This window comes from Nitrosomonas ureae (assembly GCF_900108305.1).
Taxonomy (GTDB): domain Bacteria; phylum Pseudomonadota; class Gammaproteobacteria; order Burkholderiales; family Nitrosomonadaceae; genus Nitrosomonas; species Nitrosomonas ureae_B.
This window is the reverse complement of sequence record NZ_FNUX01000022.1, coordinates 1-52,231: the sequence shown is the minus strand read 5'-3', so window position 1 is coordinate 52,231 and position 52,231 is coordinate 1. Positions and strand designations below refer to the sequence as shown.

The 52,231-nt window shown below is 45.9% G+C and carries 38 protein-coding genes and 1 other RNA gene; 20 read left to right on the top strand and 19 right to left on the bottom strand.

The annotated features are described in order from the left end of the window. Window positions 1-695: 695 nt before the first annotated feature. Together C4S39_RS11550 and C4S39_RS11545 are read left to right on the top strand one after the other, a co-directional pair. The gene (locus C4S39_RS11550; RefSeq protein WP_103967143.1) at window positions 696-2,336 is read left to right on the top strand and encodes a putative bifunctional diguanylate cyclase/phosphodiesterase; all 1,641 of its coding nucleotides are present in this window, start codon (window positions 696-698) and stop codon (window positions 2,334-2,336) included. Window positions 2,337-2,582: 246 nt separating this feature from the next. Further along, window positions 2,583-3,059 (top strand): hotdog fold thioesterase, encoded by a 477-nt coding sequence (locus C4S39_RS11545; protein WP_103967142.1) that lies wholly within the window; start codon window positions 2,583-2,585, stop codon window positions 3,057-3,059. 88 nt (window positions 3,060-3,147) lie between these two features. Here C4S39_RS11545 and C4S39_RS11540 read toward each other — a convergent pair whose 3' ends face one another. Then, the gene (locus C4S39_RS11540; RefSeq protein ID WP_103967141.1) at window positions 3,148-3,609 is read right to left on the bottom strand and encodes a hypothetical protein; all 462 of its coding nucleotides are present in this window, start codon (window positions 3,607-3,609) and stop codon (window positions 3,148-3,150) included. Window positions 3,610-4,024: 415 nt separating this feature from the next. Here C4S39_RS11540 and C4S39_RS11535 point away from each other — a divergent pair, with 415 nt between their 5' ends. Next, the gene (locus C4S39_RS11535; RefSeq protein ID WP_103967140.1) at window positions 4,025-5,365 is read left to right on the top strand and encodes a DUF3422 family protein; all 1,341 of its coding nucleotides are present in this window, start codon (window positions 4,025-4,027) and stop codon (window positions 5,363-5,365) included. 19 nt (window positions 5,366-5,384) lie between these two features. Here the strand turns inward: C4S39_RS11535 and C4S39_RS11530 are convergent, their stop codons facing one another. Further along, window positions 5,385-6,764, bottom strand: a complete 1,380-nt coding sequence (locus C4S39_RS11530) for an L-serine ammonia-lyase (RefSeq protein ID WP_103967139.1) — start codon at window positions 6,762-6,764, stop codon at window positions 5,385-5,387. A gap of 310 nt (window positions 6,765-7,074) precedes the next feature. Between C4S39_RS11530 and C4S39_RS11525 the strand changes: the two genes are divergently transcribed. The 3 genes from C4S39_RS11525 to C4S39_RS11515 all read left to right on the top strand — a co-directional run bounded on the left by C4S39_RS11525 (window position 7,075) and on the right by C4S39_RS11515 (window position 12,435). Then, on the top strand, window positions 7,075-7,314 hold the full coding sequence (locus C4S39_RS11525) for a (2Fe-2S)-binding protein (protein ID WP_103967138.1): 240 nt from the start codon (window positions 7,075-7,077) through the stop codon (window positions 7,312-7,314). Window positions 7,315-7,832: 518 nt separating this feature from the next. After that, window positions 7,833-10,067 (top strand): TonB-dependent siderophore receptor, encoded by a 2,235-nt coding sequence (locus C4S39_RS11520; protein WP_258039422.1) that lies wholly within the window; start codon window positions 7,833-7,835, stop codon window positions 10,065-10,067. A gap of 166 nt (window positions 10,068-10,233) precedes the next feature. Further along, entirely contained in the window at window positions 10,234-12,435 is a 2,202-nt protein-coding gene (locus C4S39_RS11515; RefSeq protein WP_258039421.1) for a hypothetical protein, read from the top strand. Window positions 12,436-12,577: 142 nt separating this feature from the next. Here the strand turns inward: C4S39_RS11515 and C4S39_RS11510 are convergent, their stop codons facing one another. From C4S39_RS11510 to C4S39_RS11500, 3 genes are read right to left on the bottom strand one after another with little or no spacing between them, the layout of a single operon-like run. Then, window positions 12,578-13,462: a DNA-3-methyladenine glycosylase family protein gene (locus C4S39_RS11510; protein ID WP_103967136.1), complete on the bottom strand. Its 885-nt coding sequence runs from the start codon at window positions 13,460-13,462 to the stop codon at window positions 12,578-12,580. After that, window positions 13,459-13,989, bottom strand: a complete 531-nt coding sequence (locus tag C4S39_RS11505; RefSeq protein WP_103967135.1) for a methylated-DNA--[protein]-cysteine S-methyltransferase — start codon at window positions 13,987-13,989, stop codon at window positions 13,459-13,461. The genes C4S39_RS11510 and C4S39_RS11505 overlap by 4 nt, the downstream gene beginning before the upstream one ends. Before the next feature lie 38 nt (window positions 13,990-14,027). Then, complete coding sequence (locus C4S39_RS11500) at window positions 14,028-14,927, bottom strand: LysR family transcriptional regulator (protein WP_103967134.1); 900 nt, start codon at window positions 14,925-14,927, stop codon at window positions 14,028-14,030. Window positions 14,928-15,028: 101 nt separating this feature from the next. Here C4S39_RS11500 and metE point away from each other — a divergent pair, with 101 nt between their 5' ends. The 6 genes from metE to C4S39_RS11465 all read left to right on the top strand — a co-directional run bounded on the left by metE (window position 15,029) and on the right by C4S39_RS11465 (window position 23,996). Further along, window positions 15,029-17,329 (top strand): 5-methyltetrahydropteroyltriglutamate--homocysteine S-methyltransferase, encoded by a 2,301-nt coding sequence (metE, locus tag C4S39_RS11495; RefSeq protein WP_103967147.1) that lies wholly within the window; start codon window positions 15,029-15,031, stop codon window positions 17,327-17,329. 70 nt (window positions 17,330-17,399) lie between these two features. Beyond that, complete coding sequence (locus C4S39_RS11490; RefSeq protein ID WP_103967133.1) at window positions 17,400-18,143, top strand: 4-aminobenzoate synthase; 744 nt, start codon at window positions 17,400-17,402, stop codon at window positions 18,141-18,143. A 367-nt stretch (window positions 18,144-18,510) separates the two neighbouring features. Then, window positions 18,511-19,740 (top strand): pyridoxal phosphate-dependent aminotransferase, encoded by a 1,230-nt coding sequence (locus tag C4S39_RS11480; RefSeq protein ID WP_103967146.1) that lies wholly within the window; start codon window positions 18,511-18,513, stop codon window positions 19,738-19,740. An 80-nt stretch (window positions 19,741-19,820) separates the two neighbouring features. Next, window positions 19,821-21,134, top strand: a complete 1,314-nt coding sequence (locus C4S39_RS11475) for a homoserine dehydrogenase (protein WP_103967131.1) — start codon at window positions 19,821-19,823, stop codon at window positions 21,132-21,134. Window positions 21,135-21,221: 87 nt separating this feature from the next. Further along, window positions 21,222-22,640 (top strand): threonine synthase, encoded by a 1,419-nt coding sequence (gene thrC, locus C4S39_RS11470; RefSeq protein WP_103967130.1) that lies wholly within the window; start codon window positions 21,222-21,224, stop codon window positions 22,638-22,640. 267 nt (window positions 22,641-22,907) lie between these two features. Continuing rightward, on the top strand, window positions 22,908-23,996 hold the full coding sequence (locus C4S39_RS11465; RefSeq protein ID WP_103967129.1) for an aminopeptidase: 1,089 nt from the start codon (window positions 22,908-22,910) through the stop codon (window positions 23,994-23,996). Between the two features lie 83 nt (window positions 23,997-24,079). Here the strand turns inward: C4S39_RS11465 and rluB are convergent, their stop codons facing one another. The 5 genes from rluB to ffs all read right to left on the bottom strand — a co-directional run bounded on the left by rluB (window position 24,080) and on the right by ffs (window position 32,009). Next, entirely contained in the window at window positions 24,080-24,910 is an 831-nt protein-coding gene (gene rluB / locus C4S39_RS11460) for a 23S rRNA pseudouridine(2605) synthase RluB (RefSeq protein ID WP_103967128.1), read from the bottom strand. A 203-nt stretch (window positions 24,911-25,113) separates the two neighbouring features. Further along, window positions 25,114-29,763, bottom strand: coding sequence for a beta strand repeat-containing protein (locus C4S39_RS11455; RefSeq protein WP_103967127.1), 4,650 nt, complete (start codon window positions 29,761-29,763; stop codon window positions 25,114-25,116). A 135-nt stretch (window positions 29,764-29,898) separates the two neighbouring features. Next, entirely contained in the window at window positions 29,899-30,222 is a 324-nt protein-coding gene (locus tag C4S39_RS11450) for a YbaB/EbfC family nucleoid-associated protein (RefSeq protein WP_103967145.1), read from the bottom strand. Continuing rightward, on the bottom strand, window positions 30,212-31,828 hold the full coding sequence (gene dnaX, locus C4S39_RS11445) for a DNA polymerase III subunit gamma/tau (RefSeq protein WP_103967126.1): 1,617 nt from the start codon (window positions 31,826-31,828) through the stop codon (window positions 30,212-30,214). The genes C4S39_RS11450 and dnaX overlap by 11 nt, the downstream gene beginning before the upstream one ends. Before the next feature lie 82 nt (window positions 31,829-31,910). Beyond that, window positions 31,911-32,009: signal recognition particle sRNA small type (gene ffs / locus C4S39_RS11440), an RNA gene on the bottom strand. A 39-nt stretch (window positions 32,010-32,048) separates the two neighbouring features. Between ffs and C4S39_RS15160 the strand changes: the two genes are divergently transcribed. After that, window positions 32,049-32,228 carry a hypothetical protein gene (locus C4S39_RS15160; protein WP_146059766.1) on the top strand — a complete coding sequence of 60 codons (180 nt, stop codon included), beginning with the start codon at window positions 32,049-32,051 and terminating at the stop codon, window positions 32,226-32,228. Beyond that, the gene (locus C4S39_RS11435; RefSeq protein ID WP_258039420.1) at window positions 32,219-33,727 is read left to right on the top strand and encodes a TM0106 family RecB-like putative nuclease; all 1,509 of its coding nucleotides are present in this window, start codon (window positions 32,219-32,221) and stop codon (window positions 33,725-33,727) included. Before C4S39_RS15160 ends, C4S39_RS11435 begins: the two co-directional genes overlap by 10 nt. A gap of 36 nt (window positions 33,728-33,763) precedes the next feature. On the opposite strand, the gene C4S39_RS11430 is transcribed toward C4S39_RS11435, so the two are convergent. Next, the gene (locus C4S39_RS11430) at window positions 33,764-35,218 is read right to left on the bottom strand and encodes a mannose-1-phosphate guanylyltransferase/mannose-6-phosphate isomerase (RefSeq protein ID WP_103967125.1); all 1,455 of its coding nucleotides are present in this window, start codon (window positions 35,216-35,218) and stop codon (window positions 33,764-33,766) included. A gap of 414 nt (window positions 35,219-35,632) precedes the next feature. Here C4S39_RS11430 and aroG point away from each other — a divergent pair, with 414 nt between their 5' ends. The 3 genes from aroG to C4S39_RS11415 all read left to right on the top strand — a co-directional run bounded on the left by aroG (window position 35,633) and on the right by C4S39_RS11415 (window position 38,618). Continuing rightward, on the top strand, window positions 35,633-36,691 hold the full coding sequence (gene aroG / locus C4S39_RS11425; protein ID WP_103967124.1) for a 3-deoxy-7-phosphoheptulonate synthase AroG: 1,059 nt from the start codon (window positions 35,633-35,635) through the stop codon (window positions 36,689-36,691). A gap of 249 nt (window positions 36,692-36,940) precedes the next feature. Continuing rightward, window positions 36,941-37,522, top strand: coding sequence for a PEP-CTERM sorting domain-containing protein (locus tag C4S39_RS11420; protein WP_103967123.1), 582 nt, complete (start codon window positions 36,941-36,943; stop codon window positions 37,520-37,522). A gap of 220 nt (window positions 37,523-37,742) precedes the next feature. Further along, on the top strand, window positions 37,743-38,618 hold the full coding sequence (locus C4S39_RS11415) for a hypothetical protein (protein WP_103967122.1): 876 nt from the start codon (window positions 37,743-37,745) through the stop codon (window positions 38,616-38,618). A gap of 85 nt (window positions 38,619-38,703) precedes the next feature. Here the strand turns inward: C4S39_RS11415 and C4S39_RS15870 are convergent, their stop codons facing one another. Further along, window positions 38,704-38,835, bottom strand: coding sequence for a hypothetical protein (locus C4S39_RS15870; RefSeq protein ID WP_258039419.1), 132 nt, complete (start codon window positions 38,833-38,835; stop codon window positions 38,704-38,706). Window positions 38,836-38,989: 154 nt separating this feature from the next. Here C4S39_RS15870 and C4S39_RS11410 point away from each other — a divergent pair, with 154 nt between their 5' ends. Further along, on the top strand, window positions 38,990-39,694 hold the full coding sequence (locus C4S39_RS11410) for an MIP/aquaporin family protein (protein ID WP_103967121.1): 705 nt from the start codon (window positions 38,990-38,992) through the stop codon (window positions 39,692-39,694). Window positions 39,695-39,740: 46 nt separating this feature from the next. Here C4S39_RS11410 and C4S39_RS15865 read toward each other — a convergent pair whose 3' ends face one another. Next, window positions 39,741-39,875: a hypothetical protein gene (locus C4S39_RS15865; protein ID WP_258039418.1), complete on the bottom strand. Its 135-nt coding sequence runs from the start codon at window positions 39,873-39,875 to the stop codon at window positions 39,741-39,743. 395 nt (window positions 39,876-40,270) lie between these two features. On the opposite strand from C4S39_RS15865, the gene C4S39_RS11400 reads away from it, so the two are divergent. Further along, window positions 40,271-42,412 (top strand): FAD-dependent oxidoreductase, encoded by a 2,142-nt coding sequence (locus C4S39_RS11400; protein ID WP_103967120.1) that lies wholly within the window; start codon window positions 40,271-40,273, stop codon window positions 42,410-42,412. Window positions 42,413-42,483: 71 nt separating this feature from the next. On the opposite strand, the gene C4S39_RS11395 is transcribed toward C4S39_RS11400, so the two are convergent. Together C4S39_RS11395 and bioA are read right to left on the bottom strand one after the other, a co-directional pair. After that, window positions 42,484-43,881 (bottom strand): MBL fold metallo-hydrolase RNA specificity domain-containing protein, encoded by a 1,398-nt coding sequence (locus C4S39_RS11395; RefSeq protein ID WP_103967119.1) that lies wholly within the window; start codon window positions 43,879-43,881, stop codon window positions 42,484-42,486. A gap of 23 nt (window positions 43,882-43,904) precedes the next feature. Then, window positions 43,905-45,242, bottom strand: coding sequence for an adenosylmethionine--8-amino-7-oxononanoate transaminase (gene bioA / locus C4S39_RS11390; RefSeq protein WP_103967118.1), 1,338 nt, complete (start codon window positions 45,240-45,242; stop codon window positions 43,905-43,907). Window positions 45,243-45,411: 169 nt separating this feature from the next. Between bioA and C4S39_RS11385 the strand changes: the two genes are divergently transcribed. Further along, a complete protein-coding gene (locus C4S39_RS11385; RefSeq protein ID WP_103967117.1) occupies window positions 45,412-46,746 on the top strand; it encodes a DUF3422 family protein in 1,335 nt (444 codons plus the stop codon). A 193-nt stretch (window positions 46,747-46,939) separates the two neighbouring features. Here the strand turns inward: C4S39_RS11385 and C4S39_RS11380 are convergent, their stop codons facing one another. The 4 genes from C4S39_RS11380 to C4S39_RS15540 form a co-directional block, all read right to left on the bottom strand. Further along, window positions 46,940-49,801 (bottom strand): type I restriction endonuclease subunit R, encoded by a 2,862-nt coding sequence (locus tag C4S39_RS11380; RefSeq protein WP_103967116.1) that lies wholly within the window; start codon window positions 49,799-49,801, stop codon window positions 46,940-46,942. Then, complete coding sequence (locus tag C4S39_RS11375) at window positions 49,798-50,805, bottom strand: virulence RhuM family protein (RefSeq protein ID WP_103967115.1); 1,008 nt, start codon at window positions 50,803-50,805, stop codon at window positions 49,798-49,800. The genes C4S39_RS11380 and C4S39_RS11375 overlap by 4 nt, the downstream gene beginning before the upstream one ends. Before the next feature lie 11 nt (window positions 50,806-50,816). After that, complete coding sequence (locus C4S39_RS11370; RefSeq protein WP_103967114.1) at window positions 50,817-52,010, bottom strand: restriction endonuclease subunit S; 1,194 nt, start codon at window positions 52,008-52,010, stop codon at window positions 50,817-50,819. A 13-nt stretch (window positions 52,011-52,023) separates the two neighbouring features. Next, window positions 52,024-52,231 (bottom strand): hypothetical protein (locus C4S39_RS15540; protein ID WP_219817950.1); only part of this gene is annotated, 208 nt, incomplete at its 5' end.

Below are 52,231 nucleotides of genomic sequence, written 5' to 3'. Positions count from 1 at the left end.
CAGAGTTGGAAAGAGCGTATTATTCGCAACTGAAAGTGTCAGGCATCACAGCTTGACTCAAACTAACGAGTCTCCGGAAAAATCGGGGCGGTTCAGTTCCAAACAGATTCGGTTGATGAATCGTACTACTATTTCTTAGCATTATTAATCACCATTTCGACCAGAAATACAGCGCCATTTTAACATCTTCGGTCGCTATGATCACTAACATACAGTGCATTTATAACTAATATCAAATGCTTAAGGGTTTTTCAGAATCGACTAAGTAGTATAAACTACAGCTCATTGTTTCTGCTGAATTAGAGCTGTTAATGCCTCATCAGATCTTTCTAAATAAAGTCCTTACGTAAGGACTACTTCTCACTAATTCTGCGTACTTTCATTAGCTCATAAAGCTCTGTTGCTGCTCAAAAGTGTATCGTTCCATTTCCGCGGTGGTAAGCAGTATCATTTTATGTGTATACAGTTTACAGATTAGATTACACCATTATCTTTTTACTCCCTGCATCAGCCAGCAACATAATTTGCCCTCAAGAAATCAACTTGTTAAGCCGTAATGTTCAATTTACTACTTAGCTATTTAATCCGCAAAACTAAAAAAACTAAGTACTGAGAAGTATGCTTGTTAGTCAAGAATAATTACGCAGTATAGTTTTTCAGAAAATCTGTACTTCGACTTATATGGAGTTCTTTTAGTGAATTCACGCGTTTCCTTCAATTTACTATCGGATATATGTGATTTTGCCGTGTGCATTAATGCTCAAGGAATTATTCAGCAAGCATCCAAATCGTCACAGGAATTTTTACAATTATCTAAGGGGTTGCTTCATGAATCGATTGGTTCATACATTCAACCTGAAGATATGGCGTCATTCTGGGATGCTCAGGAAAAAGCAAGGAAGAGTGGCGAGAAACAGACTCTTATTTGTCGTCTTCTACGTCAACTCATGCTGCCGATATGGGTTGACTGCTACATTCATCGATTATTGGACGATCAATATGTTGTTGTTGCCTTCGATGCAACGCATTGGAAAGAGAATGAGACTCGACTGGCTTATTTCTCAACACATGATACGTTGACAGGGCTACCTGGAAAGGTATTACTCGATGATCGTATTGGTATGAATATTCAAACTGCACAGCGAGAGAAGAGTTTTTTGTCATTGATGATTATAAGTTTGGATGGATATAGAAAAATTAATGATTTGCTGGGACATGGTATTGGTGATGAGCTAATCAAGGGTGTTGCCGAGCGTCTACAAAACTGCGTCCGGCGTAGTGATACGGTAGCTCGCGTCAGTGATGACGAATTTTCTATGATAATGATGGGAGTAGGCCAGAATAATATTGAGATGATTGCAAGAAAGATATCGACCGCATTACAGCAATCATTCCGTATCAGTGAACACACGCTGCATATTAGCGCAAGCTTGGGTATATCGCTGTATCCAGTACATGGAAGCAGTGCTTCACAGCTGTATCGGCATGCCGAAGTCGCGATGTATAGAGCGAAAACACTGGGCAAAAATCACTGGAAAATTTATAGTGATCAGGTTGATGATGGTGAGAGAAGCGATTTATCATTGGAATCCGCAATGTATCAAGGGATTGAGAATGGTGAATTTATGCTGCATTATCAACCGATTTTCTGTGTACAAACTGGTCAATTAAGAGGTGCAGAAGCGTTAATGCGTTGGAAAAACCCAAATCAAGGTTTTATTCCACCGATAAAATTTATCCCACTGGCAGAAAATAGCGGTTTAATTAAAATTCTTGGAGCATGGGCTTTGCGAAGTGCGTGTTATCAAGCGAAACAATGGCAGGATGCTGGCCTTAAAGATTTTTACATTTCTGTGAATGTATCTCCACGTCAATTTGTTCAGGAAGATTTTCTGGAAATGATCAGTAAGGTACTGAGTGAATCAGGCTTATTGCCACAAAACCTTATGCTGGAGATCACGGAAGGTGTGTTGATGGATAATCCACAGCGATCGGGTGAGATTCTTACTCAATTGCATGTGGCGGGAGTAAAAATTGCTATTGATGATTTTGGTACTGGTTATTCATCATTGGCTTATTTGAAGAAATTTCCCTTATCCGTATTGAAGATTGACAAATCGTTTGTGGATGATGTGATAAATTGTGCCGAAGACATGGCAATCATTGGTACCATTCTGAGCTTGGCAGAGGGCTTGAATTTGATGGTTGTGGCTGAAGGTGTAGAAAGTGATGCGCAATTAGGATTCCTAAAGCAAGAAGGTTGTAATTTAGTTCAAGGATACCTTACTGGCAGGCCTGTGCATTCAGAAGACTTTAAAGATAAATATTTGGCATGATTTAAGAGCCAGAGAAGCAAATAAAAAATCCTTTTTCATATCGAAAATCATCCCAGTTATGTTTCTTACTCTCATCAGAGTATGTTGGCGTTTGTCAATAGATTATATAATTCAGCCCGGGAAAAGTTATCAGCTAGTCTAATGGCTTGTTAAGCGCCGGAGTGAACGTAATCGGAAATTTCCAATGCTCATTCGGCTTCGTATCACTGGGTTTATTCGTTATCAAAAGTTAAAAAGGAATGTTCAATGACTAAGATTTGGTTTAAAGATTACACGATTGAATATTTGGAAGGTTTACGGAATGCCAATATGGGAGAACATATTGGCATTCAGTTTATTGAATTGGGCATAGATTTTTTGAAAGCACGCATGCCAGTCGATAAACGTACGACACAACCATTCGGTATATTGCATGGTGGTGCAAGTTGCGTATTATCTGAGACTTTAGGCAGTGTATCTGGCTGGATGACAATAAATCCCGAACAGTACCGTGCGGTTGGACTGGAATTAAATATCAATCATATCCGGGCAGTAACCAAAGGTCATGTTATCGGTATCTGTACACCCTTGCATACTGGTCGGCGTACACAAGTCTGGCAAACAGATATTATCGAAGAAGATACGAACAAGCGCGTGGCAATTTCACGATTGACGCTGGCGATTATCGAACAGGGCACACTGAGTGCACAGAAAGAACACGTTATTGTCGACCGGCCATCATAAGCCCTGGTATCAGTTTTTCAGCCTTGGTTTATTGTATGTTTAGACTATGCGGAAGTTTTTTATAGTATCAATGAAATAAATGCTCACATTAGATTTTTTCATTGCTGTTAGTGTCGGGTTCTGCATTTCTGTGATTAGTTTCTTTTTCTTCTGTAACTGAGTCAACTTCAGATTGTATTTCTGCTTCCTGATTAGTGAATTCATTGTGGATAGTTTCAGATGGCTTGCTTGCATCATCAAATGCATTTTCATCCGGGCTATCATCTTGCTTGCCTTTGCTATTCCACATGAAATATACAGCACCCAATGTCACGATAACAACCGGTAAAGTGATGAACATCAGCAATGCGTATTCGACGGTCATGTCTGCACTTTGAGGAGGCGGGCTACTAACGATTACATAAGCGTGTGTCAGCGCAACGCCATATACCGGTAGTAATGCAGCCATGTAGCGGTTTGTAATGAATGGACGAACTGTTAACATATTCAGTACGTTAGAAGCGTAGTACCCGATGAAATAAATAAAAATATAAAAGAAAATGGCGCCCATAAGTTTTCCTGTTTAATCTGATTTGCCAGCGATTAGAAAGCGTTTCCAAAAAGAAACTAAGATAATGCAGCTTATGATACACAGATCATCATAAAAAATGTATCCATTGGTATTTTAAGTGCTAAGCGATAGCAGGAATCCGTTATCATGCAGCTTCAAGTCGCTTATTCTTTTATCACAAATACTTCACATTTGCCGTGTTAGACTTTATTTACCTTCCTGATAGTTAGTCGATCAACGTTCAAATGAACGTTGATCTTTTTATTGTATAATCCTCTTCATTAGATTCTCGATATAGACCTGCAAAAACATTCTGTAGTCGTTTAGGTTTGAGAAAATTATTTTTCCGTAAAAGATTTATTGTTTTTTAATAAATTAGGTATGCTCCAGGTTGGTAAACTTGGCTACGTGATTTATGAATTTATTTACTTTACAATCCTCATTAATTGAATCAAATCCGCCCGCAATAGAAAAGCAATTGAATATTCCCGAATATCCTGAAAGACAAGAACTGCATGCTGAATTGAATGCGGTGGCGTACGAATTATTAGCGCCACCTTTTGAGCTTTCACATCTGGTGCTGATGTCTGATCGAGAGTGGATCGAGCAGGAACGAAAGCTGATCTGTCAGTTATGTGGGCGTTATAATATAAACCCGCCTAATACGCATGAGAATGATTTTAGTGCGGATTTTGGTGAGTTTCGCCTTAGATGGGAACGTCATACCGAATATTCGACGTATACTGTTTATCGTGTAGGGGTGTTTGATATTCCATTTGAGCGTCCCGCGATTACGTATGTGCCACAGGAGTGGTTGGCCAGCCTGCCCGGTGAACTCCTGGTTGCGACGCATATTGCCCTGGAGGATCGATCACGCCCCAAGCGCAGCTTGCATGAATTATCAGCGCTATTCGCTTCTGGAACTGTAATCGGTTCCAGAGTGGCAGGAGGCGCCGCAAGTGTATGGAGTGATAATCAGATTCACTCTGATAATTTCGGCCGCATTCTGATTCATGATGAAAATTTGCGCAGCCGTCAGATTGGACGCTTGGTACAACGTCTTCTTGAAATTGAAACTTATCGCATGTTGGCGATGTTGCCGTTACCCGTTACCCGCAAAATTATTCCGCAATTGGCTCGCGCAGATCAGCGCTTGGCCGAATTGACTGCTAATAATGTGATATTGACCAGTATTGAAGACGAACAGCATTTACTTAATGAATTAACGCTTCTGGCGGCAGAGACAGAGCGCCTGTCTGCACAAACCAGTCATCGTTTTAATGCGTCCCGGGCTTATTATGATATTGTAAAACTGCGCATTGCAGAGTTACGCGAGGAGCGGATTGAAGGGTTGCAAATGTTGCAGGAATTTATGATCCAGCGTTTGTCGTCGGCGATGGGAACATGTGAGCTGGTTCATACTAAGCTGGAAACGCTATCCATGCGTTTGGGGCGCGCATCGGCGTTATTACGTACACGGGTAGATTTATCCATGGAAGCGCAGATTCGTGATTTGCTTAAATCCATGGATAACCGGGCGCGCGTGCAGCTGCGCATGCAGGAAACGGTTGAAGGCTTGTCCGTAGTTGTATTGAGTTATTATCTGTTGGGGATCATCGGTTACGGATTAAAAGCGTTTAAGGCAGCAGAGCATGATATCAATGTAGAATTGCTGACCGGTATTGCGATTCCGGTCGTAGTGCTTGGAGTTTTCTTAGTCGTTAGAAGGGTACGTAATATGATCAGCAAATTGTAAAGCTAGCGATGAAGTTTGATTAACATTCCGTGATACTGACAGCTAAACCACCCAGTGAGGTTTCTTTATATTTTACTGACATTTCCAGTCCGGTTTGTTTCATCGCGGTGATGCAGTTGTCCAATGACATAAAATGCTGGCCATCGCCGCGAATTGCCAAGGATGCTGCGGTGTATGCTTTAATGGCTCCGAAGCCGTTACGTTCTATGCATGGTACTTGAACCAGGCTGCCTACAGGATCGCAAGTCATGCCCAAGTGATGTTCCAATGCAATTTCTGCAGCATTCTCAATTTGTTGTGTAGTGCCGCCTTTTATAGCACACAAACCTGCTGCTGCCATAGCCGAAGCCGAACCTACTTCTCCTTGACATCCAACTTCCGCGCCGGAGATTGAGCTATTATGCTTGATTAACCCGCCAATCGCGCCGGCCACCAGCAAGAAATCCCGTACTTGCTCGAGTGTTGCGCCTTCATGTTTTACTGCATAGTAAATAACGGCCGGTATTACGCCCGCTGCACCATTGGTCGGTGCGGTAACTACCATATGTCCGGCTGCATTTTCTTCATTAACTGCCATGGCATACGCGCATAACCAGTCATTTAAGTTAGCCTTATGAGGATTACTTTGTAATTGTTGAAACAATGCATGTGCGCGCCGTTTGATATTTAAGCCACCGGGTAGCCGGCCTTCAGCGATCAACCCGTTTTCCAGGCATGTTTGCATTGCGTTCCAGATTGCATCCAATCCTGCATCGAGCTCACTTTCATTAATACGCTCTACCTCATTACTGCGTTTCATAGCGGAAATTGATAAACCACTATCAGCTGACATTTTCATCATCTGATTAGCTGAATCGAAGGGAAAGCCGCAGGAGCTGATCGCTTCTATTTTCATCGGCGCTACAAGCTTGCCAATTTCCGGTAATGTGGTGATGAAACCGCCACCAATCGAGAAATAAGTTTCGGTTAACAGTGTTTTTCCAGTTTCATCCAACAGTTGAAAAATCATGCCATTGGGATGTTCCGGCAAAGGTTCTCCGCGATCGAAGATAATATCTTCTACCGGATTGAAGTGAATTTTGATGGATTCTTTGATTTGAATTGTTGTTTGCTGCCAAAGTCGTTCAAATAATTCATTAACATTCAGCTTGGCCAGTCCTCGCGGTGTGTATTCGTGCATGCCTAAAGTTACTGCCCGATCGGTTGCATGACCTTTGCCGGTGAAAGCCAGAGAACCTCGTAAAGTACAACGAACCTGCAAAAAGGATGGGGTTTTGTGATCGGAAACATAGACTTGAATTCGATCACGAAAATCTTTGGCTGCGACCATAGGACCCATAGTGTGCGAGCTCGATGGCCCAATACCTATTTTGAAGAGATCAAGAACGCTAATGAACATTAAGTTACCTGTGAAAATTAGGATTATCTACCATAGAGAATTTATGCGCTGATTGGTGGAGTTTGCACGCTTAAATCAGCAGTCAGCTAGTATCCTATATGTCTTGTATTGACTCAACAGTTTTTATTGGTTGCAAGGTTTAAATGCAGATATGTTCAGCCATATATTGCTCGGTAATAATTATCGAAATAAGTTGCTTTTTGCAATTAATTCGATATAATTAAGAATCATTCTCATTATTAATCATTCTTTGATCTTTGTTTTGTTTGATATTTCATTTAACTGAACTTTAGATTGCAGGGTATTCGATATGTACGTATGTATTTGCAAAGGAGTTACAGAAAGAGCGCTGCGGGAAGCAATTTATCAGGGTGCTGACCGGATGAGGGATTTAAAGGCTTGCCTCGGTGTTACGGAGCAGTGTGGTTTGTGTGCGTGCCATGTCAAGCAGGTCTTGGATCAGACGCTGGAGCAAAAATCCCAGATGCAAGATCTGGCGCCTCAATCTTTTTCTACCCAATCGACTTGCATGTGTAAAAATGCTGCATGAGGGGCATGAATGTCGAGTAGTTTCAGACTGGCATGGCGAAGAGATGCTACAATAGCACTGTTATTCTATCAGGCCGTTTTCAGTGTATTTTAAATCTTCTTTGTGTCATGAATGTCTTGATTCATCTTGAAAAAAACGTATTGACGTAAGCAGCGGATATTTGCTTGCGTACTTCAATCAGTTTCTGTTTTAAGAAATAGAAATTGAATCTGCGGAAATTAGATCCAGGTTTCATCAAATGATAATCTATATTTGCGTGCTTATTTTCCTTGTGTAATCTTGTCCCTCATTGAATAGGGCTGTTATGTTACATAAAATGCTTCAAAGTGCTTGCTAAAACAGCAAAAATATTTGTACCTTAATTTATTATGATTATCCGCAGGATTGTTAAGAGTGTCTGCTTCTATGCAATATTGTTAAATTTCGGTTTGACGCTAACTTTTCCTCCAAAATCAAGTTTTGCAGAATCAATAAATCCCCTATCAACTATACGCACCTTTAGTATTCCAGCCGGTTCTTTGCAAGACGCTATCAATCAATTTGCGGAACAGTCGGGAGTTAAGCTGATTGCCGATCCTGCTTTGCTCCAGGGAAAAGTGACTTTTGGACTCGAGGGTGATTTTGAAATTCAGCCGGCCTTGAATCAATTGCTTGAGAATTCCGGATTGCAAGTGAACAGGCAAGCCGAAGGCTATATCATTATGACGCAGCCAGATGGATCAGGTGCTGAGTCGGTTGTTACTCTGCCTTCAATTAAAGTCACTGCTGATAGTGCCAGCCGTTATAAAGCGGTAAGCACCCATACGGCGACAAAAACCAATACTTTATTGCGCGATGTTCCACAAGCCATTTCAGTAATCACCAATGAGTTGATTAAAGATCAATCAATCCGTAGTCTGGGCGATGCAGTTCGCTATGTGCCCGGTGTTGGTGTGTCACAGGGAGAAGGCAATCGTGATGCATTGGTTTTTCGCGGCAATCGCTCGACGGGAGATTTTTTTATTGATGGCATACGTGATGATGCCGAATTTTATCGCGATTTATATAATATTGAGCGTATTGAAGTGCTCAAAGGCGCCAACGGAATGATTTTTGGCCGTGGTGGTTCGGGCGGTGTGGTAAATCGTGTGTCGAAGCAGGCCAATTGGGATCCAGTCCGGGAATTTACTTTTCAAGGAGGCTCATTCAATCAGAAAAGAATGACCGCTGATGTCGGCTATGTCATTAATGATGTGGCTGCCGTTCGCTTGAATGCTCTATACGAAGATGCCGGCAGTTTTCGCGATGGAGTCGATATGGAGCGTCTTGGCATATCTCCGACCATTACGATCAAACCGACACATCGCACTAAGGTGATTGCGGGCATGGAGCGATTTCACGATGATCGTACCGCTGATCGAGGTATTCCTTCATTTTTAGGCCGCCCAGTTAATGTGCATGAATCCCAGTTTTTTGGTGACCCGAAGCGTAGTAACGCGAATATCGATGTGCTTTCATTCAATTCTTTGATTGAACATAAATTTGATTCCGGGGTTACGTTGCAGAACCGGACAAACTATACGACGTACGATAAGTTCTACCAAAACATCTTTGCCAATAGTCAGGTTTTTTCCGGATTGATATCGCTCGGAGCGTATAACAACGTCACAACGCGCGATAATGTTTTTAACCAGACAAATCTGCTCTATTCACTTAACACCGGGCCGATCTCACATACATTGATGGCAGGTATCGAGGTAGGACGTCAGGAAACCCACAATCAGAGAAGAAACGGTTTTTTTAATAACGATATATCGCAAGTCAATTTGCGAGTGCCTATCAGTAATCCGGTTACGAATGCCCCCGTGGATTTTTTGACACGAGATACGGATGCGCATAATCGTAGTGTCGTCAATGTGACATCCTTATATATTCAGGATCAGATTGAATTGCTGCCGCAACTGCAATTAATTGCAGGCGTGCGCTACGATTTGTTTGAAGTGGATTTTCGCCAGCGGAATGCAGGTAGAGATCACCTGAAAACAAAGGATGATTTGATCGCTCCGCGCTTTGGGGTTATTTATAAACCCATCGAGCCGGTTTCTTTTTATGCCAGTTACAGTCAGGCTTATGTCCCGCGTGCAGGCGATCAATTGACATCCTTGAACGTGACAGTCGATACGCTTAAACCGGAAAAATTCACGACACTGGAGGCTGGAATTAAATGGGATATTCGTCCTGATTTGGCAGTAACCGGTGCTGTTTATCAACTGGATCGGACCAATGTGATCACGGCTGATCCGAATGATCCAACACGAACCTTTTTAGCCAAGGGGCAACGTACAGAAGGTGTGGAAATCAGTCTCAATGGTCAATTGACTTCGGATTGGAGTGTAATGGGCGGTTATGCTTATCAAACCGGTGAATTTACCAGTGAAGTGCCCGGAGCGGCAAAAAAAGGAGCTACGGTAGGGGAGCTTCCCCGGCATACCTTTTCCGCCTGGAATCGATACGATATCACGCCTAAAATTGGAGCGGCGGTTGGTGTGATTTATCGCGGCGGGATGTTTGCTTCGGCCGATAATACGGTCAGAATTCCTGATTTTACAAGAGTTGATGCGGCATTGTTTGCACAGTTTACCAAACGGTTTCGCGGTCAGTTGAATATTGAGAATTTATTTGATGCCAATTATTTCGCTTCGGTACACAACAACAATAATATTACGCCGGGCTCGCCCATAGCCATTCGCGCCACCTTAATTGCAAATTTCTAACGGGTAAACAGTGATATTAAAAGACAGTTGATAAGATATCAATTGATTTTATAAATAATAATAATTATCATTGGTATTCGTGATTATATTAACGAATTTTATAAAAGGGCTCCTAATAATGTTTACAACTAAGAACTTCATGATTTCAATAAAGAAATCATTGATCATGAGTTTAGCTATTTCTGCTTTGATGATAGGTAATGCGAGCGTGTTTGCTGCTGCTGATGTCCAGGCAATTCAAAATGCTGTAACTGCATATCAGACAATTGGAACATTGCGTAGAGAAACGCCAATGAATGGAGATGCTATTGCCAGTGCTTATGCGGGTGCGCTGCAGACACTTGTGCAGGAGGTCGATACAGCGAATACGCTAAAGCTGGATAGTGACGTTTTAGCCGCAATTGACGAAATCAAAAGTGGTAATGAACCGGCGTTAGCAGGCCAAGTGGTTGATAAGACCCTGCAGCGTGTTTTTTATCAAGTGGTTTTTAATCGTATGTCAGATATACGCAATCTGTTTGAGTCCACATCAACTGCGGTATTAAATCAAATGCTGGATGAGGTGGTTGCGTCTTTCCAGGCGATTTCGGGAAATGTCGCAAGAGCCAATCAAGTGCTTAGTGCGGATAAACAATCTATTGTAGAAGGCAGCAATCCGGGGGCGGATATTGCGTTCAATGAATCGGTCGCGCGAATTAGAACAGCGCTGAATAAAAGCAATCCGGAAGAAGATGCTGGTGTTGTCGCCGTTGAGCGTTACGTTACCAGAATATCATCGCTAGCCCGTGCGTATTACAACGCGGTTTTACGCGAAGTAGCGGGTGCTATAGAAAGTAGAGGTACCGATGTAGAACACATGCGCATTGAATTAAAAGAAGGGGAAGTTTTTTATCGTATTATCGAATCTTTGGTTGCACGCGATAATCCCGTAGGTAATCTGCTCATTAAAGATCGATTAGCAGGGAATGGTTCGGATCTTGTAGTGGACGAGATAGTTAGCGATTTAAACAAAGGGATGCTTGGTCGATCCAGGGGAGAAATGGCTAATATTGCAACCGCTGAAAATCGTGTAGGAAGAATGGCGGAAGCTTCAGGAACAGTGGAATTTGCCAAAATCTTCATGCCTGATCTTGAATTGAGAATGGGCGCGACTGTGCGTGGCAATCTGGAAACCGCACTGAATGATCTGAATAGTGCAGTTAAAGCAGATGATGCTGCTAAATCCGCAGCGGCACAAGCTACAATAACAGCGATTTTTGACAGTTATGAGAACGAGCTTAATTTGACCGAATACAGCGCTACCACTGAAACAGCGCTGATTGATAACGCAGTTGCAAGTTTCAAGACGATTGGTGAATTACGTGCAGAAACCACGATTAATGGAGCAGCGATCGAAGCCGCCTATACCGGGGAATTGCAACAACTGACACAGCTGGTTGATCAAGTGTATGGTTCATCAATTGACACGGATGTTGCGGCTGCAATTGAATCGGTGAAGGCCGGAAATGAAATTCCATTTTCGTTGCAAATCATCGATAAATCGCTGCAACGCGTATTTGCTCTCGTTGTTTATGATCGAACAACACTCGTGATTGAAAATTTTGATAATTTATCAACTGACGAGCTGGCCTTAGAATGGGATAGGGCTAATTCAGCTTATAGCGCTATTGCTGGCACTGCTGGCAGGGTGAACAAAGTTCTTACAGAAGATAAACAAACCCTCCAGGATGGCAGTAATCCGGATTTAGATGATCAAATCACCTTAGCGTTTGTGCAAGGAAGAGAGGCATTAAGCAAAGCAGATCCGGATGATCGTCTCAATGTTGAGACTGCGCGTGAAAATATAATCGTTCCGCTGGTGAGAAGCTTTCTGATCGGAGTGTTGCGCGAAGTTCAAGGAATTATTGCGAGCCGGGATACGGATGCCATAGATGCAAGGGAAAAACAGATCGAAGGTGAGTTTTTCTACCGTATTATTGAGAGCTTTATCGCTCCGGATAATCCTGCTGGCAACAATCTGATTAAAACTCAATTAACGGGCGACTTGGCCAATGTTGTTGCAAACGAAATCGTTATCGAGATCAGTAAAGGGATTATCGGTCAGGTCAATAGAAATATCGGCATCGTTGAGTCAACTTTTGGTATTGACAGGAATCAGGCTCTTGCGGCTTCTGAGAGAGTTTCTTTGTATATCAATATCTTTTTACCGGATCTGGAGTTACGCCTAGGTACTCTGGAACGTGTAAAAGTACAGAATGCATTGCAGGATCTGAGAGAAGCCAGTGAAACCGATGATGTTCCCAAGGCATTAACGGCGGGGTCGACGCTAACCGGAATCATATCAGCGTACGAAAACGAACTGATTTAGCAATTCGATTGAGCTGCATGGCCCATCATTGAAATTTTCAGTGATGGGCTGATTTTTTATTCAATTCAGGAAGCAGGATAACTTTGTTAATGGATATCCCGGTAGTGTGACTTGTCCTATTTTCAAAGCAGCCCTCTTTATTTTATAGTTTCCATAAATGTGCGGCTACTAAAGCCCGCCACGGCGAGAAGTTTTCCAGCCATTGCCGGGTCTGGTTTTCGCTTATCGGTTCGCTATTCAGTAATATTCGTAAGCCCCGCCGTACTGCGACATCGCCGTGCAGCGAGCCATCGAGCCAGCCGTAACCACGTAATAGGGTATAGTCGGCAGTCCAGGGACCGATACCGCGTATTTGCAGTAATTGCTGGCGAATATGTTCAATGGGCGGTTCCGCATCGGTTGAACTTAGTTCCAATTCATTGCATATCACGCGTTGGCTAACGGCGAGTATAGTTTGTGCTTTGCTTTGAGAAAAGCCAATCTGACGCAGATCACTGATATTAAAATCCGCTAAATGTTGGGCGTCCGGATGGCAATACAAACCGCCAGAATGACGTAATCCAACCAACTGTATCAATTTCCGGCGGATTGACAGGGCGGCGGAAACACTGATTTGCTGGCCGGTGATAGCCCAAATCAAAGCTTCAAATGCCGTTGCCGAAACGGGAACTCGCAACCCGGATTGCTTTGCTATCAGACTTCCAAGCTGGGCATGTTCTCTAAATTCTTCCTCAAATGTATTAACCGATTGATTTAAACCCAACATACGTACTGCCAGATTGCGGAATGCATCTTGGCTGAATATTGTTAGCTGTTTATCAATGCACAATTCAATTTCAGCGCACAGCGGCTGAAAGCGGATGCTCAAGCAAGCCGGCGCGCCGTGCCATATGATGCCCTTGGAAAAATAGTTGTCATGTACGGTTTCAGCTATATTCCATTTGTCCCGGCCATGAAATGACAACATATCCGATATCCGGTAATTTCCCGGCAACGGCAATCTGCAGTGGTAGACCGAGGTTTTCATGACAGGCTTTCCCGCCGCAATAATTCAGCTTTGCGTTCTACACCCCAGCGGTATCCGGATAAATTTCCGTTCGATCTGACCGCGCGATGACAAGGAATCGCCACTGCCAGGATATTGGCTGCGCAGGCGCTGGCCACTGCGCGCGTTGCTTTTGGCTTGCCAATGTATTGCGCAATTTCCGTATAACTCATCCGTTTTCCGATGGGAATTTTTTGTAAAGCCTGCCACACTTTTCGCTGAAGTGCGGTGCCGCGTATATCCAATGGTAAAACTAATTCAATGGCCGGGGTTTCGATAAAATAAACCACTTTTGCAATCCACTGCCCGAATTTGTTGTTAGCGGCAAACTCAGCGTGTGGAAAAGGGTACTGCAGATCATGGATTAATGTATGCGGATCGTTTCCTAATGCAATTGTACAAACACCGATCTTGCTGGCGGCTACCAAAATAGAACCGAAAGAACATTCTTCCAATGCAAAACAAATCTGACTATTGGAATCGCCAGCACAATAATCAGATGGTGTCATATCTAAAAGTTGCGATGATTGTTCATATAAATAAGATTTTATAGCGGTGAATTTTGTACAATTTTTTGCCCGACTTCGATAAACTTCTGAATATATGGGATAGTTTTATCCGATTCCCGCATCGCCAATAACAATTTCTGATACAGCCCTTGCTTGCCGATACGGATTTTTCTTAACCCAGGATTATTGGTTCTAATATCAGCCAACCATTCCGGCAGTACGCAGACGCCACGGTTTAAGGCGGTCATTTGCAGCATGATTTCCAGCGATTCGATCTGCTTCAGCTTTGCCGGTTCCAAGTGAGCCGGCAGCATAAAATTTGTCAGAATATCTAATCTTTCCAATGGCACTGGGAAAGTTAACAGGTTTTCCTTGCTCAAATGCTCAGGGGTTAAATACTTTATGCCCGCTAATGGATGATCGGCAGATACTAGCAACACCAGTTGATACTCTGCCAGAATCTCATAAACGATGTTTTCTTTTTTCACTATATCGGGTGTGATAAGAACGTCAATATGATGGTTGAGTAAGCCTTCCAGTCCGGTAAATTGGAATTTCTGCACGATATCGATATCAATCTCAGGCATTCCCCGCATGAACTGGCCGATCATTCCGGTAAGCCATTCAAAACAAGGATAGCATTCCACACCGATACGTAAAATTCCTTGCCGGCCCTCGCTATAAGCTTCGAGAGTTTTCTCCGCCTGCGATAAAACCGGCAGCACTTGATTGGCTACCTCCAGAAGGAGTTTGCCCGCCTGGGTTAAACGCAAGCTACGGCCCTCACGTTCCCATAATGCAATGTTCAATTTCTTTTCCAGATAACTGATCTGATGCGATAAGGCGGGCTGGCTTAAACATAGTGCATTGGCAGCTTCGGTGAGTGTGCCATTAGAATGGAGCGCCTGGATGATTTTAAGGTGACTGTGTTCGATCATTTATTAGGAAACCTTATTGATAGATCAAAATTTATCATTATTATTCATTAATCGTTATTCGTACAATAACCACATCAATATTTATGAGTGGTGATGAAATTATGGTAACAACACACAACCTCGGGTTTCCACGCATCGGCAGAAACCGGGAATTAAAGTTTGCTTTGGAAAAATACTGGAAAGGTGGCATTTCTGAATCAGCCTTATCGGACATCGTGACGGATCTGAGAGTTCGGCATTGGCAGGATCAATCCATACTTGATTGGATTCCAGCCGGTGATTTTTCATTATACGATCATGTACTGGATATGAGCTTTATGCTGGGCAATATTCCGGAACGCGTCAGTACATTTTCTGCCAGCAGTACAATCGATAACTATTTTCGTGTGGCAAGAGGCCGCTCGGCAAACGATGCCGCTGCTCATTGCTGTATTAATGCAGGTGAAATGACAAAATGGTTTGATACCAATTATCACTATATCGTCCCCGAATTTAACCAGAATACAATATTCTCATTAGATATCAGTGGCCTGCTCGAGCAAATCCGGCAAGCCCGGAAAATCCATCAACATATTAAACCCGTCATACTCGGGCCGGTTACCTATTTATGGCTTGGAAAATCCAAGGATGGCAGCGATAAGCTCGATCGATTGGAGGATTTGCTCAGTGTTTATGCGCAATTGTTGGATCAACTGAAACAGGCAGGCATTCACTGGGTGCAAATCGATGAGCCGGTTTTGGTCATGGAGTTGTCGCAGGAATGGAAATATGTCGTGCGCAAGACGTATTATCAATTGCAGACTGCTTCTGTGAATTTAATGCTGACGACGTATTTTGGGCAGTTGCAAGACAATCTCCAGCTTGCTTGCGAGCTGCCGGTTCAGGGTCTGCATCTGGATGCTGTTACGGCTCATGATGAGGTTGATAAAGTCATCGATTGGTTACCCGGACATAAAATACTTTCTCTGGGTATTGTCAACGGACGTAATATCTGGAAAACCGATTTAACCCAGACACTGAATTGGCTGGAGCCAGTGCATGCCCGCCTGCAAGACCGGCTCTGGCTTGCACCGTCCTGCTCATTGTTGCATGTGCCTGTTGATCTGGATAGTGAGCAAAAACTCGATGCGGATATTCGGTCGTGGCTGGCATTTGCTGCACAGAAACTAAATGAAATCGAAATATTGGCAAAAGCTTTGAATCATGGCAGAGAAAGCGTTGCTGAGATGCTGCGGGAAAATAGTGCGGCGGTGACTAACCGAAAACAATCCAGGCGCGTACATCATGCGGACATAAAAGCGCGTGCACATGAAATCAATGAAACGATGGGTATACGCCAATCGCCCTATGATCAAAGATCAATCGTGCAGCGCAAGCAATTCCACTTGCCGCTGTTTCCCACTACAACCATTGGTTCTTTCCCGCAAACGTTGGAAATCAGACAAACGCGCCGTGATTTTCGTGAAGGTAAGCTACCGGAAACAGAATACCGGCAAGCGATGCGTAGAGAAATTGAGGTTTGTGTGCGCGAGCAGGAAGCATTGGGATTGGATGTTTTAGTGCATGGCGAGCCGGAACGTAATGATATGGTGGAGTATTTCGGCGAGCAACTTGCCGGATTCACCTTTACTCAATTTGGCTGGGTTCAATCGTATGGATCACGGTGTGTCAAGCCGCCGATCATTTATGGCGATATTTCGCATTCACATGCAATGACTACGGAATGGATCGAATATGCCCAATCACTTACCCGAAAGCCGATGAAAGGGATGCTTACGGGGCCTGTCACGATGTTGAATTGGTCATTTGCTCGTGATGATCAACCGCGCGCGCAAACATGTATGCAGCTGGCGCTTGCGATACGCGATGAAGTTCTGGCTTTGGAAAAGGCGGGCATCAAGATTATTCAAATTGATGAGGCTGCAATGAGAGAAGGTTTGCCGCTCAGAAAATCACAATGGAATGATTATCTGGACTGGGCCATTCGTGCATTTCGTATCGCCGCAAATGGCGTAAAAGACGAAACACAAATTCATACGCATATGTGCTATTCGGAATTCAATGACATTATGGAGGCAATAGCGCGTATGGATGCTGATGTGATTACGATCGAGACGTCACGCTCGGATATGGAATTGCTGGATGCCTTTGATCAGTTTCGATATCCGAATGAAATCGGCCCGGGCGTATATGATATCCATTCGCCCAATATACCTTCTGTTGATTCGATTATTGAGTTAATGGAGAAGGCTGCGCAACGGATACCGGTTGAGCGTTTGTGGGTGAATCCTGATTGCGGACTTAAAACACGCACTTGGGAAGAAGTAAAACCGGCATTGCACAATATGATTGCCGCCAGCCGGCATTTAGCCCGCCACTTAAACGCGAAGCAGGTCAGCTAAATTTGACTTGCCGGTGTTATTTAGCGATGATATGCAACACTTTATCCATCACGGTTTATAAGGAGTAATCATGACGACCAATACCATACTCAAGCAAAAAATCACTGCCATTATCAGCGAAAAGCATCTGCTCAAACATCCGTTCTATATTGCCTGGACTGAAGGTAAGCTGACCAAGGAGCAATTACGTCATTACGCTGAACAATATTTCTATAATGTACTGGCCGAACCCACCTACCTAAGCGCTGTACATTTCAATACGCCGCATATCCATTCGGAATCAAATAGCGGTGATATCAGCGTGCGCCAGGAAGTGTTGAAAAATCTGATTGATGAGGAACATGGCGAAAAAAATCACCCGGCATTGTGGAAAAATTTCGCTTTTGCTTTGGGTGCAAATGACAAGAGCTTAGCGAATGCCTCTGCATTGCCGACCACGGAGAAGCTCGTCTCCACATTCCGGAATATTTGTTTGAACCGGCCTTTCTACGCAGGGCTTGCCGCGTTGCACGCGTTTGAATCGCAAGTGCCCGATATTGCTGCGGTAAAAATTGATGGTTTGGCCAAGTTTTATGGTATGAAGAATCCTGAAGATTATGAATTCTTCTCAGTACATCAGAAAGCCGATATTTATCATTCTCAAGCAGAATGGGCAATCATCGAACGATTCGCAGATAACCCGGAAAAGCAAGCGGAAGTTCTGGCTGCAACCCAGGAGGCTTGCGATGCGCTATGGGGTTTCCTGGATGGAATTCATGAAACCTACTGCGCCAACCTGATGTGTGAGCAAAAAGAAGCGGCAACCTTACATTAAGCATTCGGGAATTTGCCTCATTTTATGGCAAGCTCAGTGTGAAATCCAATTTCATGATTATATTGCCATTGTCGTTAATACAGCTCGAGTCTCTTTAAAGTTGTTTTAAAAACAATAACAAAAGATTGAAAATAAGCCAATCCCCGGCCATGACCGGGGATTGGCTTATTCATTGATATCTTGAAGCGGTTCCCATTCTGGTTATCAACAGGTTTGTAATCTTCGATAATCCGCTTTAATTTACAGCCAAAAGTTTGCCGTATGGGAACGAGTTTAGCGTATATAATGCTACGTTTGATTGTTCCAAGAAAATCTTGCATTATCAGAATAGATTGCTATTCAATCTTCGCAAAACATTTTCATGACCATGCGCCCAATTTTAAAATCCAGAAAACTGACAAATGTCTGTTATGACATTCGTGGGCCGGTACTTGAGCGCGCCCGTCAAATGGAGGAGGAAGGCCATCACATTATCAAGCTGAATATTGGTAACCCAGCGACATTCGGTTTTGATGTTCCGGAAGAAATTTTGCAGGACGTGATTCGTAATTTATCGGATGCTTCCGGTTATTGCGATTCTAAAGGGTTATTTGCTGCGCGCAAGGCGATTATGCATTACACGCAGGAAAAGCAGATAAAGAACGTGCAACTGGATGATATCTTTATCGGCAATGGCGTATCCGAACTGGTTGTTTTGGCGATGCAGGCGCTGTTGGATAATGGCGATGAAGTGTTGATCCCGATGCCGGATTATCCATTGTGGACCGCTGCAGTTGTGCTTTCAGGAGGGATAGCCAAGCATTATCTGTGTGATGAAGAATCCGAATGGTTGCCCAATTTGGATGATATTCGTGCCAAAATCACACCAAAGACACGCGCGATTGTCATTATCAATCCCAACAATCCCACCGGCGCGCTGTATCCTGAAGAATTGCTGCTCGAGATCATTGAAATTGCCCGGCAGCATCAATTGATCATTTATGCGGACGAAATCTACGACAAGATATTGTACGAGCAGGCAACGCATACCTCCATTGCGTCGCTGGCGGAAGATGTTTTGTTTGTGACGTTCAACGGATTATCCAAAAATTACCGTGCGGCTGGTTTCCGTTCCGGTTGGGCGGTGGTTTCGGGAGAAAAAAACCATGCGCGGGATTACATTGCGGGGTTGAATATGTTGGCATCCATGCGATTGTGTGCGAATGTGCCGTCGCAATTTGGAATTCAAACCGCATTGGGCGGGTATCAGAGTATTTATGATTTAACCCTGCCTACCGGTCGATTGATGCGTCAACGTGACGTGGCGTGGAAAATGTTGACCGATATTCCCGGTGTAACCTGCTTTAAGCCACAATCGGCATTGTATTTGTTTCCTCGTCTGGATCCCGAGATTTATCCGATTGAAGACGATCAGAAATTTGCACTGCAGCTTTTACTCGAAGAGAAGGTTCTGCTTGTGCAGGGTAGCGGTTTTAACTGGATGAAACCGGATCACTTTCGTGTTGTGTTTTTACCTAATGTGGATGATTTGACTGAGGCTGTCGGACGTATCGCACATTTTCTGCACCATTATCGCAAACGTCACGGCACTTACTGATCAAGAGCTTTGACTTTATTTCTTGTCGGCTGAACCCTATAATCACGCATCAACTTGATTATTAATTTTTTATTGAATTTATGAAACCCATTTACATTGGTTTATTAGGAGTTGGCACCGTTGGCGGTGGCACATATACGGTTCTTAAACGTAACCAGGAAGAGATCGCACGCCGTTCCGGACGGAAGATTGTCGTCAAGATGATAGCCGACAAGGATATGGATAAAGCCCGGAGTTTGGCGGATCCGGGCGTGACGGTGACCACCGATGCGCATGAAATTACTAAAAATCCTGATATTGATATCGTGGTGGAACTGATCGGCGGTCAGACCATTGCCAAGGATTTGATCCTGGAAGCGATCGCTCATGGCAAGCATGTCGTTACAGCCAATAAGGCGCTGCTGGCAAATCACGGCACCGAAATTTTTGCTGCTGCGCGTGCCAAAGGCGTAATCGTGGCTTTTGAGGCTGCGGTGGCAGGCGGTATCCCGATCATTAAAGCCTTACGCGAAGGCTTGACAGCAAATCGCATTACCTGGATTGCCGGAATCATCAATGGCACGGCAAATTTTATTTTGTCGGAAATGCGCGAAAAGGGTTTATCGTTCGAGCAGGTTCTGGCGCAAGCGCAAAAGCTTGGTTATGCCGAGGCCGATCCTACCTATGATATTGAAGGCATTGATGCTGCGCACAAAATTACTTTGATGTCAGCGATTGCATTTGGTATACCGGTACAATTCAACAAAGTTTATACCGAAGGAATTACCAGACTAACCGGTGAAGATATCCGTTACGCGGAAGAGCTGGGTTATCGCATCAAGTTGTTGGGAATTACCAAGCGCGTGGAAAAAGGCATTGAATTGCGTGTGCATCCTACGTTGATTCCAATGCGACGTTTGATTGCCAATGTCGAGGGCGTGATGAATGCAGTTGTCGTTAGGGGTGATGCAGTTGGCGCCACACTCTACTATGGCGCCGGGGCTGGCGCTGAACCCACTGCCAGCTCGGTGATTGCGGATTTGGTCGATGTGACGCGCATGCAAACCGCTGATCCGATGCATCGTGTTCCAATCTTATCCTTCCAACCGGATTTATTATCCGATACACCGATTATTTCGATGGAAGAAGTCGAAACTTCGTATTATCTTCGCATGCAAGTGATCGATAAGCCGGGTGTCATGGCTGAAATTACCCGCATCGTGGCAGACCACAATATTTCTATCAGCGCCCTGATCCAGAAGGAAGCCAGCAGCGATTCTGACAGGGTCAGCGTTATCATGCTGACCCACTTGACGATCGAAAGGAATATCAATGCGGCGATTGTGCAGATCGAATCGTTATCCGTGGTAACGAGCAAGGTGATCCGCATCCGCATTGAAGAACTAAACAATTAATCTAAAGTAAGCCCGGATTATTCGAGAGCCTGACGGATGTTACCCGGCAGGCAAAACCATAGGCTATTTGAACCAACGAAATCAAGCATGCGTTATATTTCTACTCGCGGCGGAATGCCGCAGAAATCTTTTTCTGAAATTCTTTTAAGCGGCTTATCACCCGATGGTGGATTAGCGATGCCGGAAACCTATCCCAAAGTTACCACGGCAGAACTGAATGCCTGGCGGAATTTGAGCTATCCTTCGCTTGCATTCGAAATCCTGTCACGGTTTGCTGATGACATTCCGGCTGATGACCTGCGCAATCTGATCAGCCAGACGTATACTCCCGAGGTTTTCGGCAGCGCGGATATCACGCCACTGAGAACCTTGGAGCCGGGTTTACATATTTTGGGATTATCCAATGGGCCAACTCTGGCGTTCAAGGATATCGCGATGCAATTGCTCGGTAATTTGTTTCAATATCAATTGGCCAAAACCGGGGATGAATTGAATATTCTCGGTGCGACATCGGGGGATACCGGTTCCAGTGCCGAATATGCCATGCGCGGCAAGCACGGCATCCGCGTTTTTATGCTATCCCCGTTGGGGAAAATGAGCCGCTTCCAAACTGCGCAAATGTTTTCGCTGCAAGATAAAAATATTTTCAACATCGCGATTCGCGGCGTGTTCGATGACTGCCAGGATATCGTCAAGGCCGTCAGCAACGATCATGCCTTCAAACAGGCACACCGTATCGGCACGGTCAATTCGATTAACTGGGCGCGCATCGTGGCGCAGGTGGTGTATTATTTCAAGGGATATTTTGCTGCGACTGAGAATAATGACGAACGGGTTTCGTTTGCAGTTCCATCGGGGAATTTCGGTAACATTTGTGCCGGGCACGTGGCGCGTATGATGGGGTTGCCTATCAAGCATTTAATTCTGGCAACCAATGAGAACGACGTGCTGGATGAATTTTTCCGAACCGGCGTGTACCGTCCGCGTACCACCGCAGAAACCCGGCACACCAGCAGTCCATCGATGGATATTTCCAAGGCCTCCAACTTCGAACGTTTCATTTTTGACTTGACTGGCAGAAACGCGGAGCAGGTGACTGAATTCTGGTCAAAAGTCGATAAAGGCAATGCTTTTGATCTATCCACCACATCATTATTTTCCAGAATCAAGGACTACGGTTTTATATCCGGAAGCAGCAGCCATGCCGCGCGGATTGCAACTATTCGCGATATTTACCAGCGTTATCGCGTGCTGGTTGATACCCATACCGCAGATGGCTTGAAAGTCGGGCAGGCGCATCGCGAGGCGGGCGTGCCATTGATTTGCCTGGAAACCGCGTTGCCCGCCAAATTTTCTGAAAGCATAACGGAGGCCATTGGCTGCGAGCCGGAGCGCCCGACCGGCTTCGAGAACCTGGAAAGCCTTCCACAGCGGTATGTGACTAAAGATGCGGATGTACAAGCGATCAAGGATTATATTGATCAGCAATGTAAGATATCTGCGTAGATTGTTCCTGCTCCGGGAAAGGGTAACATACCCGGTTTACTATCAATAGTGACTTAACCGGTTACTTCGTTCCGCCGCGCTAATTTCACGATTAATTTTATAACACTGTTAAACTATATGCTCATACCGCTATCAATGACATGATACGGTATGAGAAAAATTAACGAATTTTTGCTTCCACTTGTTAAGAATTCGAGTAACTTCTCCATTTTTAGTTATTAAATTAACATTTATTTCTGCGATATTATTGCTTCATCAACCAAAACGATGCTACGGATTTCATTTATCTTAAAAACCAGCATAGTTGTGATTCAATTGGGTTGGCTCAGTGCTTGCGTCAACCTTTCGTATTATGCGCAGGCTGTCGATGGGCATTTTAAAGTGATACATCGTTCGCAGCCGATTAGCACGGTAATTGCAAACCCGGCTGTTGATCCCAAATTAAAGCAGTCATTGACCAAAGTGGTGCAGATGCGCGAATTTGCCAGCCGGGAGTTGAAGCTGCCGGATAACCTGAGCTATACCAGTTACGCAGACTTAGAGCGTCCTTTTGTGGTTTGGAATGTTTTTGCTTCTCCCGAGCTTTCACTTAAACTCAAAAAATGGTGTTTTGTGCAGGTAGGGTGTGTCAATTATCGCGGTTTCTTTTCTCAAGCAAAAGCCGAGCGTTATGCGGAAGAACTGCGGCAGAAAGGGTACGATGTTCATGTCGGTGGAATTCGCGCTTATTCCACGCTCGGTTGGTTCAGCGACCCGGTGCTGAATACTTTTATCGGTTATTCCGAGGTAGATCTTGCCCGGTTAATTTTTCATGAGTTGGCGCACCAGGTTGTTTATGTGCCGGGTGACACTGCTTTTAATGAATCTTTTGCCACGGCAGTCGAGCACGAGGGTGTAAGACGCTGGTTTGAAAGCAATGGCACAGCTTTCGAGCAAACAGCATTAAACATCCGGCAGGAAAGGGAAGCAATTTTTACCAATTTAATATTCAAGCATCGAGAAAGACTGCAAGAACTCTTTCATTCGAATGTGAGCGACTCCGAGAAGCGTATCCGGAAAGCCCGGATTTTTGATGAATTACGTGCTGAATTCTTGCATCTGAAAGGTGAAAAAAGCGAACTGGGCAGCTATGACCGGTGGTTTGGGCAAACTTTGAATAATGCATTACTGGCGACCGTTTCAATTTATACCCAATTGTTACCGGCATTTAAGGGAATACTCAAACAGCAGGGCCAGGATATGCAACATTTCTTTGATGCAGTAATAAGAATCAGCAGATTGCAGAAACATGAACGGAATGCAATACTATTAAAAGCTGCCGAAAACAATCCGCAGTGGAATGTCGTCGAACGGTAATTTTCAAATCGCTACGAAAGAATTCATAGAAGGCAAATACATGCCAGGAGCAGCTGATCGGTCAGTGAAGTAAAAAACACAAACTACTTGATCAAGCCCAATAACCGCCGGGTTTCTTTTTCGTCCAATTCCAACCATTGCCCGCGCTTGATTCTGGGCGGCAGATTAATCGGACCGAAGCGCACACGCATCAGGCGGCTTACTGTCAATCCTATGGCTTCAAACATGCGTCGCACTTCGCGATTTTTACCTTCTTTCAAGATCACGCGATACCAGTGATTAGCGCCTTCTCCACCTTGATCCGCCAGATAGGTGAATGCTGCTTCACCGTCTTCTAATGTTATACCGGTGGTTAATTGCTGCATTTGTTCTTCGGTGAGTTCGCCCAGTATTCGCACTGCATACTCCCGCTCCATTTCAAAACGCGGGTGCATCATGCGATTGGCCAAAGCACCGTCATTGGTGAAAATCAACAAGCCACTGGTATTAAAATCCAGGCGGCCGATAGCAATCCATTTGGAAGATCGCAAATACGGCAGTTTTTCAAAGACGGAAGGGCGGTCTTGCGGATCATTGCGGCTAACAATTTCACCTTCCGGTTTGTGGTAGAGCAGTACTTTAGGTAACTCTTCTTCCTCATGTATGCGAATTACGCGCCTGCCGATACGGATTATGTCGCCCGGCCCGGCGCGGTCTCCGATCACGGCTGTTTGGTCATTCAGTTTGACTTGTCCGGAAGCAATCAGTACTTCCATTTCCCGTCTCGAGCCCAAGCCTTTTTGCGCTAATAGTTTCTGCAGCTTGAAAGTGAGCGCTGTCGATACGGCGGAGGAGGCCGTTAATGGTTCTGCTGCATCTTTCTTTAAGGCAACTGTTTTCTTCTTGGCTGGCCTGATCGGCTTGTTTGCTTTCATGCGTGTTTGAATCCGGGAAATGTGCTGACTGAAACAGTCATTAAATAAATCGTTAAACAACCGATTTTAAACTATTCAGAGTTCAATCATGAACTATCCATTACTATTCTTGCAAAGTTGTTATAGCTCAATGCAATAATTGTGTTTTTGTTTGTCAAATGCTTGCCATCGAAATTTCCAAAACTCGGGGCAAAATTTGCTTTCTAGAACGTCAGGTTATTTGCTGCTAGTCCCGTGCCATCATTATGCGTAACGATGCCTAGAATCTGAATATCCGCCGCGTCAATTACATCATTTCCGCCTGATCCTGCGGTATAGAGCGCCAATGCAGTTTGTGTGGTGGAGAAATTCATAAGGAACAAGGATTCTTCTCCGGTCGCGATCGTGGTAAAGTCGACTTCTTCATCCAATTCAGCAATCAGGTTGGCTAGTCCGGATGTGGTGAAATCCGCCAATACCACTTCTAATTCCGCATCGAGCAATACCGTTGCTTCTTGATTGGCACCACCGCTGATGGCTTGATTGCCGGCATCGGTGCCGTTGCTTACCGAATAATCCAGAGTGTTATCATTATCATCATCCAGCGATGATTTAAAAGTGTCCGTAATTCGGATCAAATCGTCCGTAGCAGTATTGGCGTTGGCGTCAAACTGAATGATGGTGTCGGCGCCACTGTTCGCACCTGCTGCCGCACCATCCGAAACTGAACTGTAAATGGTCGTTTGCCGGATATTATCATTGGCGCTGCTTCCCAGGGATATCGTATCCGCACCTGCGTTAGCGGTGATGCTATCGGTTCCGGCGCCGCTGGTGATGATGTCATTGCCTGTGCCGCCGCTGAGCGTATCGTTGCCGGTTCCTCCGGCAAGCGTATCATTCTGGGCTCCTCCGGTGATGCTGTCACTCCCGGTTCCGCCCGTGATAGTAAAAGCACCATCCGTTTCTGCACTGCCATTGAATGTCAGTACACCTGAATTAGCGGCATTTGTCAGTGTCAGGGTTGCGCCGGCGGCAACCAGGGCATCTTGCGTAGTGATGGTAACCGCCGTATTGGTGTTGCCTAAGGTAATGGCTTCAATATTCCGGACATTATCGAAATCTGTGGATGCGGTAAGATCTGTATTTCCCGTCAGGGCGACGGTATCCGCATGAGTTAAGCCGGAGACTGCGGCAAATCTGAGCGTATCATTGCCTGCATCTCCCGACAGGGTGTCATCGCCCAATCCGGCTGTTATGCTGTCATTGCCATTACTTCCGGCGAGCGTATCATTGCCGGCGCCACTGGTAATCGAGTCATTGCCACCCCCTCCCGTGATAGTGAACGCAGCGCCGGTTTCTGCGGCACCGTTGAATGTCAGTATTCCGGTTGTCAGTGAATCCGCTTGAAGCACCAATACGGCCCCTGCAGCAACCAGTGCGTCTTTGGTCGTAATCGCGACTGCTCCGGTAGTGTTTGCCACTGTAATGACTTCAATATTGCTGACGTTGTCAAAGTTGGTGGCAGCGACCGCTGTGTTGCCCGTCAGTGCAACGGTATCGATTCCTTCCCCTCCGTTGATGGTATCCGCGCTGGTTAGTCCGCTACCTGCGGCAAAGGTAAAACTGTCGTCGCCAGTTCCTGTAATCATATTGTTTGTCGCAGTTCCAGCGGTAATGTTGAATTTTCCTGTGGTTCCGGCGATCGTTCCGGTCAATGTTGATCCCGTAAATCCTGTAATTGTCACGGTATCGCCGTCTGCAACATTGCTGACTATAAGATTCGATGCACCCGCGACAACAGTAATTTCGTCATCTACCATATTATCTGTCATAGCAACGCTAATTATTCCGCTGGTCGGATTTGAAACCGTGAGATTTCCGACCAGGCCTACTACGCTGACTGATCCTGCCGCAGCAGCACTGGAAGTGATGGTTAAACTTGTATTGTTGGTTAACGATGTTGCATCAATACTGATATTGTTTGATGCAGCTCCCGCAGCAACATTTACCGATGTGGCTGATGATCCCGTGGTAATGCTAATGTTATTGTCCGCTGCATTAGCCGTGGTAATTGTTAGGGTGCCGGTGAGATTGGAGGCGACAATATCTCCTGCTAAGTTACTGATAATCATCGATGAGGCGCCTGCTCCAAGAGTTAATGCAACGTTTTGTGCCAAAGCTGTGGCATTAACTGTGATGGTATCGTCTGCATTATTGGCAATTAGTGTGAGCGCTCCGGAACCAAGCGTAAGAGTACGAGCATTGCTGGTATCGTCTCCCAACTCGTAGGATTCGATGTTGGACAGTACTGTTATGTTACCGTTTCCTGAAATGATGATGTTTTCGCCGCTGCCGCCGGTACCTGGAGCGGTGACGGTGCCGGTGAAGCTCTGGTTTTGCGCGGCAGAAAGTCGCACCGATGCGCCGGCAGCCAGCGTCAGTGCTGCCACGTTGGTGATGGTTCCGCCGCTGATATCGGCGCCATTGTCCAAACTGATGATATCGTCCACGGTCGTATCGCCGCTAATGGTGCCGGTATAAGTCAGTGCGCCGAAACTGAAAGTGATTGCATCGGAGGAGGAAACGGCTGTTATATGGGTTGCTGCATGAATGACCGCCACGGTGCGCGCATCGGTTGCGTCATCTTCGATCGTATAATTTTCGATATTGGCCAGAGTGGTTACCGTGCCATCGCCGACAATGGTGATTTCTTCGCCGCTGCCGCCGGTACCTGGAGCGGTGACGGTGCCGGTGAAGCTCTGGTTTTGCACGGCAGAAAGTCGCACCGATGCGCCGGAAGCCAGCGTCAGTGCTGCCACGTTGGTGATGGTTCCGCCGCTGATATCGGCGCCATTGTCCAAGCTGATGATATCGTCCACGGTCGTATCGCCGCTAATGGTGCCGGTATAAGTCAGTGCGCCGAAACTGAAAGTGATTGCATCGGAGGAGGAAGCGGCTGTTATATGGGTTGCTGCATGAATGACCGCCACGGTGCGCGCATCGGTTGCGTCATCTTCGATCGTATAATTTTCGATATTGGCCAGAGTGGTTACCGTGCCATCGCCGACAATGGTGATTTCTTCGCCGCTGCCGCCGGTACCCGGAGCGGTGACGGTGCCGGTGAAGCTCTGGTTTTGCGCGGCAGACATGGTTACATTGGTGGTTCCTATAGCGCCGGTAGCATCAAAAAGTAGATTAGGAAAATTAATCACTATCGCAAGTGCAATACTGGAACCGTCTTGTACGCTTAACGTGTTAGTGCCGCCCCCGCCATCCAATATAACGGCGGTCATTACGAGAGACGTCCAGGTTGATGCTGTGGAAACTGACAAAATATCGTTTGCAGCAGTACCTGAGAATGCAGTAGCATTGGTCGCCAGATAATGGGTCTTAGTAGATGATGCGGAAGAAGAGGGCGATCGTGCATCAGATTTTCCATCGCCGTTTACATCACCTATTTTTGTGCCAGCTGCTGCGATGGCGCTAGTAAGCTGTGTTCCTGTCGCGTTGATTACCGTACCTTTGATGTTTCCTTGCGCAGCACCTGATTGCATCGCAATTTCAATGTCTTCGGCAACAATTTGTAATGCCGCTATATTCGATAGCATTTTTAATTTACTGACATTACTTTGGGATATATTAATAATTTTTTGGCTTAAATTCGTAATGGTTTGTGTGGCATCATCTAACAATATGGCAGCTTTGATCAATATGGCATCGTCTGCATCTGATAAGAAAGCGGCGTTTCGAATGACTTGGGCGATGTTATGATTGGACGTTAGAGAAAATTCTTCTGTAGCAGTATTGAGTATTGCAGCCAATGCGTCATATGCCCAATCAATTGCGATTGCCTCATCGGGTGAAATGCCGCTACCGCTCAATAGTGCGGCGGTTTGACCAATTATTGTTTGGATTTGAGTCGACGCGACATGAATGACAAGTGCAGTATTAGCTGCCGTTTCATCGAGATCCGTACGGACTGTTTCTTTGATAGGATCAAAATGAAGTAAATTGATATCTCCATTTATGCCTAAAGACGAAAGTATCTTGGCATTCGCAATCTCGACAGAAAGATTATCAGCTTGTACTAACTTGCTAACCAGCGTAGTGAATGGATTGATGAGGGTTGCGCCGGCTGGTGCAGTCATGCCCCCCTCAAAAGGCCTGCCTGTGGCAATATCGATTCCCCCGGTTACGATTAGCTCACCAAAACCATCAATCCCGGGCATGGAAAAATTGCCCAGTGCATCGGTTATTGCGTTTTTTTCTCCGGAATCATGCAACCGATTGCCATCAAGATCTGCAAAAACGAACGCTTCTTTGACATAACCATCAATGACTTTGCCTGTAGCTCCGGCGGCCAACAGTGCTTTAGTTGCGGCCAAGTCGCCGGTAATTTCTTCGATTACCCGCTGTAAAACTGACAAGTTTGTGGCTGGACCACCTTGATCAATCGAGTAGAAAGCGGCGGCCTCGATTTTATGATTAAATCGTTGAGCCGCTGCGCCCCAATGGATGTTGTTGGGATCAACCGAAGCAAGTGCCGTCGCTGCCTGGTGCAGAACATCCCCTCGGCTTGCGCCTGCTTCCAGCATTTTCTCTATTTCTGATGCGGCCCATAGCTTATCCTTATTGTTAACCAATAAGCCAACGGTATTATTTACAAATTGATGCGCAAACTCGGAATGGGATAATGTATCGGAATAGAGTGATTGTTTAAATACATCGGTCTGTGCAAGGATACTGGCCAGTTCTTTTACCGAACTGCCAGTGTTGCCAAGAAACGAAACAAATGCGTTTAAATAGTGTGCACCTGGCGCTGCATTGAACATTGCCACAACTGTTTGCACGATTTCCAGCTGCCTGTCATTCATGGTTTTCCTCAAATTTTTACTGGCAGCGCTCGAGAGCTGCGTATAATAATTTGATTCTACTCAATGAATGGGTAAAGGAATTACTCTAATAAGGTAAAAAAATTATCTTATATTATCAGAATGAGGGAAGTTGCTTTAGAAAGGCAATTTAATGCCAGGAGGTAAACCTAACCCGCTACTCAGTTCCGCCATTTTTTCCTGAGTTGTCGCTTCCACGCGCCGCACGGCATCATTAAAAGCTGCTGCAACGAGATCTTCGAGCATTTCTTTATCGTCACCGACAAGGCTGTCATCAATGATGACTCTTTTGACATCATGACGGCAGGTCATAATGACCTTGACCATGCCCGCTCCGGATTGCCCTTCCACTTCAATAGTGGCGAGTTTTTCCTGCATCTGACGCATGTTTTCCTGCACCATTTGAGCTTGTTTCATCATATTTCCCAGATTACCTCTCATCATTGCTGTCTCCTTTGTTTTGAATGGGTTTAATTGAAGGAATAATTAATTTGGCATCAAATTGTTCGATCAGCTCTTGCACAACGGGATCTTTTTCCATTGCTGTAATGGCTTGTGCCTGTTTTTCTTCTTCTGTGCGCTGTTGTATTGCCGCAGGCGTCAATCCTGTAATACTGCCCACGAAAAAATCAAGTACGATAGGTTTACCAAAAAAAGTATTCAGTGCAAACTGGATTTTATCCTGATATTTCTTTTCCAGCAGGTGCTTATGCGCATCCGGCACGCAGAGCTCTATTTTATCAGCTGAAAGAATTTTGGCTTCACTATGTTGTGCCAGCATTTTAGCCATTCCTGCAAGCTTTAATCGTTGAGTCAGTTGCGGCCAAGTAAGATCGGAATTGTCAGCCGGTACGGGCCGAGCCATATGCTTCGGGATGGGCTGCGATTCCTGTCCGGTTTTTACGGATTGCCCGGCGCTTCTGGAGGGAACTTGCGGCAATTGTTGATGTGTTGCAAGATTCTCCGGCATGAAGGTAAGCATGCGGAGTAATGTCATGGTAAAACCGGCATATTCATCGGGTGCCAGACTTAGATCACCGCGTCCGTGCAGCGTGATTTGATAAAATAACTGAATATCGTCGGGCATCAGCATTTTCGCCAGTGCATTGATGCGAACATAGCCGGGAATATCCTCGCCAATTGCTTGAGGGACGGCTTGCGCCAGCGCGATACGGTGCAGGATAACTGCCAGATCCTGTAATGCGTAATCGAATGAAAGGCACTGCGCTTCCATTTCATCGGCCAATGATAATAATTTCAGGCCATTCTTCTGTACCAAGGCGTCCAGTAAATCAAACAGGTAGCTATGGTCAATGACACCTAGCATATCCCGTACGCTGGCTTCTTCAATTTTACCTGCCCCGAAAGCAATGGCTTGATCCAGTAAGCTTAATGCATCCCGCATGCTGCCTTGTGCCGCGTGAGCGACCAGCTGCAGTGATATGATATCGCACGGGATTTTTTCTTGTGCCAGTATTTTCTTCAAGTGATCGGTAATTTGGGTTTGCGGAATTTGCTTCAGATTAAATTGCAAACAACGCGATAAGACCGTGATGGGAATTTTCTGCTGATCGGTGGTTGCGAGTATGAATTTGACATGCGCCGGCGGCTCTTCCAACGTTTTTAGCATGGCATTGAACGCCGACTTGGAGAGCATGTGTACTTCGTCAATGATATAAATCTTGTAACGACCGCAGGTAGGGGCATATAGCGCATTTTCCAGCAGTTCGCGCATGTTATCGACTTGAGTATTTGAAGCCGCATCCAATTCAATCAGATCAATGAAGCTTCCGGAATCAATTTGCACGCATGTCGCGCAAGTGCCGCATGGTGTTGCGGTTATACCTGTTTCACAGTTGAGGGATTTGGCCAGGATACGGGCGATAGTTGTTTTGCCGACACCACGTGTTCCGGTCAGCAAGTAGGCGTGATGCAGCCTGTTTTGTTCAAGCGCATTAGTCAAGGCTCTGACTACATGTTCCTGTCCAGTCAGTTCTGTGAAATTTCTTGGGCGCCATGTGCGCGCAAGGACCTGTGTTTGAGACACTTGTTAGATTTGAAAAGCGAATGGCATCCGATTAAACCAGCCCGCAATGCACAAAGAAAAATGAAAATTTCAATTTGCATCGGGTGGCGAGCCAGACCCCCGGCACTCGCAATAAATAGCTGTGGCTGCTTCCTTCCGGACCTGACCCGATTCACTACTTTGCAATGCGGGGAGGCCCGCCATAAAACTTATTGAAACAGTGCGGGCAGTATACCAGCAGATGATGGATTACTCCAATTTGATTGCCGAAGTATTCGCCAGTATTACGGAATTTCATCATGAAGCGATGAATGAAAATAGTTATCCAGCTGACAAGATGAATAATATGACTTCTTCTGAAGTCCGTGGTGTCATTGCGGTTGGCGCATCCGGAAAAATATTGCAAGAGCTATGGACTTAGCTCAATGCCCATCGGCTAAGTCCGATAAAATAGGCGGTTTTATTCTGGAGCTTTTGAATAGCGCCATGACTACCAACCAATCTACTCGAATACTAATCAAACCGAGTGATGCCGCCGCATGGATCTCCTGTTCCCGCCGTGTATGGCTGGATAAGCATCAACCTACTGCGTATGAACCCGATGCGTTTAATCAGCTGCTGAGTGATCGTGGTTTGGCGCATGAAGCAGCCATGCTGACCAAACTGAAAAATCAGTTTCCAGTAGCTCAAGCAACATCCATCGAGCATACGCAAGCTTTGATCCAACAGGGTGCTCCAGTTATATATCAAGGACGGCTTGTGGATGAGCATCAAGGATTGGTGGGTTATCCTGATTTTCTGATTCGACAGGAAAGTGGTCAATACCAATCTGCAGATGCGAAGCTTTCACTGAGTGAAAACAAAAAAGCAATTCAGATTCAATTGGGAATCTATCGGCGATTACTGGGAAATGGATTGCCTGCCATGGTTTTTCTTGGAGATGGCCGTACTGCATTGCTGGGTGACGAGGTTGAATTGCTGGTCGACGAATTTATTACCCGCATGAGAGCCTTGCTTGAGCTAAAACAGCAACCATCGGTACGTTATAGTCACAGCAAATGCCGTATTTGTCCTTATGAGGCGCATTGCCGTCCGGAATTTGAGGCGCGTGAAGATATCTCGTTGCTCTATGGCGTTCATGGCAAAGCCGCTGACGCTTTAACGAATGCCGGTATTTCGACCATTTCCCAGCTGGCCGCGAGTACAATCGAAACTGTACCCGATGTACCTTATCTCAAGGGCAGTAAAAGAAAAAACCGCGCTATCCTGCAAGCCCAATCTTTTCTGAGCGGTAAGGTATATCCACTGGATAAAGCAGTTCTGCCGGAGGGAACCTGGATTCATTTTGACATTGAAGATAATCCGCTAACCAGAAATCGCGAGCGTCATGTGTATCTATGGGGTTTTCTGTTACCAGAGTATACCAAGGATAATTTTGATTATGTCTGGACTGACGATGAAACAAGTGATTACGAAGGTTGGTCAGGTTTCCTGCAGAAGGTTGAAGCGTATCGTTCCTTATATCCTTCGATAGTGCTTGCACATTATTCGAATCACGAGAAAGCCACTATCCGGAAGTATGCCGAACGCTACGCTATGGAAAGCCACACCACAGTGACGTGGTTGCTGGGTCAGAATAGTCCTTTGTTTGACATACAGAATCCGGTGCTGAATTGCCTGGTTTTGCCCTTGCAGGGATATGGTCTGAAGGATATTTGCAAACATCCGGACTTGGTTAACTTTCAATGGGAAAATAAAGAATCCGGATCGCAATGGTCAGTGGTGCAATTTAATCGTTTTCTCTTAGAAACCAATTCGCGTGAGAGGCAAAAATTGAAAACTGAAATTCTTGGCTATAATCGTGATGACGTGGTCGCGACGAGAAATCTGGAATTATGGTTGAGAAGCTTGTTTTGTTGATTGAAAGCTGATCGCAACATCAACTATTCCTAAGTTCTATTCTTGTTCTGACGAGATGATTCGACCGTAAGAATCTTCAAATCTTAAGATGTCATCCTCTCCGAGATAGCTGCCGGATTGCACTTCGATCAAATGCAGCGGAATCCTGCCGGGATTTTCCAAGCGATGCATTTTACCCAAGGGGATGTATGTCGATTGATTTTCGGTAAACAAAGTTTCCTTATTTTCCACAATGACTTTAGCGGTGCCACTGACGACAACCCAGTGTTCGGCACGATGGTGATGCATTTGCAGGGATAGTTTTTCACCGGGCTTGACCATGATACGCTTGACTTGAAAACGCTCGCCTTTATCAATTCCTTCATACCAGCCCCACGGGCGATGGATGCGCAAATGTTCGAGATGCTCCTTGCGTTGATTGAATTCAAGATGTTGTATTGCACTCTTCAATTGTTGCGTTTTGCTTTTGTGCATGACCAGCACGGCGTCGGCGGTTTCGATCACAATGATGTCATCCAGTCCGATGACAGTAACCAGGCGGTTTTCCGCGCGGATATAGCTTTTCTGGGTATCCAGTACCAGGGTATCGCCGCTGACAAAATTGCCATCGCTATTCTTGGGTGCGATTTTCCATAAAGAATCCCAGGACCCGACATCGTTCCAGCCGAACTGTGCGGGCACCACAGCGGCACGGCTGGTTACCTGCATGATCGCGTAATCAATCGAATCCGATGGGGAAGCAGTAAACGCATCTTTATCCGGCAAAATAAAGCCAAGATCCGTGGTTCTTTCCAGCCAGGCTTGATGAACGGCAGTGAAAATGTGCGGTTGATGCCGTTGCAGTTCTTGCAAATAATTCTTGGCTGTGAAAACGAACATCCCGCTATTCCACATATAACCTCCTTCCTGTAGATAAGCGGTTGCGGTTTCCAGGTTGGGCTTCTCAAAAAAGGATTGAATGCGGTAAGCGGCGAGCAGGGATGGTGCTTTAAATTCAATCGCATCACCGGTTTTAATATAACCGTAGCCGGTTTCCGGCGAAGAGGGCGCAATGCCGAAAGTTACCAGATATTCTTCCTGAGCGGCGATTTTCGCTGTTTCTACAGCTTGCGCAAACGCATCCTGATCATCGATGACATGATCGGCAGGGAGAATGAGCATCAGGGCATTTTCGTCAATCTGGGTCAGATGAAAAGCCGCAAGCGCAATAGCCGGTGCGGTGTTGCGTCCGATTGATTCGAGATAGATTGCTTCCGGTTTGATATTAATCGCTTCACATTGCTCCTGAATCAGAAATCGATGCTCGGAATTACACACCAATATCGGCGCTTGCACATTCTGCAATCTTGCAGCCCGGCCAAGGGTGACTTGCAACATGGTTTCCTTACCCACGAGCGGGAGCAACTGTTTGGGATAATTGGCCCGGGACAATGGCCACAGCCGGGTGCCGCTACCGCCGGAGAGGATAATGGGGTGAATATTCAGGTTCATTTTTCAAGCATTTTTAGTATTGGAGTTTATGACGCAATACAAACCAGATCCCCAACTTATTAGGGCCAGTGGATCCGGTCTGTCAAGTCTGCCGCAAATAAAAAGCGTAACACGATTACGCGCGGGTATGGTGTTTTTGGCAAGCAATTTTTCGACCTTGACGATGCTCATAGTCATGACATGTTCCAGTAATTCGTGATGGGTTGGCTTGAAAGACTTGTACTTATAAGAGCGCTTAACAAGCGTTATTTGGAGCGAGATGGAATATATTGAGATCTCTCAAATAAAATAATGCATGTTCTGAAGAAATCCTCCGCTTAGGTTAAAATATGCGCTGTTTTCTTGCGTTGCGCTGTTTGTTACAACATGAATTTTTGCTTTTCAATATGATAGGTCACTAAAAAGGATTTTTCTATGAAATACCAGACCGATGATTTGCGCATTATCGGTGTTCACGAGCTTACTCCGCCAGTAGAGCTCCATCGCGAATATCCCATGACGGACATCGCAACTGAAACCGTTTACGCAGCGCGGCAGGCGACTCATCAGATTTTACATGGTGAAGATGATAGATTGCTGGTCGTGGTTGGACCTTGTTCCATTCACGATGTCAATGCAGCGTTGGAGTATGCGGCACGCTTAAAGCATTTGCGCGAAGTGCTGAAGCAACAGTTGCATATCGTGATGCGCGTGTATTTCGAAAAACCGCGCACAACCATCGGCTGGAAAGGGTTAATCAATGATCCTGATTTGGATAACAGCTTCCATATCAATAAGGGACTCAGAATGGCACGTCGTTTGTTGCTGGATTTAAACACGATTGGCATGCCTTCCGCAACCGAGTATCTTGATCTGGTTAGTCCGCAATACTTATCGGATCTGATCAGCTGGGGGGCCATCGGTGCACGCACCACCGAAAGCCAGGGTCATCGCGAATTGGCTTCCGGCGTATCCTGTCCGATAGGCTTTAAGAATGGCACGTATGGCAATTTAAATGTTGCGATTGATGCGATCAGCGCAGCTTCTCGTCCGCATCATTTTCTTTCGGTTACCAAAGAAGGGCACACCGCTATTTTTGCTACCAAAGGGAATGAGGATTGTCACATTATTCTGCGCGGCGGACGTAAACCGAACTATGATGCCGATAGCCTCGCTTCCGCAGTCGAAGCGCTAGAAAAAGCCAAGCTATCACCGCAATTAATGATTGATTTCAGTCATGCCAATAGTCACAAAGATTTCCGTCGTCAGACAGAGGTGGCTTCTAATGTGGCCGGACAGATTGCTAATGGAACCCGTGCCATCTGCGGTGTGATGATCGAAAGTCATTTGGTTGAGGGCTACCAAAAAGCTGACGGAAAGAAACGCGAGGAATTGGTTTATGGGCAAAGTATTACGGATGGTTGTATTGGTTTTGATACGACCGAACAAGTACTGCATCAGCTCGCCGAGGCAGTAGAAAAACGCAGAAAATAATCTTTTGCCATAGCGCATGATTACCTGTGGCCGGCTATTGATATTCCGGGCTGTAAAATAGCATTGTTGCAGAGGCTGCAATCGCACCTTTGAGGTTCTCACTATCTTATCTTCATACTGATCATTCCGGTATTTGAGGAAGAATCACCCCTTTATTCCAAGAATCAAGGCTATCTGCGCGCACCGATAATGCAGAAATTATAACTACTTGATATTAATTGGCACAGAATCTGTGATAGGAGGTGAAAAGTGATACGAATACTGGTAATTACGCTGCTGTTGATCAGTTCGCACGTATCAGCCTTAACGATTGACTGGATACCGCTAGAGACAGCGGAAAAGAGCGGCAATCCATTACATATCAATGGAAATGCAGTTGTTGAATATAAAAATGCCGGATATGGTGGAATTGAATCGAAAACTTCAAGTGATGGTACTGGTAGAGGAGAACTGGGCATTCGCGAAACAAGTCAGGTAACCACAACATTCCCGGTTGCCAGCAATAGAATTGGTTTTGTTATGGCAAGAGATCATAACGATGGTTTTGCAAGGTTTTTCGTCGATGACATTGATACGGGTGCTTACGATAGATATCAAACCGGCAATAGAGTCCTGATGACGGCAGGACCGGATTCTTTGGCGCATTCTTTAAGAGTAGTGCAACTTGGTCCGCACAATCCCAATTCAACCCGGGGCGATTTCGCTATCTTTGGCGGCGTGGCATTCAATACCCTTGCGGCTGCAATTCCGGAACCGGAAACGTATGCGATGCTGCTGGCCGGATTGGGACTGCTTAGCCTGGTGGCATGCCAGAAAAAGCGAAATGTATAACCGGAAAATTTAACTACCATAAAACAGCCTCACCATTTGGCGGGATTATTTTACTTTGGATTGTCTTTTTTCTTTACCTGAAAGCTGATCTTTCTCGAATTGGAGAAGAGGGTATCAAGGATTGCATAAAAATACCTTCAGGCTGCATTCAGAGTCAATTCGAGTTGTGATATGCTTTTAAAAACATACATACTGCGATGACAAACTAGGGGGATTATTCATGAAACAATCAATCAAGCAATTTATTCTGTCCACTTGCACGGTTACCTTGATGGGGAGTGCGCATTTTGCGTCGGCCGATATCAATGGCGATACTGAAACACTGCTGAATTGGGCTGAAAATACCTATCGGGATCTTTTTCCAAGCCACCAAGTGACACAAAACATAGATCCATGGATATATCGATTCTATCCGGAGACCGGCATTTATGCGGGAGTGAACAGGGGGGATAATAGTGCTTACGTATTAGGCGGGCCTTATGGATCCACTCCTACCCGGATCGCGGGGCTGGAGGAATTAATTGCGCAAATCATCAATAGCGGCGGAAACACAAGCATTCCGGGGTGTGATACTTCGGATGCACCTCCCGGAATGACTTATACGCAAAGTGGTAATGTCGTCAACATCAGTACGGGAGGGGCTTGCGTCACATTGCCCAACAGTAACAATTTTTGCTCAACACCGCAACAGCCAACCGCAACAGGAATTTCCGCGCTGACGACTTCGACGACTAACTCATCGTCAATTAACGGAATTTCGATGCCAGACACTCCCGGTATTCCCAATCCATTTCAATCTTTTGCGAATGGGTTTTCCACCAGCAAGCATTGCACTGTGCATATTCCAGCCGATACAGCCAATTTGATCATTAATTCCAATGTGTGTTTTGATATCACTGCGCAGAGCAGCGGATTCGAAGGCATACCAGGAATCATTGTTACCCCCCCGGTTACGATGAGCCTGAATACTACATCCACTAATGTGGTTGTGCCTGATTGCTTCGCCACCGATGCGGCTTCGATCTACAATGCGGTGACTGGTGAATTCTGGATCAACAATGATGGCATTTTTGAACCTCAGGGTTCAAATCAGTAGAGGATTGAAGGTCAGCAGTTATTGTTACGATCCTGTGTGACAGCAATTCAGCAATCAAAGTGCGCCGCATCCTGGCGCACTTTCTTTAAATAACACTATTGCCGGTGTCTTCGCGCGACGGCAACACATCTTCGCCGATCGTCATGGCTTCCCGCTCGGTCTGACTGTAATGCACTAACCCGCCTATTGGAATATTAATCCAGGCCGACAGGGTCAATCCAGCCGGAATATCTCACTCGCACATTTTGTGTGATAATCAATTCACCATTCCGGAAGGGACAGAAAGTTTTTATGAAGAAAAATCCACCTATTAATCTTTTTCCTTTCCGCGAAGGTTCTCCGAAGTTCAACTCAATAGTGAGGTGATAACAATGACTCCTTTTCTTGGCGAATTAATTGGTACTTTCATTTTAGTGTTGTTGGGTAACGGCGTAGTTGCTAACGTCGTGCTGAATAAATCCAAGGGCAATAATGCCGGATGGCTAACTATTGCAGCCGGTTGGGGAATTGCGCTTTTCGTGGCGGTCTATGCGGTAGCTGCTTCCAGTGGAGCGCATTTAAACCCTGCGGTCAGTATCGGTCTCGCTGCGGCAGGCAAATTCGCATGGAACGACATACCCATTTATGCAGCAGGGCAAATGCTGGGCGCCATGCTGGGTGCTTTGATAGTATGGATTACCTATCGTCAGCATTTTGACGCAACCACCGACCCCGATATGCAGTTGGCGGCATTTTGCACCGGGCCGGCGATCAGAAGCCCACTCAATAATATCATCACTGAAGCGGTCGGTACCTTCATGCTAGTGTTTGGCATCATGATGATTGTCTCACCGCATGCAAGCCTGGGTGCGTTGGATGCATTGCCGGTTGCTCTGCTGCTGTTTGGTATCGGCCTATCACTGGGCGGACCTACCGGTTTTGCAGTCAATCCGGCACGTGATCTGGGTCCGCGCATCATGCACGCGATCCTCCCGATGACCAACAAACGCGATAGTGATTGGGGTTATGCTTATGTGCCGGTAGTGGGTGGTATTATCGGTGGATTGCTTGCCGCTGTAGTGTATTCGTTGCTGTGAAGTTTTGTTGAAGTGTAATTCTGGGCTGGGCTGGGCTGGGCTGCGCTTAGCCCAGTCCATGCATTGTTATGCCGGTTTTTTCGATGATTCCGGCGCATCCTGCGCCGACCATTGCCGGCTTGCCATGCTGCTGAATCGCCGGATTCATTCTCAAGTTGAATCGGAGATTCCGTTTCTTCATGCAGTTCATTCCTTTCCTTAGCCAGGCTTTGCAAACACGCTTGTTGATTTGATACTTTCGGCTGCCGGGATCCTATTGGGAATAGGACGTTCAGTAGCATTGTATATTTCGATTTTGTCCATGAATATGCCCGGCGGTGACATGTCGGCTTATGCTTCAGCGCCAGTGTTGGTCAGTTTGTTATTATGCATTAATATTCTGGCCATGAGATTTTCCCATAGTCTGCATCGCAGGAAGATCATGATATGAATTGCAACCAATGGATTAATAATTGTGATCCGCAGCCGGCATATCTTCGAATCGCCCAGCCATGAGCTGACACTTGCGTATATAAATGGTGTAAGAGGATAACTTCATAAGAAATTTGAATAGCACAGTATCAAAAAAGGAAAAATATGAAACACCGCGGGTGGATACTGGTTCTGCTTGGCCTGCTGATGATGTTATTTTTTGGTTTTGACCTGGAGCGTTTTTTTACCCTGGAAATGCTCAAGGGTCAGCATGAAGAATTACAACAGGCCTATCAAACAAAACCGTTTCTGGTGATCAGCATTTTCTCGGCAATCTATATTGTGCTGGCTGCATTATCATTTCCCGGCGCAACAATAATGACATTGGCTGGCGGCGCCGTGTTCGGAATATGGGTCGGGGTGCCGGTGGTATTGGTCTCTGCTGCGATTGGTGCCACATTGGCGTTCTGGATGGCACGTTATGTATTGCGCGATACCGTGCAGCGCCGTTTCGGCGGGCATCTGGAAACAATCAACAGAGGCCTGGAGCGGGATGGCGTATTCTATTTATTTACTTTGCGCTTGGCGCCGATTTTTCCATTTTTTTTAATCAATTTATTGATGGGATTGACCACGCTGCCCAGCATCACTTATTTCTGGGTCAGCCTGGTGGGGATGTTTGCTGGAACAGTCGTGTATATCAACGCGGGTACTCAGCTGGCGGCAATCACGCAGATGTCGGATGTAATGTCGCCAGCACTGATTATTTCATTTACTGTGCTGGCGCTGTTCCCCTGGCTGACTCGTTGGGCCATCGAGCAGGTTAAAACCCGGCGGCTGTATGCGCGCTGGCCCAAGCCCGCACATTTTGACAGAAATTTAATTGTGATCGGCGCTGGTGCCGCCGGATTGATGAGCGCATATATGGCCGCCGCTACGCGCGCCAAAGTAACGTTGATCGAAAGCCACAAGATGGGGGGCGATTGCTTGAATTATGGCTGCGTTCCATCGAAGGCTTTGATTCGTACCGCGACTTTTTTGCAGCAAACGAAGAATGCCAGGTCATTGGGAATTCACCAGGTCGATGTGGATTATGATTTTGCCGATGTGATGGCGCGTATTCAGCGTGTGGTCAGGACCGTTGAACCGCATGATTCAATTGAACGCTACACGCGCCTCGGCGTGGAGGTATTGCAAGGCAAAGCAACCATCGTTTCACCGTGGTCGGTGGAGGTCAATGGGAAAACACTGACCACGCGTGCCATCGTCATTGCGACCGGTGCACGCCCGATTGTGCCGCAAATTCCCGGATTGGAAGCGGTACGCTATTACACTTCCGACACTATCTGGTCACTGACGCAGCGGCCGCAACGTTTGATCGTATTGGGTGGCGGGCCGATTGGCTGCGAACTGGCGCAAGCCTTTGCGCGTTTGGATTGCCGTGTGACGCAGATTGTCCGCAGCGATTTGTTGCCACGTGAAGATACCGATGCGGTAGCGTTGATAAAAACTGCATTGCAAGCCGATGGCGTGAAGATACTGACGCACGCTGAAACACTAAGTTGCGAAAAAGAGGGTGATGCCCAGTATTTAGTGGTGCGTAGTTCAGATGGCGAGGAAAGGGAATTGCCGTTTGATGCGCTGCTCTGTGCCGTCGGGCGAACAGCACGCACCGAAGGCTTCGGACTGGAAGAGCTTGGTGTTCCGGTATCGCCTCAGCACATCATTGAAACCAATGCCTGGTTGCAGACCATTTATCCGAATATTTATGCTTGCGGTGATGTTGCCGGGCCGTATCAATTCACCCACACGGCTGCCCATCAAGCATGGTATGCGTCGGTCAATGCATTGTTTGGCGCTATCAAGCGGTTCAAGGCCGATTATTCGGTGATTCCATGGACAACTTTTACCGATCCTGAAGTCGCGCGTGTCGGATTATCGGAGAATGAAGCGAAACAGCGCGGTATCGCTTACGAAGTGACGCGTTTTAATCTGCAGGATCTGGATCGCGCAATCGCCGATGAAGCCGCGCATGGCTTTGTCAAAGTGCTGACCGTACCGGACAGGGATCGCATTCTCGGCGTCTGTATCGTTGGCGCTCACGCCAGCGATTTACTGGCGGAATTTGTCTTGGCGATGAAGCACGGCTTGGGCTTAAACAAAATTCTAGGCACCATCCACACCTATCCTACTTGGTCGGAAGCCAATAAATATGCGGCGGGGGAATGGAAGCGCGCGCATGTGCCGCGATGGCTGATGAAATGGGTGGAGAAGTATCATGCGAAGAGAAGAGGGAAAGTCACCTAACAGGATGATAAAAGGAGAAATTATTTTTGTATAAGTTAGATTCGGTTGATTGTTCTGGTTAATTTTTAGATTTAAAGTGTAACTTCAGACAAATACTCCGGGATGCTGGCCGTCCAATTAAGTTTTTGTTGAATCGCATCGACCAGGGCAGCGGAATTGCTGAGTTCTCCATGCACAACGTAAATCTTTTCGGGCATTTTCTGGAAGTGTCCAAGCCAATTGAGTAAATCAGCCTGATCGGCATGCGCGGAGAGGCCGCCGATGGTATAAATGGTTGCCCTGACACGAACTTCCTGACCAAAAATATTAACTTGCCTGGCGCCATCCACGAGTCGCCTGCCCAAGGTTCGCGCGGCTTGAAAGCCGGTAATCAGAATGCTGCATTCAGGTCGGCCCAGATTGTATTTGAGGTGGTGTTTGATACGTCCGGCGTCGCACATGCCGCTGGCTGAAATGATGATGATGCCGCGTTTTATGTGATTGAGCTGCATCGATTCCTCAATGTCCTGCACAAAATGTATCCGGGGTTTTTGGGCGCTATCGCTTATCCATTGCAATGCATTGGCGGATTCCTGATCAAGCACGGCAAGATGCTGCAGCGTGATTTCAGTGGCTGCCCGCGCCATTGGTGAATCCACATAAATTTCCATGTCCTCAAGCCTGCCTTGCCGATAGAGATCAACCAGCAGAAACAGAATGTCCTGAGTGCGTCCCACTGTAAATGCCGGAATGATGACGTTGCCGCCTTTTTGAATCAGGGTATCGTTAACTGCATGCACCAACTCATCCAGTGTATCGGTCATGGTGCGATGCAGCCGGTTGCCGTAGGTGGATTCAATTAACAGAACATCGGCTTGGCGGATAATCGCAGGGTCCCGTACAACCGGATGTCCGGGTTGTCCGAGATCGCCGGAAAATACAATTTTCTTATATCCGGCAGGTTGTTTTATCCAAACCTCGATGATGGAAGAGCCAAGAATATGTCCGGCATCGCGAAAGCAACACCGTATTGCGGGATGAGGGCTAATTTCGATATTGTAATCGATACGATGCAATTGCTTCAGCAGAGCTTCTGCTTGCGTCACTGTATAAAGCGGGGCGAGATCTTGGGGAAATCGACTGCGGCGGCGTGATTTATTGCGCCATTCGATTTCTTTCTCCTGAATATAGGCGCTATCCTTGAGCATGACGTGGAGTAAATCGGCGGTCGCCACGGTGCAGTATACCGGCCCCCGGAAGCCCCACGCGCTCAACCGCGGCAATAATCCGGAATGATCGATATGGGCGTGAGTCAATAATACGAAGTCAATTGTTTCAGGGTCAAATTTAAAAGCGGTGCGGTTTTTTTTGTCCGCTTCCCGTCCGCCCTGAAACATACCGCAATCGACCAGAAATTTTACGGCTCCAGTCTCAACGAGATAACTGGAGCCAGTGACTTCTCCAGCCGCACCTAAGAAAGTCAGTTGCATGATATATATTTTTTATCGGTGGGTTAGAGTGTATCCAATATTTGCAGCGTACCATTAATCAGCAAGTCCATTTCCTGTTCATTAATGATGTAGGGCGGCATGAAATAAATGGTTTTTCCCAAGGGACGCAACAATAATTTTTGTTTCAACCCGGCTTGGAAACACGTTGCAGCAAAATCCGCATCCTCCGTTTCAACTTCAAAAGCCCAAATCATGCCGCAGTTGCGGAAGTCGATGACTTTGGGATGAGCTGCGAGCGGGGCTGCAATTTTATTCAGATACGCTGCTTTGATTTTGTTGGCATCAATGATTTGATTCTGTTCAAAAATATCCAACGTGGCTAAAGCTGCGCGGCAGGCCAAAGCATTGCCGCTATGCGAGTGCGAATGCAGAAATGAATGGGCTATTTTGTCATCGTAGAAAGCCTGATAAACCGTATCGGTGGTCATGACGACCGACAGCGGCAGATAACCGCCGCTCAGGCCCTTCGACAAGCATAGGAAATCCGGGGCGATGTCAGCCTGATTGCAAGCAAACAGGGTGCCCGTTCGACCAAAACCGACCGCAATTTCGTCAGCAATCATATGTATTTGGTATTGATGGCATATTTCCCGCGCGCGCTGCAAATAAACCGGATGATACATGCCCATACCGGTCGCGCCTTGAACCAGCGGCTCAAGAATGAGTGCGGCGATTTGCGCGTGGTTTTCCGCGACATGCCGCTCCAGAGCGGCGGCAGCGCGAATGGCGTAATCCTGCGCTGATTCGCCGGGCTCGGCATAGCGCCAATCGGGAGTGGGAACATGTACGCATGGATTTAATAATGGCGCGTAGGTTTGCTTGAAAATGGCTACGTCGGTAACTGATAATGCGCCCAAGGTTTCACCGTGATAATCGTTTTGCAAACTGATAAAACGATTTTTCTGCGGCTGTCCGCGCAAAAGCCAGTAGTGAAAGCTCATTTTCAATGCGATTTCAATTGCTGAAGCGCCATCGCTGGCGTAGAAACAATGCCCGAGTGTTCCCGGAGCCATGTTTTTCAACCGTTCCGATAGCGCCACAACCGGCTCATGGGTAAAGCCTGCCAGCATGACATGTTCTATTTTCTCGAGCTGATCACGAATCGCGGCATTGATATAAGCATTGCTGTGACCAAAGAGATTGACCCACCAGGAACTGATTGCATCCAGATAGCAATTGCCATCCGCGGCATGGAGCCATACGCCTTTTCCGCTGATCACTGGAATAAGCGGATAGGTTTCGAGTTGTTTCATCTGCGTGCATGGATGCCATACAGTTTCAAGACTTCGTTGTTGCAGATGCGATGGAGCTATAGGCGTATCGGGATTAGTTTTCGTCATATCAATGTGTTAACCGGAGTGCGAGAATTCCTGGAGATTGTTGCTAATATTTTCGATGATCGTCAATGACCATTGTAGACTATGAGGCGCCATTTCTGGGCATTTTTGACCTGATGCCGGATCCTTGGTACATTCGGCCTTTCCAATAAAATTCCTTGTGTTGGCAGGTATGGACCCAGAAATTAATATCCCCTCATCCAATTTACTGCCTGGTAACGATGCGCAACGCATACTGTTGCATAATGAAGTGCATGCCCGTCCCAGTCAGCGCATCCAGTTACCCGCATTGGTGATCTATGTGGTTGTAATCAATGCGGGTATTACACGCGAACAGGAATGTGAGCATTTGCGCCGCCTCCCCGGGCAACAGGCTCTAATGCCGGAGCAATTGCAGAATAATTTTTTACAATTGTACCTGCAGGATTATGTTTTGAGGTGGGAGCGTCATACGGAGTTTACACGCTATGCGTTATTACAGCATTTGCCTGAAACTGTCCAACTGGGCGCGATAGATCCTGAACTACTGGCTTATATTGCGTTACCGCAAGGATGGCTGGCTGGAATTCCTGGAAGAACCTTTGCGGCTATCAAATTGGCGATGATGGAAGGTGAGCTGAGTCAAGCGGGCAAAACGCTTGAGCAAGCGCGCAACTGGTTTTGCGGTAATCGCGTGGTGGCGTCGCTGATGGGCAGGGATGGATATTCGCTTGCAGTGACGGATTTTAGGCTGCGTCCAAGTGGTTTTGAGCGCATGCTGGTGATTATGTCGGCTGATGCATCCGAGACACGCGCTGGGCGTGTTGCGCAGCGCCTGCTTGAAATTGAAACTTACCGGTTAATGGCGCTAAAAGGATTACCGTTCGCTAAGCGGCTCATTCCCGAGTTAACCAGTGCAGAACAGCAATTATCGGACATTACCGCGCAGCTCGAGAATAAAGCCAGCTCTGATCAGGAGCTTCTCGATACGCTGATCTTTCTGGCGGCACGCATTGAGCGCGCCACGGTTGAACATGGCTATCGTTTCGCAGCGACACAAGCGTATAACAAGCTGGTGATACAACGTATTAGCGAACTTAGGGAAAAAGCCATACCAGGTACTCCAACCATCGGAGAATTCATGCAACGGCGGCTTTCTCCGGCGATAGCGACAGTGGATGCGACGGCACAGCGCATGAGCTATCTTTCCGCGCGCGTATCACGAACCAGCGCCTTGCTGCGCACGCGCGTTGATATCCAGGCGGAAACCCAGAATCAGCAGTTATTGGAAAAGCTTACCCGTGGCCAGGAACTGCAATTGCGCTTACAAAGCACAGTGGAAGGCTTATCGATTGCAGCGATCTCGTATTACGTCATCAGTCTGTTGCTGTATCTGGCGAAGGCAGGCAAAGCGGCCGGCTTACCGATACAACCTGAGCTGCTGACCGGATTGATGATTCCTGTTGTCGTGTGGTTGGTCTGGCGTGCCACACGCCGCATTCACGACAAATTTTTTAAGCTGCCTTAGCTAAGCCCTGACCTGATCCCTGGAATTCTAACGGGGTTTAAATTACCCGCGCATTAAATATTTGCTCCCAGTACCTTTTGTCCATGTCCAATGCCTGATACAAACTATAATATTTCTTCAATTGCCAGTTTTCATAAATCTACCAAAACCCATTAAGTCGATCCAACCGGCAGAAAGTAAATAGATCACGCCCTCAAACACTGCCGCCCATTCCCTCAACAAACGTATCAATAAATACCTTAATCTTATCAGCCACCCGCTCGATGATTGGCTTGCGTTCCAATATCCTGGGTTTAAAGGTGAGGGAGTCGACGATTTCCTGATCGCGCGGCAATCGATTGGCGAAAGTGTAGTGGTTCAGTATCTTTTCCAGTTCTTGTGGTGACAGGTTTTCGTCTGTGCATAACCGGCTGAATGCTTCTTTCTTGTTGGCTGTCCAATAATTCTCGAATGCCTGAATGACGTTTTCATCCGGTTTGAGTTTGGGGAGATTTTCTTCAATGAAGGCTTCAATCAATGCGCGTTTGCTGCGCAATTGAATTTCACCGGCTACCAGATCAATGATTTCTTTTTGCCGCTTTTTGGCATCAATGGGGTTTAGCTTGTTCAAACTCACCAGCAGATTGAGGATATAAGCCACATTGATCTCATCGCGGTGGATCAGGCTCAACTCAAAGTCGACATCTTCCAGAATGGAAACTTTATCGGGATCAGCGTGTTTTTTTACCTTATCGTGAATATCCAGGTATTTGCTTTTGTAGTCTTCAAACTGCTGCGGTTCCAGATTCAGGTTCGCAGGGTCAAAGTCGGCAAAGGTGGTGAGGATGTTCTTAATACGCAGCAATTCCCTGAATTTGGTGACAAATGCCAGCTCCGCTTTCTCATCGGGCAAGACATCCACGCTGGCAACCGTAGGCGCAATGGCCAATAATTCTTCGGTGGCTTTGTTGAATTTCTCCACATAATTGTTATACGGTTCCAGCAATACCGTTTCTTTTGCGTCCTTGTTCGAGAACAGCGCAATGGCTTCATCGGTAGCGGCTTTCAGGTTCCTGAAACAAACGATATTACCCTGTGATTTCTTCTCATTCAAAATGCGGTTAGTGCGTGAGAATGTCTGCACCAATCCGTGAAATCTGAGATTCTTATCGACATACAGCGTATTTAAGCGCGGACTGTCAAATCCGGTCAGAAACATATTCACCACCAGCAGGATATCAATCTCACCACTGCGCACCCGTTTGGCAATGTCCTGGTAATAGTTATAGAACGATTGATTGTCGTTAGTGCTGTATTTGGTGCCAAACAGGGCATTGTAATCATCAATGAATTCATCCAGCTTATCCCGGCTGCTTTGGTTGATGCGTGCATTACCGGGCACATCGGGCGATTCTTCCGGGATCATGCCATTGGCCAAGGGGCTGGCTTCATTGGCGGTATAGCTGAAGATGGTGGCGATTTTAAGCGGGCGTGCCATTCCTGCCTGTTTTTGTTTGAACAATGTGTAATACTGAATCAGGTTGTCGATGCTGCTGACGCAAAACATGGCGGTAAAGCTGGGTGTTTTGGTTTTCTGCGCGTGATAAGCCAGAATATAATCGGTGATCTTCTCCAGTCTATAGGGGCTATCGAGTAATTCCTGTTTATTGATCGCCTCGACTTCAATATCCAGTTGATTGGCGCTGTCCTTGTATTGATATTTGCTGACATATTCCACCGCAAAGCGCAGCACGTTTTCATCCTTGATGGCATCGACGATCACATATTTATGCAAACACTCACCAAATAAATCCCTGGTGGTTCTGATCTGACCAATCCCATTGCTGGCGTTATCGGCAAAGATCGGCGTACCGGTAAAACCGAACATCTGCGCATTACTGAAGAATCGTTTGATGTTCTGGTGCGTTTCGCCAAACTGGCTGCGGTGGCATTCATCAAAAATAAACACGAACTTTTTATCTTGCAAGTGCGAAATTCTTTCCAGGTATTGGGATTTGATCAGTGCATTATTGAGTTTCTGCAACGTGGTGACAATCAGCCTGGTGGTGTCGTCGTTAAGTTGTTTCACCAGGTTGTGCGTATCGGTGGTGGCATCCACGCTGCCTTTGGCAAACGCATTGAATTCCCGCGTGGTTTGGTAATCCAGATCTTTGCGGTCGACCACAAACAGCACTTTATGCACCTTGGGCAGGCGCATGATGATCTGGCTGGCTTTGAACGAAGTCAGCGTCTTGCCCGATCCGGTGGTGTGCCAGATATACGCATTGTCGTTGCTGTTCTTGACGCGATCCACCAGCGCTTCCGTGGCGTAAAACTGATACGGGCGTAATATCTTCAATATGCCTTCCTCGGTAATCACGGTGTAATGCGTGATCATCTTGGCCACATGGCAAGGCTTCAGGAACGTAGCGGCAAACTCACACAAATCGGATAAGCGGTTGTTCTCTTTATCCGTCCAGAAAAAGGTCTGTTCAAACGATTGATATTTGTTGTTGGCGAAATACTTGGTGTTTACACCATTGCTGATGATGAAGAGCTGCACATACTGAAATAATCCGGCCCCGGCATCATACGATTCGTGCTGATAGCGGTTAACCTGATTAAACGCCACTTTCAGCTCAGCACCCCGTCGTTTGAGTTCGATCTGCACCAACGGCAAGCCATTGATCAGGATGGTCACGTCATAGCGGTTGTTACGCTTGGCTGACATGTTGATTTGATTGGTTACTTGAAATTCATTCATGCACCAGTCATCGCAATTCAAGAAACTGATATAAATCGTTTCAGCAGGTTTTCCATTGTCAGATTCACGTTTAAGCGCAAACTTATCACGCAATATGCGAGCGCGTTCCACCACGGTGCCGGTGTTCAGGTGATTTAGTATTCGATCAAATTCAGGCTGGGTAAGCTGGATATTGTCGTTATGGATTTCGAGCTGGCGCTTCAGATTGGCGAGCATCGCGCCTTCATGATCAATGCGCACACGCGCATATTCCATGCGTTGAAGCTGTTCAATCAGGCTTTGTTCAAGGGCAAACTCGGATTGGGTGGTCATGTTGTCTTTCTTGATTTAACACTTTCTTCTAATTGCTCAAGCTCATTCAGATCCTGTTCATCGGCTTCTATGGCTTCCAATGTTTTGCGCTTGCCATCAAAGGCTTCATACATCGCTTCAACCATTTTTTTCATTTGCGCATTACTGACAGTGCCTTTATGGCTCAACAGTTTTTTATCGTTAAACTCAATAATACGGTCGATATTTTCACGCCAAAAATCCATAGTAATATCCTGGCGGTTTTTGGCGCGCAATTCTGCCGTTTCTAGAAATACCGTGACAAAACGATTCAGGCTATCAAGTTCATCTTCGGTAAGGTAATTTTTGGCGATGTAAATATCCTGCTTCCTAACAACAGAACCTTTCCAGCTCTTGAGTGCCATATTGGGCTGGTTTTCATTGGCACGGCTTACAATCAGTTCCGCAGCGGTTTTTTGGGTAATTGCAAACAGTAATTTATTTTGAGTATCGGCAAAAAACATTTGTGTGGCTTTGTCAGTCGCATCGTAATCGCTGCTGAGCGCAAACAAATCTCTCACCTTTTGGTAAAACCGCTTCTCAGAAGCGCGTATATCCCGAATTCTGGCTAACAGCTCATCAAAATAATCGGGTCTGCCATCCGGGTTTTTCAGGCGTTCGTCATCCATCACAAAGCCTTTAACCATGTACTCTTTTAGGTTGCGATTCGCCCACTGTCTAAACTGAGTGCCGCGTTTGCTACGCACCCGGAAGCCAATCGCCAAAATCATTTCAAGCGCATAATACGTAACCGAATACTTTTTGCCATCGGCGGCAGTTGTTAAATAATCCTTAACAACTGAATCTTCAATTAATTCTTTATCTTCCAGTATGTTAGATACATGAGTGCTAATGTTTGGCACTGAGGTGGCAAAAAGTTCAGCAAGCTGGCTTTGGTTCATCCATACCGTGCCATCTTTGGTTAAAAGCGACACCGATGTTTTGCCATCCTGGGTGTTATAAATGATGATGTTTTTTTCTTCCATTCTTCAATCCTTTACACAAACATCTGCTGTAGCAAACCTTTCTTGTAAAGCTTCACGGCATCAAGCTGGGTTTGGGTGTGGGTGATCTTGTCGTCGATGGCGGTGAGGAAATTGGCGATTTTGGTTTGTTCTTCTCTAGAAGGTACTTGCACTGTAATTGACGCCAGATCGCTCGAATTAATAGCTGGGTAACTTGTACCTGTACAGCGATTCATTACTTCAGCAATAAAATCATCTAAATGAAGACAATGATATAAAAAACGTGAATCTTCATATGCTTGAATCTGTGCATAACCTGTTGATGCAACATAGTTACCTGTTTTATCGAAGAATAAATTATTTTTTTGGTATGGTCGCACCATTTGAAATAAGACATCTTCTCTTCTAAGTAAACGTTGCGCTCTACTTGGGGCTATATCTTTAGAAATTGTAGTTTCTTTTAAAAGCATGCCTTTTTCTACACTTTCTAAATCTATATAAACAAACTCGTCAGGGAGCGAATCTGTTTTAGGATTAATGTGTGCAATATCTTTTAATTCTCTTTCCTCCCACTCCGGAAACTCCCGCCCATCCTCATCCTTAAACCGCAGCTTCTGGCTGAAAATCTGCTGCATGACACCTTTTTTATATTGCTTTAATAAGTCATATTTTTGCGTGAGCTGGGTGATTTTTTCATCAATCGCTGTGAGGAAGTTGGCAATTTTGGTTTGCTCGAAAGAAGTAGGAAAAGAATAACTAAAATTATTGAGTTTTGTTAGTGTTATCCGCTGCAATGCTTGCCCGGCTATTGATTTGATAATTTCTTTTTGCCCATTTGGTGACAGTAATAAATGGTAAAGAAAATGATTATTGAATTTTTCTTTTGTTCTTATGAAAGCTACGCTGGAAAGCATGCTAAACGGTTCGCTCAATGAATTTACACAAACTTGTCCAATTGTTCCATCTTTAGTTATTAAAACGTCTCCTTGTTTAACGTCGCACCTTTTATAAATTTCATTATGTGATTTCTCAGACACATACAAGGCAGTGGATAAATCTAAGTATCCATTCTTCACATTTTTTGATGTGATATAAAGAAACTGACCTGATGCACAAACTTCGGGTGAAAAATGTGTCCCATCTTGAATTTTTTCAGCAATAGAGCTTAGTAAGAATTTATTCCATTCATCATCAAACTCTTTAAACCGCAGCTTTGGCACATTCATGCTCATTTCCCACTTAGCGCAAACGGAACTGCAATCCCCAATTCCTGACAAAATGCCGCAATGGTCGCATCCGTCTGTTGGCTTTGTTGATCCAATGCCTTGAGTTGTTCGGCAATGGCGTTAAGATGAACCGCCCCGATTTTTCCGGAGACTCGTTAGTTTGAGTCAAGCTGTGATGCCTGACACTTTCAGTTGCGAATAATACGCTCTTTCCAACTCTG

What these genes read in the sequence shown, in the direction of transcription:
- C4S39_RS11545 (WP_103967142.1), top strand. Translation starts at nt 2,583, where the DNA reads ATGACTAAGATTTGGTTTAAAGATTACACGATTGAATATTTGGAAGGT.
- C4S39_RS11540 (WP_103967141.1), bottom strand. Translation starts at nt 3,609, where the DNA reads ATGGGCGCCATTTTCTTTTATATTTTTATTTATTTCATCGGGTACTAC.
- C4S39_RS11535 (WP_103967140.1), top strand. Translation starts at nt 4,025, where the DNA reads ATGAATTTATTTACTTTACAATCCTCATTAATTGAATCAAATCCGCCC.
- C4S39_RS11530 (WP_103967139.1), bottom strand. Translation starts at nt 6,764, where the DNA reads ATGTTCATTAGCGTTCTTGATCTCTTCAAAATAGGTATTGGGCCATCG.
- C4S39_RS11525 (WP_103967138.1), top strand. Translation starts at nt 7,075, where the DNA reads ATGTACGTATGTATTTGCAAAGGAGTTACAGAAAGAGCGCTGCGGGAA.
- C4S39_RS11515 (WP_258039421.1), top strand. Translation starts at nt 10,234, where the DNA reads ATGAGTTTAGCTATTTCTGCTTTGATGATAGGTAATGCGAGCGTGTTT.
- C4S39_RS11510 (WP_103967136.1), bottom strand. Translation starts at nt 13,462, where the DNA reads ATGAAAACCTCGGTCTACCACTGCAGATTGCCGTTGCCGGGAAATTAC.
- C4S39_RS11505 (WP_103967135.1), bottom strand. Translation starts at nt 13,989, where the DNA reads ATGACACCATCTGATTATTGTGCTGGCGATTCCAATAGTCAGATTTGT.
- C4S39_RS11500 (WP_103967134.1), bottom strand. Translation starts at nt 14,927, where the DNA reads ATGATCGAACACAGTCACCTTAAAATCATCCAGGCGCTCCATTCTAAT.
- metE (WP_103967147.1), top strand. Translation starts at nt 15,029, where the DNA reads ATGGTAACAACACACAACCTCGGGTTTCCACGCATCGGCAGAAACCGG.
- C4S39_RS11490 (WP_103967133.1), top strand. Translation starts at nt 17,400, where the DNA reads ATGACGACCAATACCATACTCAAGCAAAAAATCACTGCCATTATCAGC.
- C4S39_RS11480 (WP_103967146.1), top strand. Translation starts at nt 18,511, where the DNA reads ATGCGCCCAATTTTAAAATCCAGAAAACTGACAAATGTCTGTTATGAC.
- C4S39_RS11475 (WP_103967131.1), top strand. Translation starts at nt 19,821, where the DNA reads ATGAAACCCATTTACATTGGTTTATTAGGAGTTGGCACCGTTGGCGGT.
- thrC (WP_103967130.1), top strand. Translation starts at nt 21,222, where the DNA reads ATGCGTTATATTTCTACTCGCGGCGGAATGCCGCAGAAATCTTTTTCT.
- C4S39_RS11465 (WP_103967129.1), top strand. Translation starts at nt 22,908, where the DNA reads ATGCTACGGATTTCATTTATCTTAAAAACCAGCATAGTTGTGATTCAA.
- rluB (WP_103967128.1), bottom strand. Translation starts at nt 24,910, where the DNA reads ATGAAAGCAAACAAGCCGATCAGGCCAGCCAAGAAGAAAACAGTTGCC.
- C4S39_RS11455 (WP_103967127.1), bottom strand. Translation starts at nt 29,763, where the DNA reads ATGAATGACAGGCAGCTGGAAATCGTGCAAACAGTTGTGGCAATGTTC.
- C4S39_RS11450 (WP_103967145.1), bottom strand. Translation starts at nt 30,222, where the DNA reads ATGAGAGGTAATCTGGGAAATATGATGAAACAAGCTCAAATGGTGCAG.
- C4S39_RS15160 (WP_146059766.1), top strand. Translation starts at nt 32,049, where the DNA reads ATGATGGATTACTCCAATTTGATTGCCGAAGTATTCGCCAGTATTACG.
- C4S39_RS11435 (WP_258039420.1), top strand. Translation starts at nt 32,219, where the DNA reads ATGGACTTAGCTCAATGCCCATCGGCTAAGTCCGATAAAATAGGCGGT.
- C4S39_RS11430 (WP_103967125.1), bottom strand. Translation starts at nt 35,218, where the DNA reads ATGAACCTGAATATTCACCCCATTATCCTCTCCGGCGGTAGCGGCACC.
- aroG (WP_103967124.1), top strand. Translation starts at nt 35,633, where the DNA reads ATGAAATACCAGACCGATGATTTGCGCATTATCGGTGTTCACGAGCTT.
- C4S39_RS11415 (WP_103967122.1), top strand. Translation starts at nt 37,743, where the DNA reads ATGAAACAATCAATCAAGCAATTTATTCTGTCCACTTGCACGGTTACC.
- C4S39_RS11410 (WP_103967121.1), top strand. Translation starts at nt 38,990, where the DNA reads ATGACTCCTTTTCTTGGCGAATTAATTGGTACTTTCATTTTAGTGTTG.
- C4S39_RS15865 (WP_258039418.1), bottom strand. Translation starts at nt 39,875, where the DNA reads ATGAAGAAACGGAATCTCCGATTCAACTTGAGAATGAATCCGGCGATT.
- C4S39_RS11400 (WP_103967120.1), top strand. Translation starts at nt 40,271, where the DNA reads ATGAAACACCGCGGGTGGATACTGGTTCTGCTTGGCCTGCTGATGATG.
- C4S39_RS11395 (WP_103967119.1), bottom strand. Translation starts at nt 43,881, where the DNA reads ATGCAACTGACTTTCTTAGGTGCGGCTGGAGAAGTCACTGGCTCCAGT.
- bioA (WP_103967118.1), bottom strand. Translation starts at nt 45,242, where the DNA reads ATGACGAAAACTAATCCCGATACGCCTATAGCTCCATCGCATCTGCAA.
- C4S39_RS11385 (WP_103967117.1), top strand. Translation starts at nt 45,412, where the DNA reads ATGGACCCAGAAATTAATATCCCCTCATCCAATTTACTGCCTGGTAAC.
- C4S39_RS11380 (WP_103967116.1), bottom strand. Translation starts at nt 49,801, where the DNA reads ATGACCACCCAATCCGAGTTTGCCCTTGAACAAAGCCTGATTGAACAG.
- C4S39_RS11375 (WP_103967115.1), bottom strand. Translation starts at nt 50,805, where the DNA reads ATGGAAGAAAAAAACATCATCATTTATAACACCCAGGATGGCAAAACA.
- C4S39_RS11370 (WP_103967114.1), bottom strand. Translation starts at nt 52,010, where the DNA reads ATGAATGTGCCAAAGCTGCGGTTTAAAGAGTTTGATGATGAATGGAAT.